At 49.5% G+C, this 57,063-nt stretch carries 56 protein-coding genes (2 of these 56 only partly in view); 21 read left to right on the forward strand and 35 right to left on the reverse strand.

The features are described from left to right. Positions 1–737 carry the 3' portion of a succinylglutamate-semialdehyde dehydrogenase gene (astD, locus tag EZV61_RS00725; protein ID WP_114339583.1) on the forward strand. Its footprint begins 736 nt before the window's first position, so 737 of the gene's 1,473 nt are visible here — the last part of the coding sequence; its start codon lies beyond the left edge, outside the window; it ends in the stop codon at positions 735–737. Between the two features lie 84 nt (positions 738–821). Further along, a complete protein-coding gene (locus tag EZV61_RS00730; protein ID WP_131414003.1) occupies positions 822–1,619 on the forward strand; it encodes a DUF1338 domain-containing protein in 798 nt (265 codons plus the stop codon). A gap of 67 nt (positions 1,620–1,686) precedes the next feature. On the opposite strand, the gene crp is transcribed toward EZV61_RS00730, so the two are convergent. Beyond that, on the reverse strand, positions 1,687–2,322 hold the full coding sequence (gene crp, locus EZV61_RS00735) for a cAMP-activated global transcriptional regulator CRP (protein WP_131414004.1): 636 nt from the start codon (positions 2,320–2,322) through the stop codon (positions 1,687–1,689). Positions 2,323–2,628: 306 nt separating this feature from the next. Here crp and EZV61_RS00740 point away from each other — a divergent pair, with 306 nt between their 5' ends. Continuing rightward, the gene (locus tag EZV61_RS00740; RefSeq protein ID WP_158538110.1) at positions 2,629–2,988 is read left to right on the forward strand and encodes a PilZ domain-containing protein; all 360 of its coding nucleotides are present in this window, start codon (positions 2,629–2,631) and stop codon (positions 2,986–2,988) included. 79 nt (positions 2,989–3,067) lie between these two features. Here EZV61_RS00740 and EZV61_RS00745 read toward each other — a convergent pair whose 3' ends face one another. The 4 genes from EZV61_RS00745 to EZV61_RS00760 all read right to left on the reverse strand — a co-directional run bounded on the left by EZV61_RS00745 (position 3,068) and on the right by EZV61_RS00760 (position 6,181). After that, a complete protein-coding gene (locus tag EZV61_RS00745; RefSeq protein WP_131414005.1) occupies positions 3,068–3,808 on the reverse strand; it encodes a hypothetical protein in 741 nt (246 codons plus the stop codon). Between the two features lie 173 nt (positions 3,809–3,981). Beyond that, a complete protein-coding gene (locus EZV61_RS00750) occupies positions 3,982–4,860 on the reverse strand; it encodes a phosphoribulokinase (RefSeq protein ID WP_114339847.1) in 879 nt (292 codons plus the stop codon). A 71-nt stretch (positions 4,861–4,931) separates the two neighbouring features. Then, positions 4,932–5,201 (reverse strand): YheU family protein, encoded by a 270-nt coding sequence (locus EZV61_RS00755; RefSeq protein ID WP_131414006.1) that lies wholly within the window; start codon positions 5,199–5,201, stop codon positions 4,932–4,934. After that, positions 5,198–6,181, reverse strand: a complete 984-nt coding sequence (locus tag EZV61_RS00760; RefSeq protein WP_130566163.1) for a hydrolase — start codon at positions 6,179–6,181, stop codon at positions 5,198–5,200. Before EZV61_RS00760 ends, EZV61_RS00755 begins: the two co-directional genes overlap by 4 nt. Before the next feature lie 101 nt (positions 6,182–6,282). Between EZV61_RS00760 and EZV61_RS00765 the strand changes: the two genes are divergently transcribed. Continuing rightward, on the forward strand, positions 6,283–6,816 hold the full coding sequence (locus EZV61_RS00765) for a hypothetical protein (RefSeq protein WP_131414007.1): 534 nt from the start codon (positions 6,283–6,285) through the stop codon (positions 6,814–6,816). Then, positions 6,795–8,423, forward strand: a complete 1,629-nt coding sequence (locus tag EZV61_RS00770) for a GMC family oxidoreductase (protein ID WP_114339851.1) — start codon at positions 6,795–6,797, stop codon at positions 8,421–8,423. Before EZV61_RS00765 ends, EZV61_RS00770 begins: the two co-directional genes overlap by 22 nt. Here the strand turns inward: EZV61_RS00770 and EZV61_RS00775 are convergent. Both EZV61_RS00775 and EZV61_RS00780 read right to left on the reverse strand, forming a co-directional pair. Beyond that, positions 8,396–8,875 (reverse strand): TIGR02444 family protein, encoded by a 480-nt coding sequence (locus tag EZV61_RS00775; protein ID WP_114339852.1) that lies wholly within the window; start codon positions 8,873–8,875, stop codon positions 8,396–8,398. The genes EZV61_RS00770 and EZV61_RS00775 overlap by 28 nt on opposite strands. After that, positions 8,856–10,799 (reverse strand): ATP-binding cassette domain-containing protein, encoded by a 1,944-nt coding sequence (locus tag EZV61_RS00780; RefSeq protein ID WP_131414008.1) that lies wholly within the window; start codon positions 10,797–10,799, stop codon positions 8,856–8,858. Before EZV61_RS00780 ends, EZV61_RS00775 begins: the two co-directional genes overlap by 20 nt. A 119-nt stretch (positions 10,800–10,918) precedes the next feature. On the opposite strand from EZV61_RS00780, the gene EZV61_RS00785 reads away from it, so the two are divergent. After that, entirely contained in the window at positions 10,919–11,122 is a 204-nt protein-coding gene (locus tag EZV61_RS00785) for a YheV family putative zinc ribbon protein (protein ID WP_114339854.1), read from the forward strand. A gap of 67 nt (positions 11,123–11,189) precedes the next feature. Here EZV61_RS00785 and EZV61_RS00790 read toward each other — a convergent pair whose 3' ends face one another. Together EZV61_RS00790 and EZV61_RS00795 are read right to left on the reverse strand one after the other, a co-directional pair. Beyond that, positions 11,190–11,408, reverse strand: coding sequence for a SlyX family protein (locus EZV61_RS00790; protein ID WP_114339855.1), 219 nt, complete (start codon positions 11,406–11,408; stop codon positions 11,190–11,192). 24 nt (positions 11,409–11,432) lie between these two features. After that, positions 11,433–12,416, reverse strand: coding sequence for a WD40 repeat domain-containing protein (locus EZV61_RS00795; RefSeq protein WP_131414009.1), 984 nt, complete (start codon positions 12,414–12,416; stop codon positions 11,433–11,435). Between the two features lie 186 nt (positions 12,417–12,602). Between EZV61_RS00795 and fkpA the strand changes: the two genes are divergently transcribed. Next, on the forward strand, positions 12,603–13,385 hold the full coding sequence (gene fkpA, locus EZV61_RS00800) for an FKBP-type peptidyl-prolyl cis-trans isomerase (RefSeq protein ID WP_114339857.1): 783 nt from the start codon (positions 12,603–12,605) through the stop codon (positions 13,383–13,385). A 138-nt stretch (positions 13,386–13,523) separates the two neighbouring features. Here fkpA and rsd read toward each other — a convergent pair whose 3' ends face one another. Further along, positions 13,524–14,009 carry a sigma D regulator gene (rsd, locus tag EZV61_RS00805; RefSeq protein ID WP_114339858.1) on the reverse strand — a complete coding sequence of 162 codons (486 nt, stop codon included), beginning with the start codon at positions 14,007–14,009 and terminating at the stop codon, positions 13,524–13,526. A gap of 155 nt (positions 14,010–14,164) precedes the next feature. On the opposite strand from rsd, the gene nudC reads away from it, so the two are divergent. Beyond that, entirely contained in the window at positions 14,165–14,974 is an 810-nt protein-coding gene (nudC, locus tag EZV61_RS00810) for an NAD(+) diphosphatase (RefSeq protein ID WP_165569491.1), read from the forward strand. A 249-nt stretch (positions 14,975–15,223) separates the two neighbouring features. After that, positions 15,224–16,291: a uroporphyrinogen decarboxylase gene (gene hemE / locus EZV61_RS00815; RefSeq protein ID WP_131414011.1), complete on the forward strand. Its 1,068-nt coding sequence runs from the start codon at positions 15,224–15,226 to the stop codon at positions 16,289–16,291. 71 nt (positions 16,292–16,362) lie between these two features. Here the strand turns inward: hemE and EZV61_RS00820 are convergent, their stop codons facing one another. The 4 genes from EZV61_RS00820 to tpiA all read right to left on the reverse strand — a co-directional run bounded on the left by EZV61_RS00820 (position 16,363) and on the right by tpiA (position 19,320). After that, positions 16,363–16,848, reverse strand: a complete 486-nt coding sequence (locus EZV61_RS00820) for a nuclear transport factor 2 family protein (protein WP_131414012.1) — start codon at positions 16,846–16,848, stop codon at positions 16,363–16,365. A gap of 16 nt (positions 16,849–16,864) precedes the next feature. Next, entirely contained in the window at positions 16,865–17,452 is a 588-nt protein-coding gene (locus EZV61_RS00825) for a uracil-DNA glycosylase family protein (protein WP_131414013.1), read from the reverse strand. A gap of 127 nt (positions 17,453–17,579) precedes the next feature. Then, positions 17,580–18,545: a 6-phosphofructokinase gene (pfkA, locus tag EZV61_RS00830; protein WP_131414014.1), complete on the reverse strand. Its 966-nt coding sequence runs from the start codon at positions 18,543–18,545 to the stop codon at positions 17,580–17,582. A gap of 22 nt (positions 18,546–18,567) precedes the next feature. Further along, positions 18,568–19,320: a triose-phosphate isomerase gene (tpiA, locus tag EZV61_RS00835; RefSeq protein WP_131414015.1), complete on the reverse strand. Its 753-nt coding sequence runs from the start codon at positions 19,318–19,320 to the stop codon at positions 18,568–18,570. A gap of 322 nt (positions 19,321–19,642) precedes the next feature. Here tpiA and EZV61_RS00840 point away from each other — a divergent pair, with 322 nt between their 5' ends. Then, complete coding sequence (locus tag EZV61_RS00840) at positions 19,643–21,805, forward strand: cation:dicarboxylate symporter family transporter (protein ID WP_114339865.1); 2,163 nt, start codon at positions 19,643–19,645, stop codon at positions 21,803–21,805. A 113-nt stretch (positions 21,806–21,918) separates the two neighbouring features. Beyond that, complete coding sequence (locus EZV61_RS00845; RefSeq protein WP_131414016.1) at positions 21,919–24,618, forward strand: EAL domain-containing protein; 2,700 nt, start codon at positions 21,919–21,921, stop codon at positions 24,616–24,618. Positions 24,619–24,703: 85 nt separating this feature from the next. Here EZV61_RS00845 and purD read toward each other — a convergent pair whose 3' ends face one another. The 5 genes from purD to prmA form a co-directional block, all read right to left on the reverse strand. Next, positions 24,704–25,993, reverse strand: coding sequence for a phosphoribosylamine--glycine ligase (gene purD / locus EZV61_RS00850; RefSeq protein WP_114339867.1), 1,290 nt, complete (start codon positions 25,991–25,993; stop codon positions 24,704–24,706). Positions 25,994–26,133: 140 nt separating this feature from the next. Beyond that, entirely contained in the window at positions 26,134–27,726 is a 1,593-nt protein-coding gene (gene purH, locus EZV61_RS00855; protein ID WP_131414017.1) for a bifunctional phosphoribosylaminoimidazolecarboxamide formyltransferase/IMP cyclohydrolase, read from the reverse strand. A gap of 111 nt (positions 27,727–27,837) precedes the next feature. Beyond that, positions 27,838–28,134, reverse strand: a complete 297-nt coding sequence (fis, locus tag EZV61_RS00860) for a DNA-binding transcriptional regulator Fis (RefSeq protein ID WP_114339869.1) — start codon at positions 28,132–28,134, stop codon at positions 27,838–27,840. A 28-nt stretch (positions 28,135–28,162) separates the two neighbouring features. Further along, on the reverse strand, positions 28,163–29,128 hold the full coding sequence (gene dusB / locus EZV61_RS00865) for a tRNA dihydrouridine synthase DusB (RefSeq protein WP_170308595.1): 966 nt from the start codon (positions 29,126–29,128) through the stop codon (positions 28,163–28,165). Positions 29,129–29,313: 185 nt separating this feature from the next. Then, positions 29,314–30,195, reverse strand: coding sequence for a 50S ribosomal protein L11 methyltransferase (gene prmA / locus EZV61_RS00870; protein WP_131414018.1), 882 nt, complete (start codon positions 30,193–30,195; stop codon positions 29,314–29,316). A gap of 193 nt (positions 30,196–30,388) precedes the next feature. Here prmA and EZV61_RS00875 point away from each other — a divergent pair, with 193 nt between their 5' ends. Further along, positions 30,389–30,877: a putative 4-hydroxy-4-methyl-2-oxoglutarate aldolase gene (locus tag EZV61_RS00875; protein ID WP_130566176.1), complete on the forward strand. Its 489-nt coding sequence runs from the start codon at positions 30,389–30,391 to the stop codon at positions 30,875–30,877. A 23-nt stretch (positions 30,878–30,900) separates the two neighbouring features. On the opposite strand, the gene EZV61_RS00880 is transcribed toward EZV61_RS00875, so the two are convergent. The 10 genes from EZV61_RS00880 to cutA form a co-directional block, all read right to left on the reverse strand. Continuing rightward, positions 30,901–31,596 (reverse strand): DNA-3-methyladenine glycosylase I, encoded by a 696-nt coding sequence (locus EZV61_RS00880; protein ID WP_114339873.1) that lies wholly within the window; start codon positions 31,594–31,596, stop codon positions 30,901–30,903. 109 nt (positions 31,597–31,705) lie between these two features. Then, positions 31,706–32,758, reverse strand: a complete 1,053-nt coding sequence (locus EZV61_RS00885; RefSeq protein WP_130566177.1) for a DUF2955 domain-containing protein — start codon at positions 32,756–32,758, stop codon at positions 31,706–31,708. A 29-nt stretch (positions 32,759–32,787) separates the two neighbouring features. After that, on the reverse strand, positions 32,788–33,963 hold the full coding sequence (locus tag EZV61_RS00890) for an HlyD family secretion protein (protein ID WP_130566178.1): 1,176 nt from the start codon (positions 33,961–33,963) through the stop codon (positions 32,788–32,790). 148 nt (positions 33,964–34,111) lie between these two features. After that, positions 34,112–35,623: a S10 family peptidase gene (locus EZV61_RS00895; RefSeq protein WP_131414019.1), complete on the reverse strand. Its 1,512-nt coding sequence runs from the start codon at positions 35,621–35,623 to the stop codon at positions 34,112–34,114. 128 nt (positions 35,624–35,751) lie between these two features. Beyond that, complete coding sequence (gene accC, locus EZV61_RS00900; RefSeq protein WP_114339877.1) at positions 35,752–37,095, reverse strand: acetyl-CoA carboxylase biotin carboxylase subunit; 1,344 nt, start codon at positions 37,093–37,095, stop codon at positions 35,752–35,754. Positions 37,096–37,110: 15 nt separating this feature from the next. Beyond that, positions 37,111–37,563, reverse strand: coding sequence for an acetyl-CoA carboxylase biotin carboxyl carrier protein (gene accB, locus EZV61_RS00905; protein WP_131414020.1), 453 nt, complete (start codon positions 37,561–37,563; stop codon positions 37,111–37,113). 28 nt (positions 37,564–37,591) lie between these two features. Then, the gene (gene aroQ, locus EZV61_RS00910) at positions 37,592–38,044 is read right to left on the reverse strand and encodes a type II 3-dehydroquinate dehydratase (RefSeq protein ID WP_114339879.1); all 453 of its coding nucleotides are present in this window, start codon (positions 38,042–38,044) and stop codon (positions 37,592–37,594) included. A 296-nt stretch (positions 38,045–38,340) separates the two neighbouring features. Further along, positions 38,341–38,916, reverse strand: coding sequence for a hypothetical protein (locus EZV61_RS00915; protein ID WP_131414021.1), 576 nt, complete (start codon positions 38,914–38,916; stop codon positions 38,341–38,343). Positions 38,917–38,931: 15 nt separating this feature from the next. Then, positions 38,932–40,698: a protein-disulfide reductase DsbD gene (locus EZV61_RS00920; protein WP_131414022.1), complete on the reverse strand. Its 1,767-nt coding sequence runs from the start codon at positions 40,696–40,698 to the stop codon at positions 38,932–38,934. Then, positions 40,698–41,066: a divalent-cation tolerance protein CutA gene (gene cutA, locus EZV61_RS00925; RefSeq protein WP_240695127.1), complete on the reverse strand. Its 369-nt coding sequence runs from the start codon at positions 41,064–41,066 to the stop codon at positions 40,698–40,700. The genes EZV61_RS00920 and cutA overlap by 1 nt, the downstream gene beginning before the upstream one ends. A gap of 118 nt (positions 41,067–41,184) precedes the next feature. Between cutA and EZV61_RS00930 the strand changes: the two genes are divergently transcribed. From EZV61_RS00930 to EZV61_RS00945, 4 genes are all read left to right on the forward strand, one after another. Next, entirely contained in the window at positions 41,185–41,703 is a 519-nt protein-coding gene (locus EZV61_RS00930) for an FxsA family protein (protein ID WP_131414023.1), read from the forward strand. A 147-nt stretch (positions 41,704–41,850) separates the two neighbouring features. Further along, positions 41,851–42,141 (forward strand): co-chaperone GroES, encoded by a 291-nt coding sequence (locus tag EZV61_RS00935; protein WP_114339883.1) that lies wholly within the window; start codon positions 41,851–41,853, stop codon positions 42,139–42,141. 54 nt (positions 42,142–42,195) lie between these two features. Beyond that, on the forward strand, positions 42,196–43,854 hold the full coding sequence (gene groL / locus EZV61_RS00940) for a chaperonin GroEL (RefSeq protein WP_131414024.1): 1,659 nt from the start codon (positions 42,196–42,198) through the stop codon (positions 43,852–43,854). A 211-nt stretch (positions 43,855–44,065) separates the two neighbouring features. Further along, positions 44,066–44,779: a MipA/OmpV family protein gene (locus tag EZV61_RS00945; RefSeq protein ID WP_131414025.1), complete on the forward strand. Its 714-nt coding sequence runs from the start codon at positions 44,066–44,068 to the stop codon at positions 44,777–44,779. Between the two features lie 65 nt (positions 44,780–44,844). On the opposite strand, the gene EZV61_RS00950 is transcribed toward EZV61_RS00945, so the two are convergent. The 3 genes from EZV61_RS00950 to epmB all read right to left on the reverse strand — a co-directional run bounded on the left by EZV61_RS00950 (position 44,845) and on the right by epmB (position 46,676). Further along, the gene (locus EZV61_RS00950) at positions 44,845–45,096 is read right to left on the reverse strand and encodes a hypothetical protein (RefSeq protein WP_131414026.1); all 252 of its coding nucleotides are present in this window, start codon (positions 45,094–45,096) and stop codon (positions 44,845–44,847) included. Positions 45,097–45,211: 115 nt separating this feature from the next. Then, positions 45,212–45,535 (reverse strand): prephenate dehydrogenase, encoded by a 324-nt coding sequence (locus EZV61_RS00955; protein ID WP_130566184.1) that lies wholly within the window; start codon positions 45,533–45,535, stop codon positions 45,212–45,214. A 76-nt stretch (positions 45,536–45,611) separates the two neighbouring features. Next, entirely contained in the window at positions 45,612–46,676 is a 1,065-nt protein-coding gene (epmB, locus tag EZV61_RS00960; RefSeq protein WP_131414027.1) for an EF-P beta-lysylation protein EpmB, read from the reverse strand. 32 nt (positions 46,677–46,708) lie between these two features. Between epmB and efp the strand changes: the two genes are divergently transcribed. Next, entirely contained in the window at positions 46,709–47,275 is a 567-nt protein-coding gene (efp, locus tag EZV61_RS00965) for an elongation factor P (RefSeq protein WP_114339894.1), read from the forward strand. Positions 47,276–47,383: 108 nt separating this feature from the next. On the opposite strand, the gene EZV61_RS00970 is transcribed toward efp, so the two are convergent. Then, positions 47,384–48,412: a porin gene (locus EZV61_RS00970; RefSeq protein ID WP_131414028.1), complete on the reverse strand. Its 1,029-nt coding sequence runs from the start codon at positions 48,410–48,412 to the stop codon at positions 47,384–47,386. A gap of 258 nt (positions 48,413–48,670) precedes the next feature. Between EZV61_RS00970 and EZV61_RS00975 the strand changes: the two genes are divergently transcribed. The 3 genes from EZV61_RS00975 (at position 48,671) to EZV61_RS00985 (ending at position 52,234) form a co-directional block, all read left to right on the forward strand. Continuing rightward, positions 48,671–49,231: a hypothetical protein gene (locus EZV61_RS00975; RefSeq protein ID WP_130566187.1), complete on the forward strand. Its 561-nt coding sequence runs from the start codon at positions 48,671–48,673 to the stop codon at positions 49,229–49,231. A 299-nt stretch (positions 49,232–49,530) separates the two neighbouring features. Then, a complete protein-coding gene (malE, locus tag EZV61_RS00980) occupies positions 49,531–50,715 on the forward strand; it encodes a maltose/maltodextrin ABC transporter substrate-binding protein MalE (protein ID WP_114339898.1) in 1,185 nt (394 codons plus the stop codon). Between the two features lie 88 nt (positions 50,716–50,803). Further along, positions 50,804–52,234 carry a glycoside hydrolase family 13 protein gene (locus EZV61_RS00985; protein WP_165569492.1) on the forward strand — a complete coding sequence of 477 codons (1,431 nt, stop codon included), beginning with the start codon at positions 50,804–50,806 and terminating at the stop codon, positions 52,232–52,234. Between the two features lie 93 nt (positions 52,235–52,327). Here EZV61_RS00985 and EZV61_RS00990 read toward each other — a convergent pair whose 3' ends face one another. Then, positions 52,328–53,140, reverse strand: coding sequence for a carbohydrate-binding protein (locus EZV61_RS00990; RefSeq protein WP_131414029.1), 813 nt, complete (start codon positions 53,138–53,140; stop codon positions 52,328–52,330). A 376-nt stretch (positions 53,141–53,516) separates the two neighbouring features. Then, positions 53,517–54,455: a DMT family transporter gene (locus EZV61_RS00995; RefSeq protein ID WP_131414030.1), complete on the reverse strand. Its 939-nt coding sequence runs from the start codon at positions 54,453–54,455 to the stop codon at positions 53,517–53,519. 746 nt (positions 54,456–55,201) lie between these two features. Here EZV61_RS00995 and EZV61_RS01000 point away from each other — a divergent pair. Continuing rightward, on the forward strand, positions 55,202–57,063 hold the 5' portion of the coding sequence (locus tag EZV61_RS01000) for a S46 family peptidase (RefSeq protein ID WP_131414031.1). The gene runs 313 nt beyond the window's last position; the window shows 1,862 of its 2,175 coding nt (coding positions 1–1,862); it begins with the start codon at positions 55,202–55,204; its stop codon lies beyond the right edge, outside the window.

The following is a 57,063-nucleotide window of genomic DNA, read 5'->3' on the forward strand; positions in this document are numbered from 1 at the left end:
AGATGGGGGGGAACAACCCGTTGTTGGTGAAAGATGTCAGCGACCCGCAAGCCGCGGTGCATGACATTGTCCATTCAGCCTATATCTCAAGCGGCCAGCGCTGTACCTGTGCTCGTCGTCTATTCCTGCCAAAAGGCGGTGAAGGGGATCAGATATTGGCGCGTCTTATCAAGGCGGTCGAGTTGATCCGTGTCGGCGGGCCGGAGGATGAGCCGCAACCTTTCATGGGGCCAGTTATTTCGCCTGCGGCGGCTGATGCTTTGATGCAAGCACAGGAAGAACTGATTGCCATGGGAGGTAAGTCACTCGTGATGATGCAACGTGGCGATAGTGCGAACGGCTTTATTACCCCGGGACTCATTGAAGTGAGTCAGATCGAGCGATTACCGGATGATGAATATTTTGGTCCGTTACTACAGGTGATCCGTTACGATGATTTTGAGCAAGCCTTAGAAGTCGCGAATGATACCCGTTATGGCTTATCTGCAGGGCTGCTGAGTGACCGCCGAGATCTCTATGATCTGTTTTACAATCGCATCCGTGCAGGGATCGTGAATTGGAACCGACCAATTACTGGCGCTAGCAGTGCGGCACCCTTTGGCGGTGTAGGTGACAGTGGCAATCATCGTCCCAGTGCTTACTACGCGGCAGACTATTGTGCTTATCCTGTGGCCTCTGTGGAGGTCGAGCAGATCTCTATGCCAGATAAATTAAGCCCCGGACTAACCATCGACTGAGCCTGCTTGGTGAAAGTTAAATGAGTAGGGGTCAATCTGGCCCCGCTATCCTTTGTAATCCTAAAACAAGAGTTGAGGTGCCCAATGCATCAACAAGCAACCACCCTGTTTGACGGTTTGTGGCAGCACTACCTGCAAGTGACACCATCGGCAGAAAAAATACATAACCTGTTAGGGCAGCAGGGTGAGATCATCAACGATCATATTGCACTGCGGACCTTTAATCTGCCAGGTATTGGTTTAGATGTTCTTGCCGCTCATTTTCTTACACTTGGATACGAAGCCAAGGAAGAGTATCAATTTGTTGGAAAGAAGCTGTTCGCCCGGCACTTCGAGCATCTCGATCCTGCTTTGCCGAAGGTGTTTATCAGTGAACTGCTAGTAGAACAGTGTTCCCCGGAATTGCAGCAGATCGTAGAGGCGTTGGCTGCGCAGATGGACAAGTCTGTGGTGACTAACGATGACTTTCTCTATTCTGGCCGTCATTGGCAATGTTCACTGCAGGAGTACAAAACCTTACTGGCTGAGAGTGAGTATGCGGCTTGGATGGCTGCTTGGGGCTATCGTGCTAACCACTTTACTGTGTCAGTAAATCATTTGCCCGCTTACCCTACACTCACTTCTGTTAATGAAGCACTAAAACAAGCAGGCTTTGCACTTAATAGCAGTGGCGGTGAGATAAAAGGCTCTCCTGGGGTGCTATTGGAGCAGTCCTCAACCTTGGCTGATCAGGCTAGCGTGCTATTCAGTGACGGTAAGCGACTGGTTCCTAGCTGCTTCTATGAGTTTGCCTTGCGCTATCCTATGGCTAATGGTGAGCTTTATACCGGATTTGTTGCAGCTTCAGCGGATAAAATTTTTGAAAGTACCGATGTGCGTTAGGTGTTGCTCTTAGGACAACAAAAAGGCAGCCCTGAGGCTGCCTTTTCTGTATTCACACAAGTGAATTTTAGCGTGTGCCAAAAACCACTATAGTTTTCCCGTGTGCATGGATGAGGTTTTGCTCTTCCAACATCTTTAAGATGCGGCCCACGGTTTCACGAGAACAACCAACGATTTGGCCTATCTCCTGACGGGTTATCTTGATCTGCATGCCGTCAGGATGGGTCATCGCATCCGGCTGTTTTGCCAAGTTAAGCAATGTTTGTGCAATACGGCCTGCAACATCCAGAAACGCAAGATCACCTACTTTCTGGCTGGTGGTCTGCAAGCGGGCAGCCATCTGACCTGAAAGTCGCATCAAGATTTCAGGGTTAACCTGAATCAGTTGACGGAACTTCTTATAGGAGATCTCTGCTACTTCACATGGTGCTTTAGCTCTCACCCACGCCGTACGTTCTGGTTCGTCTTCGAATAAACCGAGTTCGCCAATAAAATCGCCTTGATTAAGGTAGGAAAGGATCATCTCCTTGCCTTCTTCATCTTTAATCAGTACCGCGACTGAACCCTTAACGATGTAGTACAAGGTATCAGCTTTTTCGCCAGCATGGATCAGCGTACTTTTTGCCGGATACTTGTGGATATGGCAGTGGGAAAGGAACCACTCCAATACCGGGTCGGCCTGTGGTTTGCCTATTAGGGCCATGGGTACTCCTTCCTGTCTTTTGTTTTTAACTTATATATGGTTGACCGACTGGATGTCGAAATCACCACGTTTATCTATTAGCCTTGTAACACCTTGTTAACACGCGGCGTCAACAGGCTACACTACCACAGTTTGTGGCAAAGCCAAGTAGTTATCACTGACCTGAGTCGTGTTTGCTCCGGTTTCGCACAGTTATTTGTCTGTTAAGCCTGCTCTCGAGCGCAAAAACAGTGAAGGAAAGCGAACAGTTGCTTGCTAGTCGCCTGTTTGATGATACATTTATGCTATATATCAAGAGGTTTTTGCATGAGTGACGAGCAGGAACGGCGTCGAGAGACCCGCTATAAACTCCGGAATACTATCACTGCGCAGATTAAGCCTGCGGGATTGGGTGGTATGTTTGCCAAACCGGTCAATATCATGGTGATAAATGTCAGTCCTAAAGGGGTCGGGATCCATTCAAAGGAAGCGCCTCCAGGCGGCAGTGACGCAAAAGTAAAAGTAACGGTATTAGGATTAGGAAATAATCGCACCTTTAGCGGTAAGATTAAGCATCTCAATATTATTCAAAGTGGTTATATGTTTGGCATTGAGTTGGATCTGCCGAAGCATGAAAGCCTAATTTCTTACTTCAAGAGCTGTGAAGCGGAATTTGATATTCGTTGATATCAGCGCACCGTCCATTAATTAAAAAGGCGCCTCATATCGGCGCCTTTTAACTATGCAATCGTTTTGCTTACATGACTTAACGACGTCTAAACTTCAAACCTGCCAGACCTAACAAGCAAAGTGCGTATATTAGGGTGGTGGAAGGAGTCGGTACATCTACAGACAGTAACACGACCATATCATCAGCATCTTTATCTGGGCCTGCACCTGTATCATTTAGAAATACAAAGGTGTGCTCCCAGCCGTTGTAAAAGAACACGTCAGAAACTAAGAAGTTAGGTCCGCTACCAGTTTCATCTGCAGAATTTGCACCGTTTGATACGGACTTGCCAGTATTCGTAACGTAAAACGCGAAGTCGAGATAGCCATCAGGCTCACTATCTGGGGGATCAATCTCTGACTGTTCACCAGACTTAGCTGTTTTGTTACTGAAGACTTGGTCACCACCAAGCAGGAAGTCATAAAGCTGATTATCGAAGCTCGCATCAGTGCCAAGGAAAGTGGCAACATATTTGTTCACAGAGGTGCCGCTATACATCACATTAGCACCACTCCAAACTTTTAACGCGCCCAAACCTAGACCAAACCCTGCTGTTTTTAAGGTTGTTTGATCAAGACTGCCATCCAAAACGCTGAGCAGATTACCGCCACCGACATTTGTTCTGGGGTTAAAAATGCCTGTACCTTTGCTGGTTACCCAATCACCAACAGAGACTGCTACATCGGCACCCGCGGTATCCAAAGCCAGTACTGCTGCTTTCGCTGGAATCGAAAATACGGTGAGTGATAACAGTATAAGGCCAATGAAGTACTTCATATTTGCTCCTTAGTTAATCCATTTACAGGGGTAGCGTCCTTACTACGTTAAAACTACCTCTACGATTAAGTAATGAGCATAACTTGTGCCAACCTATAAAGATCATACTTATCAGCTGGTTGGGAAGGAAGGAGGAAAGCACCGAGCTGTTTTTGTCAAAAAAGGTGACGCTTTTAGAATTCAAGCAATTTACGTCGTTTTTCTAATAACTCTTCAATCATCGGTGCCAATATCAGCTCCATGGCAAAACTCATTTTGCCGCCGGGTACCACTAAGGTATTGAGTCGAGACATAAATGCACCGTCAATCATCTGCAAGCAGTAGGGAAAGTCGACTTTACTGGCATCATCAAAGCGGATCACGACAAAGCTTTCATCTAGGCTGGGGATATCAGATGCTGAGAATGGGTTGGAGGTATCAACGGTTGGTACACGCTGGAAGTTAACGTGGGTACGGGAGAACTGCGGCGTAATAAAGTTAACGTAATCTTCCATAGAACGCAGGATTGATTGGGTGACAGCTTCCCGAGAGTGACCTCGTTCTCCTGTGTCCCTGATGATCTTCTGGATCCATTCTAGGTTTACAATCGGCACCATGCCGATCAGTAGGTCAACGTGTTCCGCAACATTGTTCTCTTCGGTGACAATACCGCCATGTAGGCCCTCATAAAACAGTACATCAGTGTTGTCCGGCAACTCCTGCCAGGGTGTAAAAGTCCCCGGCATTTGATTAAACGGCACCGCTTCATCGAAAGTGTGTAGATAACGACGATAACGTCCGCCGCCACTTTCACCATATATCTTGAAGAAATTTTCCAGTAAACCAAAGTCATTAGCCTTGGGGCCAAAGTAGCTGATGTGTTTGCCCTGCTCTTGTGCTTTGCGGATGGCGACATCCATCTCGGGGCGAGAATAACGGTGAAAAGCATCCCCTTGTACCAAGGCTGCCGTCACTTTTTTGTGGCGGAAGATATGTTCAAACGCGGTGCTGGTGGTTGTGGTACCCGCACCGGAAGAACCAGTGATAGCAATGATGGGATGTTTAGCCGACATGCAGTTAACCTTTCATATATAGAACACTAGTTATCGCAACCTAACCTCACGGGGTCAACCCCGCTGATGAATTAGCTTGAGCTGTCTTCGTTAAATGCTTGCGTTGTAGAGGCCTCTTGCTGCAGTTGTTGCCATGATTGTTTTGACATCAGATTAATTGTTTCATGCAGTTCTGACCATACCAATAAGAGATCGCCATGCTGTAACTGTTGCATAAGCTGTTCGACTTTATGTTGCAAAGGCACCTCATCAATTCCGTAGTCCGTCCCCTCTCGCAGTGCATAGCTTTCGAGGATGCTTTCCAGAGTGTTTGTAGCGAGCTGCTGATAAGGAATGATCATTGTGTTTCCAATTGACTATGAAAAAATTGCGGTACCCGCCGTTCTAACCAGTAACTTGGGCGCCAAGGTAAGCCACCGTCAAGAAAGCCGACATGACCACCATTAGCATACAGTTCATATTGCAAGGAAGGGGGTAATTGTTGCTGCTTCGGGATCACCGCGCTGGTCATAAACGGGTCATCGGCGGCATGGATCAATAGGGTTGGGCGCTTGATCTGGGTAATAAATCTGAGACCACTCATGCGTTGGTAGTAGTCATCAACCCCGCTAAAACCATGCAACGGGGCGGTGATATGCTGGTCAAACTGCCAGAAAGTTCTGAGTTCAGCAATCTGTTGTTGGTTAAGCTCCATCTGCGCCCTAAGTTTGCTGTTCGTCAATTTTCGTTGCACATTTTTCCGCATTCTCGTTAGCAGATGTCGTTGATAAATGCGGGATAGCCCTTGGCCGATACGATCCGCGCAGGCTGCTAAATCCAAAGGGGGTGATATAGCGCAGGCGGCGCAGAGGGGCGAGCTCTTTCCCTTTTCACCCTGATAGCGGATCAACACATTCGCACCGAGAGAGTAGCCAACGGCAAGTAGCGGTGAATCGGGGTGTGCTAGTTGCAGCTTATCTATGAGTGCCGAGATATCGCCGATCTCACCGCTATGGTAGGCGCGAGGCAGGCGATTCGGTTCGCCACTGCAACCGCGGAAGTGCATCAGCACGCCTTGCCACCCCTGATGCTTAATCGCTTGCAACATACCTTGTGCATAGGGGCTGTTCACCGAGCCCTCCAAACCATGGAGTAGAACCACAATGGGCTGTTTACTTGCAGTTGTGCGGCTTAGCCAGTCAAGATCGATAAAATCGCCATCTTCCAGCTCCCAGCGTTCACGCCACGTGTTAACCAGCTTCTTGCGGCGGAGCAGGGTTGGCAAAATAGTTTGCAAGTGGGGATTTTTGAGCCACCACGGGGGGTTAAAGGGTGCGATCAAACGTAGCTCTCCTTGATGACGCTCATTGCATTATACGGCTTTTGAGTTAATCATGAGTAAATGATCTAAACGTTTGTTTGAATTCCTGCTGTGTGGTGGTGATGGATCAGATATCTAGGCGTCGATTTTTACTGACAATGCTGGGTACCGGAACGGTAGTTGCTTTCGGTTCGGTACTCTATTTCGACCGTGACTTGGTCACTCGGCGCCATGCTGAACTGTTAGACCCCTATCAAGAAACCGCTTTGCGGGCATTTTTACCTGTCATTCTTAACGGTGTTATTAGTCGGCAAACGGATCAGCGTGCTGAGCAGATGGATCACCTGATCAGGCAGATAGAACTTGCTTTGAAGTACCTACCGGAATTCAGCCGCGATCAATTTTTAGAGCTGCTCTCACTCTTGTCTCGGCGTTTAAGTCGCTGGGCACTTGCTGGTCAATGGCAACAGCTTGACCAACTTACCATGGCACAACGTATGACGCTGTTGCAGGAGTGGCGTCATAGTTTTCTCGATCTGCTACAGCAAGCTTATCAAGGGCTGCGGGAAATTGTTTTGGCTGCTTGGTACGGCGAGCCATCGCACTGGAGCTATCTCAATTACCAGAAACCATCATGGGTGGTACCGGGCCGATGAAAGATCCGATGGCAGCAGTGTTAAATGCCGGAGCAAAGCATATCGATGGTGCTTTGCTGGGTAACGATTTGCAGTTAGAAGCTGACGTTGCTGTCGTGGGTAGTGGTGCCGGTGGTGGTCTTGCTGCAGAGATATTCGCGTTAGCCGGATTGCGGGTCATTATCATTGAAGAGGGAGGCCTGCACACTAGCAGCAGTTTCAACATGGAGGAGCGCAGCGCATATCCTCACCTCTATCAAGAGGCGGCAGGGCGCAGAACGATGGATGGTGCCATCTCTGTTCTGCAAGGGCGCTGTGTTGGCGGCGGAACCACAGTCAATTGGACCACTTCACTGCGTACTCCTGATAATACGTTGCAACACTGGCAGCAAGCATTTGGTCTCAAGGAGCATACCTCCGAAGCGTTAGCGCCGTGGTTTGAGCGTGTTGAACAGCGCCTGCATATACATCCTTGGGCGGTACCGCCGAATCAAAACAACGCATTATTGGCTCAGGGGTGTGAGCATTTAGGCTGGTCTCATAAAGTGATACCCAGGAATGTGATGGGCTGTGCCAACCTCGGCTACTGCGGTATGGGCTGTCCGATCAACGCTAAGCAATCGATGTTGGTGACCACATTACCGTCAGCAATGGACAACGGTGCCACCTTGATGAGCCATATGCGCGTGGAGCGGTTGGCGCGCGAGCGTGACCGCATATCAACCATTCATTGTCGACCGCTAGATCGGTTTGGTAAGGCGCGGGCAGAAGTTTCAGTACAAGTCAGAGCAACGCAAGTGGTGATGGCCGCGGGGGCTATCGGCACGCCAGCGATCATCATGCGCTCCTCGTTGCCTGATCCTTATGGCATGGTGGGTAAGCGGACATTTTTGCATCCGGTACTGATCAGTGGTGCGCGCTTTAACGAGGCGGTGAATGGGCACAGTGGAGCGCCACAAAGTGTCTATTCAGATCAGTTTCTTTGGCCGACAGCTGAGGAGATGGGATTCAAGCTGGAAGTCCCGCCATTACACCCAATTTTGATCGCTTCTAAGTTGGTTGGTTTTGGTCAATGGCATGCTGATGTCATGGCAGACTTCAATCACCTGCAAGTGACTTTGGCGTTGCTGCGGGATGGTTTTGAGGAGCAAAGCCAGGGCGGTCATGTGGTATTGAGCAGTGATGGTGCGCCGCGTCTCGATTATCCGCTCAATGACTACCTGTGGAAAAGCGCCCGGAATGCCCTGCTGAGAATGGCTGAACTGCAGTTTGCTGCAGGGGCGACAGCGGTTCTACCCATGCATGAATCTGCTGAGATGTTTCCCAGTTGGAAAAAGGCACAGCAGGCGATTAAGCAACTAACGATGGCACCGCGTCAGACTACCTTGACCTCTGCTCATGTGATGGGGGGGTGCGCGATGGGGAATGATGCAGTGAGCTCGGTGATCGATTCAGATGGTCGCTATCACCGCTTAGATAATCTGTGGATCATGGATGGTTCGATGTTCCCGACGAGTTTAGGCGCAAATCCGCAGTTATCTATCTATGCCATGGTGGCAAGAAATGCCACTCGGCTGGCACAGCAGATGACAGGGCAGGATCACAGCAGTTGGCCAAACTTGGCTTGAATCTCTTCGTCTAATGGGATGTTGAGGTGTAGCAGGTAGTTCCAGAAACTTTGTTCGGCTCGTGCATTGTTTCTTTGGGCAGGAGCAAGTCTCTTTAGCTGTTCCACTAATATCTGCTGTTCGATGCGCTCCATGGTCAGTTCGCTGTCCAGTAATTTCTGTTTCAACTGCTCACGTTTATCATCATCCATCCAGGTTGCCGCTTCTGTGGCACGGCGTAACTGGCGGATCATCGCTATATTTTGCTCATGCCACTCAGCCGCAGCCGTTAACATGGTGTCGATCTCTACAGGTGTTAATTCAATGCCCTGTTCCGCTGCCCAACAGATAAGCAGGAGTAAGTTAACGTTGAGGCCTTTTTCATCCTGTAGCCATAAGCAAGCGTCTTTTACGTCTGGCTGTTGATAATGGCTGTAAGAGGCCTGCCAAAAACTATCTGCTTCCAGTTCCATCTAATTGTTCCCTAAATTGTTCTGTTTCTTCTTCTAGTTGCTCTTGCAACTCGAGCCATTCCGCTTCGCTTTGTTCCAGTGTCTGCTTATGTTCGGCCTGTTGCAAAAGCAATTGATTTAGTTCGGCTTTGTTTTCGGCCTCATAAAGTGATGGCTCGGCGAGACGCTGCTCTATTGTTGCCAATGAATCAGTGCTCTTTTCCATCAATTTTTCTAAGTTTTCTATGCGCTTGCGTGTTGCTTTGGTTTGTTGCCGGAACTCGGCTTCCAATCGCTTCTGTGCTTTTCGATCTATTTTTACCGGGGCAGTTTCACTACTGCCGTCAGTACCGTCCAGATCTGAGGCAACCTTGGTGCTGCTCAGTAGCCATTGCTGGTACTCATCCAGATCACCGCTAAAGTCAGTGACTTGTTGGCTATCAACTAGCACAAACTCATCACAACATGATTTTAGTAAATGGCGATCGTGGGAGACAATGACGACAGCGCCTTCGAAGGCTTGCAATGCCATGGTGAGCGCATGGCGCATCTCGAGATCGAGGTGGTTGGTCGGCTCATCCAGTAGCAATAGATTGGGTGCCTGCCATACCAAAATGGCCAAGGCCAAACGCGCTTTTTCACCACCGGAAAAAGGAGCAACCGGTGCGAGCGCTTGATCACCAATAAAGCCGAAGCGGCCGAGAAAATCTCGTAACACCTGTTCCCGCTCTTTCGGTGCCAGTCGTTGCAGATGCAGTAGCGGAGAAGCGTGGCTGTCGAGCGCTTCCAATTGGTGCTGGGCAAAGTAACCGAGGCGGACGCCTTGATTGACTACGATCCCACCGCTCAATGGTGCTAGCTTGCCCGCCATCAGTTTGATGAGGGTCGATTTACCGGCACCATTATGTCCGAGCAAACCCAATCGACTGCCTGGCAGTAACATTAAGTTGACGTTGGTCAGCAGCGGCGTTTTGTTATAGCCAATATCAGTTCGATCCAGTGACATTAGTGGGTTGGGCATATGGGGCGGCGGTGGAAACTGAAAACTAAACGGCGAGGCTTGATGGGCCGGCAGTAGGTCTTCCATTTTTTCCAGCACTTTAATCCGGCTTTGCGCTTGTTTCGCCTTGCTGGCTTTGGCCTTGAAGCGGTTGATAAAGCCCTGCAGTTCAGCTCTTTTTTGCTGTTGCCGGTCAAAAGCGATCTGTTTCTGCAACTGTTGTTCGGCACGCTGGCGTTCAAACGAGGAGTAATTGCCCGTGTATTGGGTGAGCTCGCCATGGGCAATACTGAGGATCCCGCCAATGGTCGCATCGAGAAAGTCTCGATCGTGTGAGATCAGGATGACACTGCCGGGATAGCGTTGTAGCCAACGCTCAAACCAGATCACGGCATCGAGATCCAAGTGGTTAGTTGGCTCATCGAGTAGCAATGCATCAGAAGGCATTAATAGGGCTTGCGCTAGATTCAAGCGCATGCGCCAACCACCAGAAAAATCTGATACTGGTTTTTGCAGTTGGGCCTCTTCAAATCCCAAGCCAGACATCAGGCGAGCAGCTTCTGCTGGCAGTTGGTAACCATTAATGGTTTCAAACGCGCTGTGCAGCTCGGCTAAGGCGTGGCCATCTTCAGCGTGCGCCTCTGCCGCCGCTAGGGCATCACATAGGTGTCGATACTCCACATGGCCATCAAGCACATATTCGATCGCTGGTTTCTGCAATGCTGGTGTTTCCTGCTTCACACTGACAATACGCCATTGAGCTGGCACCTGAATATCGCCGGCATCAACGCTGATTTCACCCCTAAGTAGCTGCAACAAAGAGGATTTACCGCAGCCGTTAGCACCGACTAGGCCAACTTTGTGACCGGGAAACAGAGTGAAACTGGCATTTTCGAGCAGTAGTTTAGCGCCTTGGCGCAGCTCTACCTGATTAAGTTGGATCATGACAACAACAGTGCAGGAATAGTGGGGCAGAAGTTTACCTCATGTCGCTTGGCCGCGACAGAGCTGGCAGATCCTTGCTGGATCGGTACACTGTTGCGCATAAGCCAAGAGGAGTTGATATGGCGCGACAACGTAAACGATTCATTGCCGGAGCCACCTGCCCGGAGTGTCAGCAGCAAGACACCATCATGGTTTATTTTGAAGATGATGTAGAGCAGATCGCTTGTGTTGCTTGTGATTATCATGCATTGCGGCCGGAGCAAGGCGAGAGTGGCGGCCCGGTGGCTGATGATCAACTGATTGGCATATTTAAGCCGGATTGATCCACGGTTCAACAACAAAAAAACCGACAAACGCCGGTTTTTTAATTAATGGGCAGAGTCTGCGACATTAATAGTGTGGCGGCGGGGTTTCTTCCGCTTCACTGGCGATCTGATGACTTTGCATGCTTTTGAACTTGTCAGCCATCAGCTTCAGTTGCCGCTCTACTGTACGCAGGGTCTCATCCTGCTTGGCTAAAACTTCACTGAGTTGCTGGATGGTATCTTCCTGAAAAGCGAGTTTGCTTTCCAGTTCATCAATTCGTATTTCGACGTCTGTCTGACTCATCTTGTTACAGCCTGCTGGTGTTAATTATTGCGGGATATCAATCGGCCAAAATTCGGCGAACCCGCTGGAGCTTTCGGTGATCAGGGTGTTTGCATCCTGGAAGGCGACAGCATACACCACCGCGCTTTGCGGACGGGTATCTTTTCTTGGCGTGACGTACCATTTTTGTAGCCGTTTACCACTGCTTACGTCCCAAAGCGCAAGTACACGAGAGGGGGAGCCGGTGGCAAGGTATTTTCCATCGTCAGAAAACCTGACGGCGCTAAAGATATTCTGCCGTTGAGCAAATTTAAGCTGGCTTATCTCTTTACCTGTTTTCAGATCCCAGATCCTGGAGCCGCGTTTACTGTCGGCGGTAAAGGCATATCTGCCTTGATGGTCTAAGGCAACCATACTGACTCTGGAATCATGCACAAAGCGATACACCGCTTGACCTGTCTGCGTGTCCCAGAGGTAAGCGACGTAATCATTACTGCCAGACAGGGCATAGCGCCCATTTGGGGAAAGATCGACACTGTTAATTTTGGTTTGGTGGCCAAGGAACTCTATGCGCCGCCCTGTGTCTATATCGACGTGAACAACAACACCACTGCTTTTGCCTATGAGTACATAGCGTCCACCTTTGGAGATGGCAACGTCTCTGATGCTGGAGTCGCGGATCTGCCAAAAGCCGACCGATTCGCCTGTACTGATATTCCAGATCGCGAAACGATTAACATCTGCGGTGACGGCAAAGCTGTTGTCATCAGCGATATCTGCTGCTAACACCAAGTTGTCTTCGCCTTCATGGCGCCAGACATACTTAAGGGCATTGCGCTGGATATCCCAAAGTGAAATGGCATGCTGATTCGATGAGACTATCGCATAGCGACCATCTTCAGAGAGTGCGGCAGTATAGGCGCCTCCAACGGCGTGTTCGAACTGTTCGACGGGTGATTCACTTCTCTGGCAGCCGCTGATCAGGCTGGTCAGAGCGATAAATGTGATGATCAAGTTAAACCTAGACATTGGCGCTCGCTATCACTTGTGCTTGATGATGTAAACGGTAGTATAGGGCGCTCATGCGTTCGACTGGAAAGTCGAGTAGCGCCGTTTTGTATATGAAAGTAAAACAAAATGTCCACGCTTTAGCCAGCTAAGCTTTCGTTGGTGGCGCATGGTCGAATCATGATAGGAACGGAGAACACAGAAAAAATGAAAACACTGTTTAAAGTGTCACTGATAGCCTTGGGCGTAAGCGCACTGGTTGCATGCCAACAAGATGCCGCTACTGAGGCTGCACCAGCCAAGTTGGAAACAGAAGCTCAGAAGCAAGCCTATGCGCTGGGTTCATCTGTGGGCAGCTTTATTGCCCGTAACTTGAGCGAGCATGAAGCTTTAGGTATTCAATTGGACCGTGACATGGTTCAAAAGGGCTTTGTTGAAGGTTTAGGTAACAGCGGTCAATTGAGCGATCAAGAGATCCAGACGTTATTGCAAGGTTTGGACGGCCAGTTGAACCAAGCTCGTGAAACTCAAGCTGAAGTGCTGAAAGTTGAAAATAAGGAAAAGGGCGCGGCCTACCTTGTTGAGTTTGCTAAGACTGAAGGCGTTACCGCCACTGAATCGGGTCTACTGTATGAAGTGATGGTTCAAGGCGAAGGTGCTCAACCTAAAGCTGAAGACACTGTGACAGTTCACTATACTGGCACGCTGATCGACGGCACTAAGTTTGATAGCTCCCTGGATCGTGGACAGCCAGCAGTATTTCCTTTGAACCGGGTTATCCCTGGTTGGACCGAAGGTGTTCAGCTGATGAACGTGGGTTCAAAGTATAAGTTCGTGATCCCTTCTGAACTGGCTTACGGCGAGATGGGTGCCGGCACTATTCCACCAAATTCGACATTGATTTTCGAAGTTGAACTATTGGATGTTGAAGTTGCCGCTGCCGCCGCAGAAGCTGGCGCAGCTGATGAACATGAAGGTCACGCGCATTAATTCAATGTGATCTGTTCAACTAAAAAAGGCGCCCTTATGTCGGCGCCTTTTTTAATGAAAGCGGGTTTTTTATTCGGTCAGACAGACATAAAAGATTGCCGCCGGAGGCATACCAGCAGCAATATTGTCTAAATGAGGCTAAGCAGTTTCTGCTTTATTTGATGCGCTTTCAAAAAGTGTCGCTATCAGCTGATCTTCGAGCTCAAATCTCACTTCCAGCGCATTGCCAAGGGCTGCCATATTCTGGTCGAAGCCATCCAGGTCGTCACTTTCCGTGGACTCAGCATAAAGGTCATTAAACTCCAGTGCTGCTTGAGTTGTTTCTGTCAGCCGAGCCTGCTGTTCTTCTGCTAATAATTTGTGCTTACCACCATTGATTTCACATTGGGAAACAATGCGGTCGTACACTTCGAAATGCCCAGCTGAAATGTAATCCACCAACAGCTGACAGAACTGTTTAATGTTATCTACTTCTGGCAGGGTCTGCTTGTCTGCTGTGTATGGTGGTAACCCTGCTAATTTACAGTAGCTTACCAACACGTCTTGACGTTCATTTAGCCAGTTGTCTATGGCATCGTGGCTGCCGCCCCATGCTTTTTGCGCTTGCTCCAATCGCGTTAGCATTACCCTTCTCCTTGCTTCTTCGTTGGAGTTGCCATCGTTACGTTACCGATGGAAGATAGAGGTATCGAGTATTCGATACAGCCGTTATATATACTTTCCCCGAATTTCATCGGGTTGTCTATATCACATCATCTTTGCCTAAGGAGCAAGCGACTTTGTCTCACTATCAAACAGACCCCTCAAATCCTAAGCAGAGTGTGTGGTTTATTGTTTTTGGCCAAAAGATCCTATTGACCTCCAATGGTGATTTACCTAGCGCCTTACCTAGCGCGATTAGCGACGATAAGCTTGAGTCAATGGTGCTAGGCGAGTTACAAGGGAGATCGTGTCACATGGTGGTGCTAGAGCAGGACACTGCTTTTGCACAGGCAGAGATGGTCGATTTACGTTCTTTAGCAGAACGGCTACCTGCTGAACAGTTTGCGATGGCAGGTAAGGCATGTCAGTGGGAAACCTTCCTTAACAACCATCGATTTTGTGGCCGTTGTGGTGCGCGGATGCGACAGGTGCAGTGGGAACTGGCGATGCATTGTGACCATTGTAAGCATCGCTGTTATCCGCGGCTTTCCCCTTGCATTATTGTTGCGGTGCGCCGAGATAGGCAGATACTTTTGGCTCAGAATAAACGTCATAAGAGTGGCGTGTATAGCGTTGTTGCCGGCTTTATTGAACCTGGGGAGACGGTGGAACAAGCGGTGCATAGAGAGTTAGCAGAAGAGGTCGGTATTGCGGTGACTGGATTGACTTATCGTGCTAGCCAGCCCTGGCCATTTCCCCATGCACTAATGATGGCATTCACTGCTGACTATCTTGCCGGAGACCTAGTACTCGAGCAGAAAGAGATCTCTGATGCAGGCTGGTATGCGATTACGGAACGCGAAGTGTGGCCACCGCTACCTGATGATTACACCGTGGCGCGGCAGTTGATTGAGCAGCTGATCGAAGATATTGAACAGAATGATTAAACAGCGGGCATAAAAAAGCCTCACCGGAGTGTGAGGCTGTTAAGCGGCTAAGGTACAGAGTCTCGTTTAGACGAGCTTCTTTGTTATTTTCGCTAGCACACGCTCTTTATATCAAGCACATAGCGTAAGCTGCAATCGGCATAAATTGATACTGTGATACCGCGCATAAATTGGTCGGATCTGTTGTTAAAATGCGTGCGTCAACGCGCAGTGTTATGATGCAGGCAAGCTGCTTAGAACGGAATAGATATGACTGAATTGAAAAATGATCGTTATTTACGGGCGCTGCTGAAACAGCCTGTTGATGTCACCCCTGTATGGATGATGCGCCAAGCAGGCCGTTACCTTCCTGAGTACCGTGAAGTGCGGGCACAAGCAGGTGACTTCATGAGTCTGTGTAAGAATGCGGAGCTGGCTTGTGAAGTGACGTTGCAGCCGCTACGCCGTTTTCCGTTGGATGCAGCTATCTTGTTTTCGGATATCCTCACTGTGCCCGACGCCATGGGCCTAGGGCTTTATTTCGAGCAGGGAGAAGGACCTAAATTTATGCATCCGGTGCGCTCTTATGACGCCGTAGCCAAGTTAGCGGTGCCTGATCCAGAGGATTCACTCCGCTACGTGATGGATGCAGTCCGCACTATTCGCCGTGAACTGAAAGGCGAAGTACCGTTGATCGGCTTTTCCGGTAGCCCATGGACATTGGCAACTTATATGGTCGAAGGTGGGTCATCCAAAACCTTCTCAGTGATTAAGAAGATGGCTTTTGCAGAGCCGAAGGCGCTTCATCTTTTACTGGATAAACTTGCTGATTCGGTGATTTTGTACCTGAATGCGCAGATCGCTGCAGGTGCACAGTCGGTGATGATTTTTGATTCATGGGGCGGGGCGTTGGGGCATCGCGCTTATGAAGAGTTTTCATTGCGTTACATGGCGAAAATCGTTGATGGGTTGACTCGTGAGGCAGATGGTCGTCGCGTGCCTGTCACCTTGTTTACCAAAGGTGGCGGCCAGTGGTTGGAGAAGATTGCGGCTACCGGCTGTGATGCCTTGGGACTGGATTGGACCACCAATATGGCAGATGCCAGACGTCGAGTTGGCGATAAAGTAGCGCTGCAAGGCAATATGGATCCTTCCATGCTCTATGCCGAGCCTGCGCAGATTAGACAAGAAGTCGCCGCTATTCTCGATGAGTTTGGCGAAGGTTCTGGCCACGTGTTTAACCTTGGTCATGGCATCCATCTGGATGTACCACCGGAAAATGCTGGCGCCTTTGTATCTGCGGTGCATGAATTGAGCAAGCCATATCACCAAAAGTAACGGATCGTGGCCGCTTTAGAGTCAGAGGCGCCCTGATGGGCGCCTTTACAAACGATAACAGGTGGTTGTGTCTATTCTTTGGTGATATGCGCTTTTATCTTCTCGGTTAGCTCTTTAGCCAGCGTATTGGGTATGGGAAATGTCAGGTGGTATTGCAATATTTTCCAGCCCGTTGGCGTCTTAATCAAGGCGCCTGAGCCTCTGCATTGCCCGTATTTTTCATTCCAGAGCAGTTCGTCGAACCAGGCGAACTGACCATCTTCGCTGATATCGATATGCCGGATTGACGGTGTATAAGTCCACCCCTTACCTTGGCTGAAATACGGCTGTGCGTATTCCTGGAACTGATTGACTGTCCAACGCTCGCCAGCATCGGTACCGATAAATACCCCATTGCGATGAAATAGTGAAAAATAGACTTCGCCGTTGGCTGTCGCGGCAGACTGGTGAAACGTATTCAGCAGTTGATCGATAGGCGTTGTTGCTGGCTGTGTAGCTTCTGCATTGGTCAAGCTAACAAATGGTATAACCAAGACTAAGATGAGTAACGTTTTCATGGATTTTATCACCGGACTATCTCTCTATAAGAGCCTGAATCTTCGATTTTAAAGGTGGCAGAAGTAACTCTTCGAACCACGTGTTTTTTTTCAGCCAAAGTTGGTTTCTTGGCGAGGGATGCGGCAGAGGAAACTGGCCTTCACTACGGTAGTTCTGCCAGTGTTTAACATTCTCTGTGAGTGTTCTAAATGGCGTTTTAAGGTAATAGCGCTGTGCATATTGTCCAATCAGTAACGTTAATTGGATGTTTGGCATTTGTGCCAGCAGTGCCTGATGCCACTTTGGCGCACACTCTGGTCGAGGGGGAAGATCGCCCTGTTTGCCCTTGCCCGGGTAGCAAAACCCCATTGGCATAATCGCAATTTGCCGCTCGTCGTAAAACAGCTCGGGCGGCAATCCTAGCCAGTCTCTCAATCGTTTACCTGAGGCGTCATCCCAAGGAATACCTGATGCATGCACTTTGGTGCCGGGAGCTTGCCCTATTATCAGAACCTTTGCGCTGCTAGACGCCCTGACAACAGGGTGCGGCCCAAGAGGTAAAGATGCTTCGCATAGGCGACAACCGTTGATTTCGTCTAATAGCTGACAGAGGCGGTCAGTCATAGAGGGTCTTTGATAGGGGAGCGAAGTAGGCAGTTTAATTTATTGCTTAGGGAATAAAAAAGCCGACATTACATGGGACGTAATATCGGCTTTGTGTTTTGTCGATATTCAATCGACAAAGTGCTGTTTAGAACAGACGTTGCGATAGATCGTATAGCTCTTTGTCGAATGGACGAACCATCTCTTCCAAAGCTTCGATAATATCGTGATGTACCAGCTTGTTAGCCAGGATCCCAACGCAGCGACCGCCTTGGCCTTCGACCAGAAGCTGTACTGCATAGTCACCCATGCGGCTGGCCAGAACACGGTCACGACAGGTAGGTGAACCACCGCGCTGGATATGACCCAGAACCGTCGCTCGAGTTTCCAGACCTGTTTCTCCTTCAATGTTCTTGGCGAGTGCATTTACATCGGTTACATGCTCGGTAATAACTACAATAGCGTGTTTTTTACCTTTGGCGATGCCATCTTGGATCTGCTGTAAAAGCTTGGCTTCGTCCCAAGCGTCAGCTTCTGGGATCACGAGGAATTCAGCGCCGCCGGCAATTGAGGCCCACAGTGCCAAATCACCACAATGGCGACCCATCACTTCAACGATTGAGATACGATTGTGAGAGCTGCAGGTATCGCGCAAACGGTCAATCGCTTCCATTACCACGTTTAGCGCGGTATCGAAGCCGATGGTGAAGTTGGTACCGGCAATATCGTTGTCGATAGTGCCAGGAACACCGATACAGGGGTAACCCATCTCAGTCAGCTTCTTAGCGCCCATGTAGGAGCCGTCACCGCCGACCACGATTAAGGCCTCGATGCCGCGCTCTCTCATCTGTTCGATCGCTTGCTCACGAACTTCTACTTTTTTGAAGTCAGGAAAGCGTGCAGAACCTAGAAATGTTCCGCCTTTGTTGATCGTGTCAGATACAGAGTAGCGGTCCAATTTGTGGATATCACCGGAGTGAAGGCCAGCAAAACCATTGTTGACACCATAAACTTCCAGACCAGCCTGCAGGCCGCTGCGGACAACAGCACGTACCGCAGCATTCATGCCGGGGGCGTCGCCACCACTGGTCAATACACCAATACGTTTAATCATGCTTGAATACCTTTAAACAGGTTTACTTAGCTGCGTTGAAAATGCCAGCGAAATCAGCAGCTACCAGAGAGGCTCCACCAACCAGACCGCCGTCGATGTCTTCCATCGCCATCAGTTCTGCAGCGTTACCAGGCTTCATGCTTCCACCGTAAAGGATCTGCATGCCTGCGGCGACTTCTGCGTCTTTCGCGGCTAGCAACTTACGGATCAGAGCGTGTGCTTCTTGTGCCTGTTCTGATGATGCTGTTACACCGGTGCCGATAGCCCAAACTGGCTCGTAGGCAATCACTGCGTTTTTATAAGCTTCGATGCCGTAGGCATCGATTACTGCATTCACCTGAGTGGTGATAACCGCTTCCAGCTTGCCAGCTTCGCGCTCTTCCAGAGTTTCACCGATGCAAAGCACAGGAACTAAACCAGCATCTTGAGTCGCTTTGAATTTCTTGGCGATCAGTTCGTCAGATTCGTTTTGATAGGTGCGACGCTCGCTATGGCCAACTAAAACGTAGCTGACACCGAACTCTTTCAGCATATCTGCTGAGCATTCACCTGTGTACGCACCGCCGGCGTGAACGCTCACGTCCTGGGCACCGATACAGATGTTGCTGTCACCCGCAAGCTCCTGGATTTGAGCAATAAAAACTGCAGGGGGGCAAACGCCGATGGTGACTGAATCAACACCAACGGCAGCGGCTTTAAGGCCTTCGATCAGCTCTGCGTTACTGGCTTTGGTGCCGTTCATTTTCCAATTACCTAGTACCAGGGGGCGTCTCATCAGTTTTTCTCCTGTCCGACTTTTGTGCGGAAATTGTAGTAAAATTACTAGCGAATAAGTATGGCTTGGTGCAACGAAAGTAGGGTTGACGCAAGTCAACCCTACCTCCAGAACTGTTTCTGGTGATGCCATTATCGGCATCTGATTCATAATTGAACCAATTATAGATGGCGAAATGATGATCGCCATTCAGTTATCAGCAGCCTTCTCTCCGCTGCCTTTAATCTGTGCCATATCATGCCTGTTTGTGTTGAGGCTTGCAAAGCGCGAAAAGCACAATACCCTGTGCAATGGTAATGAATTAACCCGTGAATCTATCTGAATGAGTTTTTCTCACTTTCGTTTCTCTCTTTCAACCGTGATCTTATGGGCACTGTTCTTTGGTTTCCTCACGGGCATCTTCTTTGGTGAGATGGTCGGTTGGATGAGCTGGATCGGTAATGCTGTGATCATGTTGATGCAGATGACGATCTTGCCATATATCGTCGTCTCACTGATCGGCGGTATCGGTCGTTTAACCAAAGAACATGCCAAGCAGATGTTCTCGCGGGCTTCTTTAGTGATGCTAGCCATATGGTTGGTCGGTATGATCGTTATATTGCTGACCCAGTTTGCTTTTCCTGCGTTGGAATCGGCATCGTTTTTCAGTCGCTCTTTGGTGACTCCGCAAGCTGAAGTGGATTTCCTCTCCATCTATATCCCTTCAAACCCGTTTCAGTCGATGGCCAACGGTGCTATCCCCGCAGTGGTTCTATTCTCGATTTCGCTGGGGGTGACACTGATTAGTTTGAAGCACAAAACATCGTTGCTCGAATCCTTAGGTACCTTAGCTGAAGCGTTGTCGAAGCTTAATGGGGCATTAGTTAAAACGTTGCCGGTGAGTGTTTTTGCGCTAACAGCCAGCGCAGCGGGCACACTAACTCTGGAACAGTTCGGCTCGTTGCAGGTCTATCTGGTGAGTTACCTGGTGTTGTCACTGGTACTGACATTCTGGGTGTTTCCGCGCATGTTAGCGGCGATCAGCCCCTTTAAAACTGGGGAGGTGTTGGCTGTTAGCCGAGATGCCCTAGTGACAGCGTTTACTACGGGTAATGTATTCGTCTTGCTGCCTGTATTGGTTGAGGGAGCAAAGCGCCTGTTTCGTAAGAATCGTATGCGCAAAGAAGACACGGATTACATGCTCGAAGTGTTGATGCCCATCGCTTACAGTTTTCCAAACGTAGGCAAGCTGACCGTACTGATGTTTGTATTGTTTGCTGGTTGGTTTAATGGCAAGAGCATTGAAATAACCGATATGCCGCTGTTTAGCGTCAGTGGTGTTTTTAGTTTGTTTGGTAGTGTCAACGTCGCCATCCCTTTCATGCTGGATAGCTTTCGCTTGCCAGCAGATATGTTTGAGCTGTTTATTATTTCCAATGTTCTGACGGGTAAGTTCAACTCACTGGTTGCTGCGATGCAGTTGTTAATATTTGTGCTGTTGTCAGTGGCCGTGATCCAGGATCAGGTGAAAATCAGCTTGGGAAGAATAGTGCGGTTCGCCCTATTCGGTATTGGCGTGAGTTTTATTATTCTGTATGGCAGCCGGTTTGTTAACGGCATTTTTCTTGGTGATGACAATAAGATCGGTGAGCAACTGTCTACCATGCGGGTGCCGGATAAGGTGCCGGAGCATGTGTATGCGCAGATCCCCAAGTCATATACCGGCGGCGAATATGCCTTGACGAATATAGAGGTGATTAAGAAGCGCGGTGTGCTGCGGGTGGGTTACAGTCCGACTAATGTGCCGTTTTCATTTTTTAATCGTGATGGTCAGTTAGTTGGTTTTGATATCTCTTTGGCTCACCAGTTGGCGCGAGATCTGGGAGTCAAAGTTGAGTTTATTCCTTTTGTCCGAGATAACTTGCGAATACCACTAAACAAAGGCTATTTCGATGTCGCGATGTCGGGTATCAAGCTTGATGTCTATGATATTCAGCACATGAGTTTTACCAAGCCGGTTTTAGAACTGAACTTGTCGCTCATGGCGATGGACTACCGCCTGCGGGAGTTCGATTCAATGGCCAAGCTCCGTGAGCATGAAGGGTTTACCTTGGCGACGGTGGAGCATATTCGTGAGTTGGATCTGCTCCAAAAACGCTTGCCGCAGATCGATACCGTGGCGTTAACCTCTTATGATGAGTTCTTTCAGGAACCAGAAGCCTATGATGCGCTTTTGATCAGTGCAGAATCTGGCTACGCCTGGAGTATTTTGCATCCTCGTTATGGCGTGGTTTTACCCACTCAACAGGGTAATCAGTTTGCCACTGGTTATGTGGTCGCTAAACGCAACACGGATTTGTTGAATATGCTTAATAGTTGGATAACTGTGAAACGGGCTAATGGCGATATCCAATCGCAATATGACTTTTGGATTTTGGGTGGCGGAGCAGTAGATAAAAAGCCCCGTTGGTCAGTGATCAGGGATCTACTGCATTGGGTTGAGTGACAAAATAATGGCGCGAAAGAAAAAATAATGACGCTTTGTTAACCGATTGTAAAAATATAGGGTACACTGTCGCCTGAATTTAGACACAGTCACTCATTGGTGTTTCTTTACTCATGTCTTTGACGCGGCGACTCTTCACATTATTGGCCATGATCTGTTTGCCAGCCCTGCTTTTCCTCTGGATAGCTTCTCGCGGGCTGCTACTCGATACCTTGCAGCGTATTGAGCATATGGTCGCGGAAAATCATCTCAGACAAACATACAATCAATTTGAGTTTTACCTGCAGCGCTTAGAAACATGGGGCTTTGAATGGTCGCAAGAGCCGGATCTGGTGAAGTATGTTGTCACCCCTTCTAAGGCGTTTGAAACCGGTTACTTCCCTGATGACCTGTTGGTGTTTAACCGCTCGCATCTGGTGATGTTTTTTGATGCTGATGTCTCTGTTTTATTTGAGCGTTTCATCGACACAGATAGTGACCTTGTTAATGCCACTGTGCCTGCCAATATAAAGCAGAAAATCCAACATAGGATCCAACAACAGGCATCGGAACTGGAACGCAAGACGATCACTGGAATGGTACAGTTCGATCATGCGCCGATGATGTTAACGATCCGAGCGATTCGACCGTTAGATGACGCCAATATTAATGGTACAACGACGGGCTATTTAGTGTTTGCAGAGCGGGTGGATGCCCAGCTACTGTTTCGGATTTCGCAGGCCATGGGCTACAGCGTTAACTTGCAGCCACATCAAGGGCCGCAAAAGCTTCAGAGCCTTAATGATACCCAGCTAGATCGGACACAGAGTTCGCTGTGGGTCACTCGAACCCTTTATGGTCTCGATCATGATACGCAATTTGAGCTATCTATTTCGATGGATCGCTCCCTGTTTCTGTTTGGTGCGGAAGGGATCGAACGCTACTTAGTGATCACTATTTGTAGCTTGTTGGCACTTTTGGCTGCACTTTACCTGTTTATCCGTCAATACGTGGCGGCGCCAGTGGCGTCTTTGACGCGGCAAGTGAACGCGATAGACGCGGATGCCGAAGAGTGTCAGCCAATTATCGTTGGTAAAAGTCGTGAAATTAAAATATTAGGCGAAAAGTTTAATCGCTTGATGGATTCCCTCTTTAAGGAAAAAGTGCGTGCCAGAACCACGCTGGCATCTATTGGTGAAGCTGTGATCAGTACTGATAGCCGCGGCAGCATTACTTATTTGAGCCCGGTTGCCGAGAAGCTGCTGCAGCTGACGCAGGAGCAAGGGGTTGGCTTGCCAATCGACAAGGTCTTACAAAGCGTCGATGGCATGTCACTAGCACCACAGATTGCGATGTTTGCTGATATGCCTAGCGCAACCACTCAGCGTAGTATGCGTCGCCTACAGATTGCTGGTCGGTCGGTTAGTATTGAGCAAACGGTTTCCCCTCTTCTGGGGGCAGCCGATGAGATCACCGGCGCCGTGCTGGTGCTTCGAGATATCAGTAGTGCTGAGCTATTAAAAGAGAAGCTACAACATCAGTCGAGTCATGATCCTGTCACTGGTTTATATACCCGTGGACGCTTTGAACAGATGATCAGTCTGTTAAGTCCAGAGTTAACATCAGGCGAGCATGCCGTTTGTTACATTGACTTGGATAATTTCAAGTTAGTGAATGATAACTGCGGCCATGGTGTCGGTGATCGTTTACTGCGTGAGATCTCTGATGCTATTCGTCGCTGCATTCGTGAGACGGATCTGTTGGCCAGAATGGGTGGCGATGAGTTTGCTTTGGTATTGCGAGATATCGATATTGATGCAGTGCGCAAAGTGATGGTTAAGATCAGTGAGGAGATTGAGTCGGTGAGTGTGTACTGGGGGGCCAGTGCTTACTCCGTTGGCGCCAGTATCGGAGTGAGCTTTTTGCGCCCAGAACAGACTCAATTAAAAGCGGTGCTGCAGGAAGCTGACGCTGCTTGTCGTGGGGCTAAGTTACCTGGAAGTAATAATATCTGTTTCTATGATGCTGATAATCAAGAGGTGACCGATCATCAGCAAGCCCCTCGTTGGGCTATCAAGATCAATGATGCGATTGACGCCGATAAGCTCGAACTTTTCTATCAGGAGATCATGCCGCTGGCGCCGACGACAGAGGGTATGAAGCGGATTGAAGTATTGGTACGCATGCGAGAAGCTAATGGAGAGCTGTTATTACCGGATAGCTTTCTCCCCGCGGCTGAGCGTTACCATCTATGTGAAAAGCTCGACCACTGGGTGTTGGAGCATGTTTATCAATGGCTTGCCCGTCATCCAGAGTGTTGGAGTCATAGCCGGGTCAGTATCAACTTGTCTACAGAAACGCTAGGCAGTGATAAGTTTGAGCCCTATTTAGCCAGTTTATGCCATCGTTACCGTATCCCTAATAGCAGTATCTGCTTTGAAATTACGGAACGTGCAGCGATACGTAACCAGCAGAAAATGATCGAGTTACTTAAGCGCTTGCGTAACCAGGGGTTTCGTTTTGCCTTGGATGATTTTGGTAGCGGCTTCTCATCATATGGCTATCTGAAATCTCTGCCGGTGGACTTTGTGAAGATAGATGGCGGTTTTGTACGCACCATGCATGAAGATCCGAAAGATCTGGCATTAGTACAATCGATACATCAGGTTTGTAACGTCTTAGGAATGCAGACGGTGGCTGAATATGTTGAAAATGACGCTGTCTATCAAAGTGCCTGTGATCTGGGGATCGACTTTGTTCAGGGATTTAATATTGGCCATCCAAAACCGTTAAGTGAGTTTGCCCTTAACTTTATTGACCAACAGGTAGTTTAACGGCTTTAGAATAGACAGGAATAACTGACTGATATGAGAAAGGCCAGCAATAGCTGGCCTTTTTTATACGTCAAACAGCGCGTGTTTAGCTCTGTTGTTCCCGTTCAATTGCGCGGTAGGCAATATCTGTGCGGTAAAACATACCATCCCAGCTGATCTGCTTAGCAAGCGCGTAAGCACGCTGTTGCGCCTCGGTTACGGTATTGCCGAGGGCCGTGGCACATAGGACGCGACCACCAGCAGTAACAACAGCGCCATCTTTTTCAGCCGTACCTGCATGGAAGATCTTCTCACCGGCGACTTCGTTGCTGTTTAAACCGTGGATCTCAATACCTTTGGCATAGTCACCAGGATAACCACCTGCGGCTAATACAACGCCGACAGCGGCACGGTTGTCGTATTTGGCTTCATGCTGATCCAACTCTCCAGCAATCGCTGCTAGGCAGAGTGTCACCAGATCAGATTGCATACGTAGCATGATGGGTTGAGTTTCTGGATCGCCGAAACGGCAATTGTATTCAATTACTTTCGGTGTGCCGTCGGCAGCGATCATTAAACCGGCGTAGAGGAAGCCGACATAGGTATTCCCTTCAGCTGCCATGCCGTTCACTGTCGGCATGATCACTTCGTTCATCACGCGGTCGTGGATCTCAGGGGTGACTACTGGGGCTGGTGAATAAGCGCCCATTCCACCGGTGTTGGGGCCGGTGTCGCCATTGCCGACGCGCTTGTGATCCTGACTTGTCGCCATCGGTAGCACATTCTTACCGTCTACCATGACGATGAACGACGCTTCTTCACCATCAAGGAACTCTTCAATGACCACGCGGTGGCCGGCATCGCCAAAGGCATTACCGGCAAGCATGTCGCGTACCGCATCTTCAGCTTCTGCCAGTGTCATTGCAACAATCACACCTTTGCCAGCGGCTAAGCCATCAGCCTTAACGACGATAGGCGCGCCTTTTTCCCGCAGATAGGTCAGTGCTGGCTCGATCTCGGTGAAGTTTGCGTATTCGGCTGTTGGGATGCTGTGACGGGCAAGGAAGTCCTTGGTGAAGGCTTTAGAGCCTTCCAGCTGGGCTGCGCCTTGGCTTGGACCGAAAGCTTTGAGGTTTGCCGCTTGAAATGCGTCGACTACACCTTCAACCAAAGGCACTTCTGGGCCAACGATAGTGAGTGCGACATCATTCTCTTGAGCGAATTTGATTAATGCTGGCTGATCACTGACGCCAATGGCGACATTCTCTAGCTTTGGTTCTAAAGCTGTGCCTGCGTTGCCTGGCGCGACGAAGACTTTACTGACGTCGGAAGATTGCGCCGCTTTCCATGCTAAGGCGTGTTCACGGCCACCGCTGCCAATTACCAATACGTTCATTCTTATCTCCCTCAATATGGGGCTAATCGGTCGGATTATATGTGCAAAAACCGCGGCAATGCTGCTGCGGTTTTGTAGGGTTAGCTTGTGCTAACCCGCGTCTCTTTAATTTAGCGTCCAACATTAGGACGCCAACTATTTTAGTGACGGAAATGACGCATGTTGGTGAACACCATGGTCATGCCATGTTCGTCCGCCGCTGCAATCACCTCATCATCGCGGATAGAGCCGCCAGGCTGGATAACACAGCTAATGCCCGCTTTCGCTGCGGCATCAATGCCATCACGGAATGGGAAGAAAGCATCTGAAGCCATCACTGAACCGGCGACTTCGAGACCTTCATCTTCCGCTTTAATGCCAGCGATTTTGGCACTATATACACGGCTCATTTGACCCGCGCCAACACCGATCGTCATGCTGTCTTTGGCGTAAACAATGGCATTTGATTTAACAAATTTAGCCACTTTCCAGCAGAACAGCAGATTCTGCAGCTCTTTGTCGGTTGGCTTACGCTTGGTTACCACGGTTAAATCGTCCAGCGTCACCATGCCTTGATCGCGATCTTGTACCAGTAAGCCGCCGTTGACTCGTTTAAAGTCATATTCGGTGGTCGTTTTATCCCACTGGCCACACTCGAGCAAGCGAACATTCTTCTTCGCAGCGACGATTTGTGCCGCCGCAGGGCTGACGGTTGGCGCAATAATCACTTCCACAAACTGACGGCTGACAATCGCTTCAGCGGTGTCGGCATCGAGTTCACGGTTGAAAGCGATGATACCGCCAAATGCTGATGTTGGATCCGTTTTGAAAGCGCGTTCGTAAGCTTCCAGTTGCGTCTCGGCTAACGCCACGCCACACGGATTCGCATGCTTGACGATGACACAGGCTGGTTGCTCGAACTCTTTCACGCATTCCAGCGCGGCGTCGGTATCGGCAATATTGTTGTAGCTGAGGGCTTTACCTTGGATCTGCTTCGCTGATGCAACAGAGGCTTCCTGGAGATCCTTTTCAACATAAAAAGCAGCGGCTTGGTGGCTGTTCTCGCCGTAGCGCATATCCTGCTTTTTGATGAACTGACTGTTGAAAGTACGTGGAAACTGGCTATTTTCGCTGTTCTCGTCGGTGTCACCATAGCTAGGAACTTTGGTGCCGAAATAGTTAGCGATCATGCCATCGTAGGCTGCAGTATGTTCGAAAGCGGCGATAGCAAGATCGAAACGGGTCGCCAGGGCCAATGAACCCTCATTGCTATCCATTTCGCCAAGTACGCGGTTGTAATCTGATGCGTTGACTACGATAGCGACATCTTTATGGTTCTTTGCTGCAGAGCGCACCATAGTTGGACCACCGATATCGATGTTCTCGACTGCGTCGGCGAGGCTGCAGTCAGGATTAGCGACTGTGGCTGCAAATGGATACAGGTTAACGACAACCATATCGATTGGGTTGATGCCATGGCTATTCATCACTGCATCATCTTGATCACGACGACCCAAGATGCCACCGTGGACCTTTGGATGTAGGGTTTTTACCCGGCCATCCATCATCTCAGGGAACCCGGTGTAATCAGAGACTTCAATGACATCGATGCCTTGTTCGGCAAGCAGGCGGGCAGTACCACCAGTAGACAGGATTTCTACACCCTTTTCGGCCAGCGCACGGGCGAATTCTACGATACCGGTCTTGTCTGAAACGCTGATAAGCGCACGGCGGATCGGTCTAGCAGCTTCCATCGAGTAACATTCCTCAACTCATTTGATAGGGGGAGGCGAAAAGGCTTCCCGTGTTGGAGCATGGGCTCCAGATAGACAACAGGGCCCGATTGGACCCTGTAGCAAACTATTTTAGTTCATACCGTACTTTTTGAGCTTCTTACGCAGCGTACCGCGGTTGACGCCCAACAGGTTTGAGGCACGAGTCTGATTACCACGGGTGTAGGTCATCACTTCTTCAAGCAACGGCGCTTCTACTTCCGACAGGAACAGCTCGTACAGGTCATTGATGTCCTGACCGTTTAACTGTGTCAGATAGTTGCGCATCGCTTTTTTAACGGATTCGCGGAGAGGTTGCGCATTGGAAGAAGTGTTTGGCATTTGATTAACAGTACCCATTACTTCATTTTTCAGATTAGTCTCAAACATACGCCTTAGCTCGCTTAATAAATTGTGATTAATTTTCTAATGCAAAGAATGCATCTAACGCCTGCAGCTGATCCTTAGCTGATATCAAAGCGTTAAATTTGCTTCGAAATTCTCTGGTTTGATCAAGCTCCGCCAGATACCAACCCACATGCTTGCGGGCGATCCGTGGACCCATCACATCTCCATAAAATATGTGTAACGCATCAATATGCGCTAACACGATTTCGCGTATTTCCTGTGCCGGCGGATCAGGCAGTAGCTCATTACAGTGAAGATAGTGAGCAATCTGCTTAAACAGCCACGGTCGTCCTTGAGCGGCTCGACCAATCATCAGCGCATCCGCGCCGGTGTCGGTTAAAACCTGCTGTGCTTTTTGCGGGCTATCGATATCGCCATTGGCAATAACAGGAATAGACACTGACTGCTTAATCGCAGCAATGGTGTCGTACTCCGCATTCCCCTTATACATACATGCTCGCGTACGACCATGTATAGCAATTGCCTGGATCCCATTACGTTCAGCCAGGCGGGCAATCTCGACGCCGTTTTTGTACTCAGGTGCCCATCCGGTGCGGGTCTTTAGCGTGACTGGTACATCGACCGCGTTTACCACGGCTTTGATGATTTTTTCTACCAGTTCCGGATACTGCAGTAATGCTGAGCCGGCTAATTTTTTGTTCACCTTTTTGGCTGGACACCCCATATTGATATCAATAATTTGGGCGCCATTGGCGACATTAAATTGCGCAGCTTCGGCCATCAGATCTGGATCTGCGCCGGCAATTTGCACCGAGCGGATACCGGACTCACCTGAATGGTCCATGCGTTTCTGCGATTTTTCTGTACCCCAGACTTTGGGATTACTTGAAAGCATCTCCGATACTGCTAAACCTGCCCCCATACGGCGGCAAAGTTGACGGTAAGGACGATCGGTTATCCCAGCCATCGGCGCGACAATCAGCGGATTGTCGAGACGGTAAGGGCCAATCTGAATGCTCAAAGTTTCACCACCCATCTGTTGAGAGCGGCGTAGTTTACTTTTTTTTTTCGCCGTAAGAAAGGTCAGTTTTTAACCTTTCGAACAGCTATTGACCAGACGCAAAAGCAAGCGATTTATTTATATTTTTGCTTTCTAGTTAACTTGTTGATACATAAGTAAAAGAGCATGTTTGTAAGCAATTATTTCGCGATCCCACTAATTCTCGCCCACTCCTCTTTTTGACAAATAGGATCGAGATTTATGTGTGATTGATAGGCCGATGCGACCTCTTCCGCCTGTGATTCTAGTACGCCAGAGAGCGCAAGGTGACCGCCCGGTAGGGGTAATTGGCAGATTAAAGGTGCGAGTTCCCGGAGTGGGCCGGCAAGAATATTGGCGACCACTACGTCAGCTTTTAAGTCCGCAGGTTGCTCATCGGGCAGATAGAGGCTGAGCTTGTCGCTGACGCCATTGCGTTCGGCGTTGTCACGACTGGCAAGGATCGCCTGTGGGTCAATATCGATGCCGATGGCGCTTTTTGCACCTAGTTTAAGCGCCGCCACAGCAAGAATACCTGAGCCACAACCGAAATCGACCACCGTCTTATCGGTTAAATCCAAACTATCTAACCACTGCAGGCAAAGCGCAGTGGTTGGATGGGTGCCAGTACCAAATGCCAGGCCAGGATCCAGGATCACATTAACTGCATCGGCCGCAGGCGCGTCGCGCCAGCTTGGGCATATCCACAGACGTTCACCAAACTGCATCGGATGAAAGTTATCCATCCACTCCCGCTCCCAGTCCTTGTCTTCCAGCGGTTCTAGCTTATAGCGTTGGCCTTTGGTTAATCCGCCATGCATCTGTAGATAGCTGACCACAATGTCCATGTCCGCTTCCGCATCCCATAAACCCATCACGTCAGTTTCTCCCCATAAGCGGGTTTCTCCTGGCATAGGTTCAAACACCGGATTGTCTTTCGAATCCAAAAATGTCACAGACAAGGCACCGCAAGCAGACATTAAGTCACCGACTTTTTCTGCGGTATCGGCGGTGGCATTTAGGCGAAGCTGGAGCCAAGGCATGGCATCTCCTGGAATTATCTTGAATGGGCGGATTGTAGCTGGCAGGGGCGTTATATAACAGTACCAACGCTATTGCTGGTGGCTCTGATTAGAGTGAAAAATATTCGATGACTTGCTAATTGTTAGAATATCTACCAGATTGAGTAATAACTCTAATCTAAATTTCGCGATGAGTGATGGCATAGGAGAGAGGATGTTAGACCTGCTACCTGATCTGTTTGATGAACACCCGCAAGCGTTGCGCTTACTCAATTTGCCTTGGCGTAGTTTTGGCCTGCATCCGATTATTTTCGGGCCGCTACAGACAGTTTGTTGTTTTGAAGACAATAGCCGTGTTGCCGAGCAGTTGGCTCTGCCAGGAAACGGGCGCGTGTTGCTGGTGGATGGCGGCGGCTCCAATGCCCGCTCGCTGTTAGGCGATAACCTGGTGCAGAAAGCGATAGATAATGGCTGGGGCGGGGTGATCATCAATGGCGCCATGCGCGATGTCGGTACGATTAATCAGATGCCTTTTGGTGTAAAGGCATTGGCCACTTGCCCGATTAAAACCGCGAAACGTGGCCAAGGAGATGTCGAAATCGTAATCGAGATCGCCGGGGTAGAGGTTCACCCGGGTGAATATATTTATGCTGACCTAAACGGCGTGGCTGTCTGTGAGTGTGAGTTACCACTCCCTACTTAATCGACTTAGCGGTGGCCGTGAGGTTACTCAGCCTGTACTCGGTTATCGCCAACACTGTAGGCAATGACCTGGCTTATTTCGGTCAGAGAGCGTCCAGATTGCTCAGCCCAATGATTAAATGCCGTCTGCGTGGCTTTTAAGTCTCGTTGACTAGAGGGGGCCTTATCAACCACGCCTGCGCCAATCAGATGGGCGACCACATCTTTACTCAATACAAAGGTGTCTTTGCCCATGCGCCGCAATAGGTAGGCGCTACTGTTGCCGCCAAGTCGGGCACCATGCTTTTTCAGCCAGAGCCATAAACCGGTGATATCTGTTCCGGGCCAATCAGCAATGAATTGAGCAAAACTGCCATGTTGTTTGCTGACATCGAGGATCATCTGGGCATTTTTCGGCACAGTCGCTATTTTTTGGCCATTTCGCACAATGCGGGCGTCTTGCAGCAAGCGGTCGATATGAGCATCACCTAGCATCACCATTTTTTCTGGTTCAAAGCCAAAGAAAGCCTCTTCAAATGCTGGCCATTTGTTCTCGATCACCCGCCAAACAAAACCACTTTGAAAGATCACTTTGGTCATCGTCGACAGATAGCGATGATCAGGGATCTGGCACAGCTCATTAGCGTTTAATGGCGTGCTAAGGAGAAACTCCAAGGCGCGTTCACCGCCTTTACGCTCGGCGGCACGTTGATAGATACGATCGAAAACTTCAATAGCCATAGTCAGTGATGGTTGCTTGCGAAAGGAGATGAATAGACTCTGACATATCGCCGCGTCGATGTTAAGTCACCGGTGGGTGCTTTATGTAACGCCCCCATCGGTGGGTGTTTTAATTGCTGGCGCTTGTTCCGCCAGCGATGACCGTGGCGCGACTGCGACGGCTGTAGATTGCCACCACGATAAAAGCAAAGATCACATAGGCGGCAGCCAAACCAATACCAATAATGCGGGCGTAGAATTTGGCATCGGCGTCACCACCAAAATTGCCGGTGGTTGAACCAATCAGCAGCAGCACGGTGGAAAAGGCCGAAGCGTACAGCGGTGCCACCGGTCGATCAGAAAAGATCCGCTGACTAAATAGTAGGGCGGTGAGTAGGATCAGTAACAGCAATGCACTCAGTTCAGGCACCGCGACAAGCAGGCGGAACAGAACCAATGCAACTAAGCCTCCAGCGATATTGGCTAAAAGCAGGGCTGTGGCGCCCTTACTGCTTTTTTGTAGATCCGGGGTCAGTGCCAATAAACAGATAAACACCAGAGTGATTAGGTCTTCGGTGAGGCCAAAATAGAAAAAGCTGACCACGGCAGGGGTGACCACTACTGTGCTTATCCACGCCGAGTGGATCGCATCACTGTCACTGACGGTCGTTGCCTGTTGCTTATCTGGTACGCCAGTGGTGACATCCAGATCTGGGATTAGCCAATGGCTAAACCATAGGAAGAGCACTGCAAACAAACCGGCGGTGGCTAGGCCCCCAGCAACGGTTAAAGAAAGCGCCTGATGGGTTAACGAAACAACCGGTATCATGGTGAAGGCAAGTAACAACATAACGCTGACGATCGCTGGCGTACCTTTGGCTGCTCCTTTAAAAATGCGAAATAGAAACAGGATCACTAACAGCATGCAGACAATGGGATAGCGCAGGGTCGCGGCGGAAAACAGCAACCCGAGCAACGCACTGCCAGCGATGAGTATTATTAGCTTGCCGCCGCCTTTAAACCCGGGATTGGGTTGGGTGTTGCCTAACAGTGATACCGTGAGTACTGGGATCAGGTAGCCGACCGGCAGGCCTGAGATGCAGGCAAATACCATCGCTAAAGTAGTGCCGATGGCAAACCTGAGCATCCGTCGCTGTTGTGGATCCGTGATGGTCGGGGTCATTGAGATCAGCCTTTAAGCGTCAGCGTCTGTTAGTAGGCATAACTGAGCAGACTGATGAAGCGTATCCACAGCTTACCTATGCTATTCATAATCCAACCGTCGCCAGTATAAACAATCACATCCACTTGTCCGCCGACTCGGCGTAAGCCAGTGCTGTCGTCGTCAGTGAACTGAATGATAACCGGCATGCGCTGCGCTTCCCGTAACCAGCCACTGGCGGTATTAATGGTTTGTAGTTGCCCAAGCTGGTTGTTCTTATCCCAGTTAATACCGAAGCCGACGCTGGCGACCTTGCCTTTAAAAACGCGGCCTGGTGCAGCATCAAGTACCATCTCAACATCATCACCGGCCTTAATGTTTTCGAGGTTGTTCTCACGCATATAGGCTTCGATCCAAACATCTTCAGCCGAGATAAAAGTCATCAGTGGCGCACCTGTCTGGGCGTAATGTCCCACGCTGATCTGCACGTTGGTCGCTACTCCTAAATGAGGAGCCGTGACTACGGTATTTTGCAGATCAAGACGAGCTTTTCGCAGAGCGGCAATGGCGTTACGGATGCGCGGGTTGTTTTCTCCTTCACTACCTAACTTCTGTTTCGAAGCACGCAGATCGGCCTGCGCCTTTGCCAGCGAAGCTTTTGCTTTGGCCACTGAAGCAACGGCTTGGTCACCAAATGATTGCGCCATGATCCCTTTCTTGGTCAGGGTAAGCGTTCGTTTGGCTTGTGCTTCTTTATTGGTCAGGTGGGCTTGGGCGTCTAACACATTGGCTTGCGCAGCACTGACCGCTTCCAGATCCGCGCCAATCGCTTGGCCTGCCATCTCTAAGTCGGCTTCTGCCTGAACGACTGCGAGTTGGTATTTCTCCGGATCAATACGAAACAACAGGCTGTCTTGTTTAACGATTTCGTTATTGTCGACACCTATCTCTATCACTGTGCCGGCGACTTCTGCAACCACGGGGACCACGTAAGCGCGTAGTCGTGCTTGATCGGTGTTGGGGGTAACGCGATCGGCGATCAGATACCAGACAAACAGTAATACACAGGCAATTAAGACGCCTTGTGTAATTTTTTTCACTTTTAATGCTTTCGCTTGCTCATCGATCGCTGCCGTTTGCTCTGCATCAGAGGTGAGAGACTCATCGACGGCGGCTTGAGGCTCTTCATTAGAGGACGTCTCTGTCTGTGTTTTGTTCTCTGTCATCGACTTGCATGCCTTATTGCTGATCGAATTGGCTGAAAAGTGCCAGTATGATGTTGTTTTTTATAGGGCAAGGGTAGAACGATATCTAGTTAAGGTACAAGCAGCTTTGCACCGATAGTGCCAAGCTGCTGCTGGATTTGTGCGCTAACTAGGGAGTTTCGATAAACCTACGGACATCATCGGTAAGCTGTTTTAGGCTGGGTTCGTGGACATACATCATATGTCCGGCCGGATAATAGGTCATGGTGACACGCTTTGGATCGATGCCGTAATGGGCAAAGGATTGTTCGGTAGCGAAAAAGGGCGTTGCCATATCGTAGTAGCCATTGGCGACAAAGATCCTGAGATCACGATTTTGGCGCATCCCTTTAGCAATCAAAGGAGCGACATTGATGACGTTTTCTTCTCGGGGCGAGCCGCCCATGGACCAATCCCAATGCCTGTAAACTTCGCTGCTCAGGATCTGATAGATCTCATTACGCTCAACTCCGATCTGGCGTCCCAGGTAGTCATTTATCGCTGCGGTATAAGCCGCGGCGATACCATAACCCGACGGATCGGCTTCGAACGTTTCCCCTGCGCTGTCGGCATCAGTACCTAAATAACGGGAGTCCAGACGGCCTACGACTTTTCCTTGTTCACGAAGCAGCTCTTTCATAAAACGCATCTCATGAATACGCAGATCGGTTGCGGCGAGATACTGCTTGGAGAGTCCAGTGTATTGATGCAGCTTTTCGATGATCACTGCACGTTCTTCTGTGGTCAGCCGACTGCCTTTGAGCAGGGCAACAGAGTATTCATTGAGAACAAACGCCTTCACTTCTTCAATGAATGGCGCCAACTGTTCGGGTTTGTTAGGCAGTGCATCGTGATACCAAGCGGTGGCTGCATAAGTCGGCAGGAAGCTCATAAACGGTTGCTCATTACCGGGAAAAAAGTCACCGGTTTGGTAATCGACAATGGCTGATATCAACAAGATGCCGTTTAGATTCACGGCGTTCCAGCCCTCTTGTAGCTCGCGTACCAGCGCCCCGATACGCGTCGTGCCATAGCTTTCGCCTGCCAGGTAACGGGGTGAGTTCCAGCGTTTGTGTTCACTGATAAAGTGACGGACGAAGCGAGACAGCACTTCAGCGTCTTTTTTCACGCCCCAGAAATCGGTGCCTTGATACTCCCCTATTGCTCGGGAGTAACCCGTGCCAACGGGGTCAACGAACACCAGGTCGGCAATGTCCAGCATCGCTAACGGGTTGTCGATCAGGGGATAAGGCGGTGCGCCTGCATTTTCACCATTGGAGGGGACAACGACACGTTTTGGTCCAAAGCCCCCCAGGTGCAGCCAAACTGACGCGCTGCCAGGGCCGCCATTGAAAAAGAATATCAGCGGTCGTTGCTCACTCTTTTTCTTGCCGGTAGCGATATAGGCCGTGCTAAAGATACTGGCCATTGGCTTGCTGTCATCATCGACCAGATGAGTATCAGCGGCGATAACGCGGTACTCGATCTTTTTATCATTGAATTTTCCTGACAGCTTTTTCTCCACCCGCACCGGTTCGGGGAGCGCTTTCGTGGTGTTTTGTTCGGTGGCTTCTTCGGCGATCGCAAAGCGACACAAGAGTATAGATAGCAAGCTGATGAATAATAGATTGGCGGGCTTCATGTCGGTCTCTGAATGGTTAATTAGCGCGACTTAAATCTATACGCCGGTGTTGACCAAGCGCAAGGGGGATCTGATTTTGCTAATAAAAAAGGCTGCCGAGGCAGCCTTTAAGAGCATAGCAGTGGTGATTACTGCAAACCGAGTTTCTTTTCCAAATAGTGGATATTCGCACCACCAAACTGGAAGTTCTCGTCGGCCATGATCTCTTTGTGCAGGTTGATGTTGGTCTTGATCCCTTCGACTACGATCTCATTCAGCGCGTGCTTCATGCGAGCGATGGCGACATCGCGGCTTTCGCCGTAACAGATCAGCTTACCTACCATAGAGTCATAGTTCGGCGGCACTGAATAATCAGTATAGATATGGGAATCCCAACGCACCCCTAAACCACCCGGAGCATGAAAGCGCTTGATCTTACCTGGCGACGGAATAAACGACTTAGGATCTTCTGCGTTAATCCGGCATTCAATGGCATGACCACGGATCTTAATCTCTTCCTGAGTGAAAGAGAGCGGTTGGCCTGCAGCCACGCGCAGTTGCTCTTTAATCAGATCCACACCGGTGACCATCTCTGTCACAGGGTGCTCTACCTGAATACGGGTGTTCATTTCGATGAAATAGAACTCGCCGTTCTCAAATAGGAATTCGAAGGTGCCAGCACCACGGTAGTTAATCTCTACACAGGCTCGGCAGCAGCGCTCACCGATAAAGCGGCGCATCTCTTCAGTTACGCCTGGCGCAGGTGCTTCTTCAACCACTTTTTGGTGGCGACGTTGCATAGAACAATCGCGCTCACCAAAGTGGATCGCACTGCCCTGACCGTCAGCCATGACCTGAACTTCGATATGGCGAGGGTTCTCGAGGAACTTCTCCATGTAGACAATATCGTTGTTAAAGGCAGCTTTAGCTTCGGCGCGAGTCATGGCGATCGATTGGATCAGCTCTTTCTCTTCCCGAACCACGCGCATACCACGACCACCACCACCACCGGAGGCTTTGATGATCACAGGGTAGCCGATACGTTTGGCGATAGAGATATTCTTCGCCTCATCGTCGCCCAGAGGCCCATCAGAACCGGGAACACAGGGGACACCCGCTTTCTTCATCGCCTCAATGGCTGAGACTTTGTCACCCATCAGGCGGATGGTTTCGGCCGTTGGCCCAATAAAGATGAAACCACTATTCTCTACCTGTTCGGCAAATTCAGCGTTCTCAGCCAAAAAGCCGTAACCAGGGTGGATAGCCACTGCGTCGCTAACTTCTGCCGCACTGATGATGGACGGTACGTTGAGGTAGCTTTCTTGGGCTGGCGCATTACCGATACAGATCGACTCGTCGGCCAGCAGTACATGTTTTAGTTCGCGGTCAGCAGTGGAGTGCACTGCGACTGTCTTGATCCCCAGCTCTTTACAAGCTCTGAGGATACGAAGCGCGATTTCGCCGCGATTGGCGATGACGACTTTATCCAGCATGACAATTCTCTGTGGTTATTCGATAACAAACATGGGTTCGTCGAACTCAACAGCGTCGCCGTTGTTGACCAGGATCGCTTTAATAACACCGGACGTGTCTGCTTCGATCTGGTTCATCATCTTCATCGCTTCGACGATGCAGAGGACGTCTCCAGCATTTACATGCTGGCCGACTTCGGAAAATGGCTTAGCTTCAGGCGATGATGCGCGGTAGAAGGTACCGACCATAGGTGAGCGAACCAAATGACCCGCCGGTTCGTCAGCTACAGGAGCCGCTGCTGCCGCAGGTGCTGCGGCTGGTGCTGCAGCTGGTGCGGCCGCTGGCGCGGCTTGATACTGGACCGGTGCCTGCATCACTGTGCCACCACAGCTGATGCGCACGGATTCTTCACCTTCGGTGATCTCCAGTTCATTGATACCTGATTCTTCGACTAACTCGATCAGTTTTTTAATTTTGCGAATATCCATCGATTTCTCTCTGCGTTAGTACGTTGTTCTAGTCGTTGGGGCACAGTCGGCGACATGCCGCCTGCAGTGCAAACTCATAACCTTGAATGCCCAAACCGCAAATGACGCCTTCTGCTACATCAGACAAGTAGGAGTGGTGGCGGAACGATTCGCGGGCATGGACATTGGACAGGTGTATTTCTATAAATGGAATAGCCACCCCCAGCAGTGCATCGCGTATTGCCACACTGGTGTGAGTGAAAGCGGCAGGGTTAATCAAGATGAAGTCCATCTTTCCCCGCGCCTTATGGATCGCTTCAATTAGCTCATGCTCAGCGTTGCTTTGAAGATGGGAAAGCTGCACACCATAAGAAGCGGCTTGGGCATCAAGTGCCTGAACCACATCGGTCAGTGTTTGATGGCCATAGATCTCAGGCTCGCGTAAACCAAGTAGATTTAGGTTTGGGCCATTCAGCAATAAAATGTTGAGTTTTGCTTCCATCTTGCAGGCTTTTTCTTCTAATTCGTGTTTATGGGCTATTGCACGTCAAATCTGAGCAAAATTTAGCTTTTTGAGCTGTCGGAACGGTGAAAAGTTCCCGCTTTTTTCGAATTATATTGTTTTCGCAGAAAATCGCAGCATTTTTCTGGTCGAATCAGTGCAAAGTTTTGATGTTGATTAGAGGTTTTACTCTAACTTGGCTTATCTGAACAGTTAAATACTGCTCCAAGCATAGATGAAGTGGCGGAGTCTGCCGCTTTTGTTTGACACTGTGCAGCGAGATTTGTTCAGGCGAGTTAGATCTCTGTTTTCCCCATCTTTATCTCGGCTTTTTCAAATAACGGCATATAGGCTTCTTGTTGATAAAGCTTGAGCGCAATAGACATCACCATGATCTCACCCTCTGCCGGTGGGTTTTTGACTTTTGCTCCAACACTGATGGCAAATGAATTTAGCTCAGGGTCATTGGCGGCAAACTGCTGAAACGATTTAAATGCAGACTCACCTTCATCGGTGAGTTTCATTTCGTAGTCGATCCAGTGCAGCGGTGCGCGCAGCCAGCGCTCTTCGGTGCGCGGAGTTTCCGAGATCAGTTCAAAGTTGAAGGTTTTCATTAGTTGCCCGTTGGGGCTGGCGAGCGTGACTTCGAGTATGGTCTGTTCTGGCTTTAACCCAACCGCCTCCTCAACCGTCACCTTTGCCCGAATATCTTCGGGCTTAAGTTCGACAAACTCTTCTGGGCCAAACTGGCTCATTTTGACCATGGTGGATAAGGGAACGCTGGCGCACCCCAATACCCCCATCAACGTGAGTAGGGCGACGGCGATCACTCGCCGTGTTGCCATCCAGGAAAATGAGCATGCAGCTGTCATGGTTGCAACGATCCCTTATTCGGCCAAGACTCTGTCCAGGTGTTCGGCAAAACGATCCGGCCCTTGGAATCCGGTAACTCGCAGTGTTGCCAACTCGGCGGCACTGGGGTCATAGAATACCAAGGTTGGCAGTCCGAGTACGCCAAGGGACTCCAGTAATGCAATGGCTTCGCCACTGTTGTCGGTCACATCGGCCTTAAGCAAAACAAACTGATCTAGACGCTGAACCACGTGTTCCGCTGGAAACGTTTTCTGTTCAAACTCTTTGCATGCCACACACCAATCAGCATAAAGATCCAGCATCACCGGCTTACCTGCTGCTGCCGCAGCGTCAACCTGTTGTTGTAATTCGCTGACATTCGCCACGTTAATAAACTGGCCGGTGATGGTTGCTGGTTGCTGCTTCAGGCCATTGATGGCGGTCCAACCCCCAACAGTCAAAGCCAATACCACGACAGTGATGCGGGCGGTAAAGTGGCCACGTTCCGCGCCGTATTTAGTAAAGGCAAGAAACAGCAGGGTGACAGTAATCAACAGTGCCCATAGCAAGCTCTCTACTATGGTGGGGAGCAGGCGGCCAACCAACAGCAGTGCGGCAGCTAATAGGACAAAACCAAACAACATCTTAATGCTGTCCATCCAGGCGCCTGCCTTCGGTAGGAGTTTGCCGCCGCTAGTGCCGATGATCAGTAAGGGTAACCCCATACCGACACTTAACAGGTAGAGAGCCAGACCGCCGAGAACCAGATCACCCGACTGCGCAACATAGAGTAGCGCGCCGGAAAGGGGCGCCGTAGTGCATGGTGAGGCGACGAGACCAGAGAGCACACCCATGATACCCACACCGATATAGCTGCCACTCTTTTGGCTGTTGCTGACATTGCTGATGCGGCTGACCCAATGGCTGGGCAGTTGGAAATTAAACGCGCCAAACATTGAAAGAGACAAAACGACAAACAGACCACCTAAACTTAGTAGTACCGCTGGGTGTTGTAGTGCAGCCTGAAATTTCAAACCGGCGGTTGCTACCACTAATCCCAGTGCCGCATAAGTGATCGCCATTCCCTGGACATACACCAATGACAAGCTGAAGGCGCGGCGAGTGGTTAATTTGTCACCTTGGCCGACCAGAATGCCGGAAAGAATGGGGTACATAGGAAAAACGCAAGGGGTGAAAGCCAACCCTACGCCTAAGATAAAAAACAGCAGTAGTGCCCAACCTACACTGGCTTCGCTAAGTAGCGCGTTAAACCCACCTTGATCCATAGGCACGCCGGATGCTCTCTCTATTGTCGCGTTGCCGTCTGCCGCAGGTGTGTCTGTGGCTAGGGCTGCGGCAGCTTCGTCCGGTTGCGGTTGCAGGTAAACGGTTTTCCGAGTTGGCGGATAACACAAGCCGGCAGCAGCACAGCCCTGATAGGTGACCGTGAGCTCAGCGTTGTCGGAGATACTGGAGACAGGGACAGTGATGACGGCCTGATGATAATAGACTTGAGTCTCACCGAAGTACTCATCCATGTAGAGGATACCGGCGGGGCGTTCAGCGGTGCCCATCTCTGCGCCGTTAACTTTAAATTTGAACTTGTCACGGTACAGATAGTACTCATCGGCTACCTGCCAATTTAGCTCAACACTGCTTCCGTTTTGCTGATAGCTGAATTGGAAAGCCTCATCAACGGGGAGAAATTGATCATCTGCGGGCAGTAGACCCGATAACCCAGAGGCCGATACCAATGTCGGCAGTAGGAACAGCATCGAGAAAAAGCGCATTTTTAACCACATTATTTTGTGTCTCTCTGTAAACATTGGCCTAACCAGGCCAGGTAATCGGCGCTACCATCTTCGATGGTTACCACCAAAAATTCGGGTACGTCGTAGGGATGCAGCGCCGTCAGCCGTGCCTCGAGATCCGACAGAGTGCCGTGGTCACTTTTAATAAGCAACTGTACCTCATTGGTTTGCTCGATCTTATCCTGCCAACGATAAATAGACTGCATTTGCGGAATAAGATTGACACAGGCAGCCAGACGTTCTGCTACCAGACAGCTCGCGATCCGTTGTGCATGTTCAACGTCCGGGCACGCAGATAAGACCAGTTTGGCGGTGATTTGCTTTCGCTGTTCGGTGACGTTTTTTTCTGCTGATGCCACGGAAGGGAACCTTGTTGCATTTAACCTGTCCCATTTTTAACCGGTTGCTGCATTGATAAAAGGGCATAACGCCCAAATATAGAGATTTAAGCCAACCCCACAGCATGAGAGGTGCATTTTGGCGTTTGTTCTTTTTTTGATGTTTATTTTTATTCCTATCCTTGAAGTTAGCGTCATTATCCAAGTGGGCAGCGTGTTGGGTGTGATGCCCACGGTTGCACTGATGATCCTTTCAGCAATGATTGGCGCCTCACTCGTGCGCAGCCAGGGGGTTGCTACGCTGATGTCGGTGCGGCAAAAAATGGCTCAGGGCCAGATGCCCAGCACCGAGATTGTTGAAGGGCTGCTGTTATTGGTTGCCGGTGTGCTGCTGGTTACGCCTGGCTTTGTCACCGACATCGTCGGCATCCTCATCCTGACGGCACCGCTGCGTAAGTTGGTTGCGTTGGCATTGATCAAGCGCTTCCAGTTTCAGGTGGTCAATGCAGCGGCGCCTGGCGGGGCTTACTATGCCCATAGTCGACCAGGATTTGACTCATCGGCGGCCAGCGCCAATGAACCTTTGAATTCGACATCTACAGAGTCGAGTGACCGCCGTGGTCATGTGATTGACGGCGAGTTCGAAAGAAAAGATTAGATCTGTTTCAGCGGGTTAGGTTGGTTTTTTGATTTTTTTTCACCTGTCCCGCTTGGTTTTTTTCTACCCATCCCCATCTTAAATCCACCAGCGTCCTCAAGTGGCGCTTCTTATATCAACTAAAGGTTAATCTCGGGAGATCAATAGATGACTATCCGTCCATTACAAGACCGTGTTGTGGTTAAACGTTTGGAAGAAGAATCTACGTCAGCAGGCGGTATTGTCCTGACTGGCAGTGCTGCTGAAAAGTCCAGCAAAGGTGAAGTTGTAGCAGTAGGCGCTGGCCGCACCCTTGATAACGGTGATACTCGTGCCGTTGCCGTGAACGTTGGTGACACAGTTCTGTTCGGTGGTTACGTCGAAAAAGCCCACAAAGTTGATGGTCAGGAGTTACTGATCATGAAAGAAGACAACGTACTGGCAGTGATTGAAGCGTAAGTAATACGCGTATTCAGGTAATCAGAACGCTAAAGAATTTGAGGAAAGAGAAAAATGGCTGCAAAAGAAGTCAAATTTGGTGAAGACGCACGCGTAAAAATGCTGGCTGGTGTAAACGTACTGGCTAACGCAGTAAAAGTTACTCTGGGCCCTAAAGGTCGTAACGTCGTTCTGGATAAGAGCTTCGGTGCACCTACCGTAACTAAAGACGGTGTTTCTGTGGCAAAAGAGATCGAGCTGGAAGACAAGTTCGAAAACATGGGCGCACAGATGGTGAAAGAAGTTTCTTCTAAGACCTCTGATGATGCCGGTGATGGCACCACCACTGCGACAGTACTGGCACAAGCGATCGTCAACGAAGGTGTTAAAGCCGTTGCTGCTGGCATGAACCCAATGGATCTCAAGCGCGGCATCGACAAAGCGGTTATCGCTGCGGTTGCTGAGCTGAAAGAACTCTCTGTACCTTGTGCTGACAGCAAAGCGATTGCTCAGGTAGGTACTATCTCTGCTAACTCTGACGCTCATGTTGGCGAAATCATCGCTACTGCGATGGACAAAGTCGGCAAAGAAGGCGTTATCACAGTTGAAGATGGCCAGGGTCTGGAAAATGAACTGGACGTGGTTGAAGGTATGCAGTTTGACCGTGGCTACCTGTCTCCTTACTTCATCAACAACCAGGAAACTGGCAATGTTGAATTGGAAAGCCCGTTCATCCTGTTAGTTGACAAGAAAATCTCCAACATCCGTGAACTGCTTCCTGTTCTGGAAGGTCTGGCAAAAGCAGGTAAGCCACTGCTGATTATTGCTGAAGACGTTGAAGGCGAAGCGCTGGCAACCTTGGTTGTAAACAACATGCGCGGCATTGTGAAAGTGGCTGCTGTTAAAGCACCTGGCTTCGGTGACCGTCGTAAAGCGATGCTGCAAGATATCGCTGTGTTGACTGGTGGTACGGTTATTTCTGAAGAAGTTGGCTTGGATCTGGAAAAAGCGACATTGGAAGATCTGGGTACAGCTAAGCGTGTGGTTATCAACAAGGATAACTCAACCATTATTGATGGTGCAGGCGACGCTGAGATGATTGAAGGCCGTGTCGGTCAAATTCGTCAGCAAATCGAAGAAGCCTCTTCAGACTACGATCGTGAGAAACTGCAAGAGCGTGTAGCCAAGTTGGCTGGCGGTGTTGCTGTGATCAAAGTGGGCGCAGCGACTGAAGTTGAAATGAAAGAGAAGAAAGCGCGCGTAGAAGATGCATTGCACGCAACTCGCGCAGCCGTAGAAGAGGGCGTGGTTGCCGGTGGTGGTACTGCGCTGGTACGTGTTGCTGCGAAGATCGCCGAGCTGGAAGGCGACAACGAAGATCAGAACCACGGCATCAAGCTGGCTCTGCGTGCGATGGAAGCTCCTCTGCGTCAAATCGTAACTAACGCGGGTGAAGAAGCCTCTGTGGTAGCTAATAACGTACGTGGTGGCGAAGCTAACTACGGCTACAACGCTCAAACCGGCGTTTACGGTGACATGATCGACATGGGTATTCTTGACCCAACTAAGGTAACTCGTTCAGCACTGCAGTTTGCAGCGTCTGTGGGTGGCTTAATGATCACCACCGAAGCGATGGTGACTGACGTACCTCAAGAAGCAGCTGCTGGTGGCACCCCAGATATGGGCGGCATGGGTGGTATGGGTGGCATGGGTGGCATGGGCGGTATGATGTAGCCTTCCGCTTCCTAAGCGACCAAAAAACCCGCCATCTGGCGGGTTTTTTTATATCTGTTGGTAATGAATAATTGCATTTACCGGTCTACTGATGACATGGCTGGTAGTGAAAAGTTCAGAGCCAGATCGATAAATTTGATCCATGCACGGAGATATCTCGTTCTCTGGCTATACTAAAAATCAAAACGATAAGAAACAGTAAGGGAAGCCAATGCGGAATGTTGTAAAGGCGCTTAGCCTTGCGCTGCTGGTTAGCGGTGCCGCACAAGCGACTGAAGTCACTGATGGTGTGGCTACTGCTGGCGATCGTTTTCCGAATTTTCCCCTACTCTCCCAGCAACTTGCGCAGCAACCAGAAAAAGACCTACAGGTTGAATACCGAGGCGCACAATTTGTTGTCTCTGAAGCATCGTCACAACCGCTGTTTTCCAGTACCAAGCATTCGGTGGCAACGTTGGTGGAGCATAGTCAGGATCTGTGGGAGCCAGCGTTCGACTCCGAGGAAGAAAAAGATCGGGTCAACTTGGGCGCTGAGTATCGTTACCAGGACTTTTGGGGAACGGTGGCCGTGTCACTCGTATCAGAGCTCAGTGAGCAGGCGCGGGGAGAATACGGTAAGTTAAGTTACAGCTACCCTTTGCAGGTGACCGGCGATCTGAAGCTGTTTCCCGAAGTGAGTTACACCTATATGAACGGTGAGTACGCCGAGCATTATCTTGGTCAGCCATTGCTCGCTGAAGATGGTAGTGCGGTCACGGAGGGTGCATCCAAGGTGAGTGTCGGCGTTGCTGCAAAGCAGGGCCTCAGTGAAAGCTGGCAACTGAATTACAATGCCGCTGTTGGTAAGCTCGAAGCGAATGAAGCGAAAGCTGAAGCGCCAGTTTACGAATACACGTTAGGCGTTGGTGTGGCGTACAGCTTTTAGACAAGATCAGCGGTACCCTTTTTTACTCGATTAATTGTCCCTTTCTCTTTTCCTTTCACGCTCGCTTATACCAGTGCGGCGACCGCTCTATATAACTCAATTGCTCGGCTACGAGTGAGGTTGGACGCTTCAGCGGCCTGTCCTAAAGAGTTTGATACCTGCACGGATTCGGTTGCATCCTCCTCTGTCGTTTCTGACGAAGGCGGCGCTGCCACTACCTCACTGATACTGGCTAAGGCAGTTTGTTGCGCGTTATTACGCTGTGGTGGAAGCTGCTGCGTCACTGAGGCGGCGACGTTCGCATTTACGGGTTCCATTAACTTAAACCTATATCACCAAGCTGTAACGATGATCTGTTGAAAGCCTGCTCTAAGTTTAGTCGATTTTAACCCGCTTGCATGGGGCGAAGCCGCTGGAGAAAGAGTGGACCGCTTACTTGGCTTTTAGGTTGCGCTTAAATTCTGCCAGCGTGCGCAGGAGCAGTTCCAGTTTGCTTACCCATGTTTTTAGCTGTGCTTCGAATTTGTCGGGCGAAGCCGTTTTCAGTGGTTCGATCTCAGCAGCGAGCTCTTCAACATAGGGAACAAATCTGATCGCTTCACATTCAAAGCCTTGATCTTTACGGAAAACGGCGTCGAACTTCCCGACATCAAGCTGCAGCATTTCGTTGAGGATGGCATCAGCATCAATTGCTTGTCGGTAAGCCTGTTTTAAATTGGCACTGAGGTGTTCAAAAAGCTGGTCATGGCTCGACATCTAAAGCGGTTCTCTCATATCAAAGGTATCTATAGTCGGTTGCTATTCTAGCGCTTTCTTCTGCACATGGGCAGTGTCAGCTTTGCTGGAAAAAATCGAGATCTGTTTGCTCAATAAATGGGTTAAAACCTAAATCTATGGGGGTTTTGCTTTGCTGTCCGGCTATTTCACGGACAAACTTGGGTACTAAGAAACCGGGTAGACGCTGCATCATTGCTTTGTTTAGCGCCTGTACCCGTGCTAGCGGCAAGTCAAAGTGTTCTGCTTGGGCGACCTTATCCATTAGGTGTAGATAATAGGGTTGTATATCGGCTTCAAACAGGCGTTCGCTTAACGCACACAATGCATCGGCTGAGTCATTCACCTGTTGCAATAGTACGCTTTGGTTGAGCAGCCAGATCCCGGCTTGTTTTAGTTTCTGAGCTGCCCGTTGTAGTGCGTTATCAATTTCATTGGCGTGATTGATATGCAGCACCATTAATGCTTTTAATCTTGAGCTGGCTAAGCGACAGACTAGCGCATCGGTAATACGGCTTGGTATCACCACGGGTAAGCGCGTATGTATGCGCACACGGCGTAGATGGGGGATCTGCTCTAGCTGAGTCAGTAGCCAGTCAAGCTGCTGATCGTTGGCCATTAGCGGGTCGCCACCAGAGAGCAAAACCTCGTTAATCTCAGGGTGAGCCGCTATGTAGTCAAATGACTGTTGCCACTCCTGCTTGCTAGGGCTGTTATCGCCGTAAGGAAAGTGACGGCGAAAACAGTAACGACAGTTTACCGCACAGCCACCACGGAGGATCAGGAGGACACGGCTTTGATACTTGTGCATTAAGCCTGGTGCTTGGGTGTCATGTTCGCCAAGCGGGTCGCTAACATAACCGTTGGATGTAATGAGTTCATCGCTCAGCGGCAGAACTTGGCGTAGCAGTGGGTCATTCGGATCGCCTTTTACCATGCGATCGATAAATGGTTGAGGAACACGCATCGGAAATTGCTTTCTCGCCGCAAAGCCGTCGGCGAATGCAGTTTGATCTATCTCAAGCATGGTAAGCAAAACCGCCGGATCGGTGATCGCTTTTGCCAGCTCTTGTTGCCATGGTCGTTCACCCTCGAGGGGTTTTCGGGTTATCATCTGCGGCATTTGAAATAATCAGCTTTGGTAACGAGGTAGAAATGGCGACGTATAGTACCAACGAATTTCGTGGAGGGCTAAAATTCATGCTGGATGGCGAGCCCTGTTCAATTATTGATAACGAGTTCGTGAAGCCTGGCAAGGGTCAAGCCTTTAACCGTGTAAAGATCCGCAAACTTATCTCCGGTAAGGTGTTGGAAAAAACTTTCAAGTCGGGCGAAACGGTCGAAGCCGCTGACGTCATGGATATTGAACTGGCTTACCTCTACAACGATGGTGAGTTCTGGCACTTTATGAACAATGACACATTCGAGCAGCTTGCGGCGGATGCTAAAGCGATCGGTGATCAAGAGAAGTGGTTGGTTGAGCAAGACGTTTGCACCATTACTACCTGGAATGAGAATCCAATCTCAGTGACTCCACCTAACTTCGTTGAACTGGAAGTGACTGAAACCGATCCCGGTTTGAAAGGTGATACGGCCGGTACCGGCGGGAAGCCAGCAACATTGAGCACCGGTGCTGTGGTACGTGTGCCGCTGTTTATTCAGATTGGTGAAGTAGTGAAAGTAGATACTCGTACCGGTGAATACGTTTCCCGTGTGAAGTAAGTTATTACTATCGACGCTAAGAAAAGCCGCTTGGAACAGCGGCTTTTTTGTTATTAGGTGAACGTCCCTGTTCTGGCAACGGCTCCCTAAAACTTATTTCAAAACCTCTTAGAAGCTGTGACTGATGCCGACAGAGAAGTAGTCAGAGTCCGATTTACTACTGCTATTGGCGGCGGTACGGTCGGTGTACCAGGCATAAAGAGCGGTCTTTTTGCTGAAGTCATAGCTGGCCCCAACGCTATAACCCTCTTTAAAATCGACCGCCGGACGGGAACCATCAACGTGTTCCAGTTTGTGCATATCACTTTGTTGATATTGGCTACGTAGTGACACGTTATGGGTCAGTTGATAGGCCGCACTTGCCAACCAGCCTGATTGCGCGCTGCCTGTACCATCAGAGCGTTCAGATTCTTGCCACATACCGCCGATGGTTAGGTTGGCTAACCTGGCTTGCGCCGTGGTGCGAATCGTATCGAAATTATTTACATCATCGTCATAAGCGACAGCGGCATAGAATGGCGTGCTGTTTAACTTACTGTCGCCATACATCAAGGCGGTAGAGAAACCATCACTGTCGCTTTCACCGTTGACTGAGTCACTTTCGTTATCTGCGCCGGTGGCCACCCAGGTCATGCCTAACGTAAAGCCGGCAAGGGACGGGCTTATGTAAGTCAGGGTTTCGGACATACGGTTTTCGCCGACAAACATATATTTCAGATCCCCTTCAAAATCGTTGAACTGATCGACTTTGCCCTGACTCATTTTTAGCATGGTGTCATGGCGGCCAATCTTACCCGTACCAAAAGTTTTACTGTGAAGACCGACAAATTGGTTTCGGTTTTTGATGGTGTCATCGCCATCTTCGATCACCGCTTCGTATTCGAGTTGGTAGATAACGGATAGGTCGTCATTAACGCCGACATCGCCTTTTAGTCCGAAACGCGAAGCGTTACTCGACATATCCGTAAATGAGCCATCACCTTCGTCGGAAACTTGCCATGACAAGTTGAGCTTGCCGTATACCTGTACGCCGTTGAGTATCTCATCAACGCCGACATTGGCATGTGCTGTCAGGGGGATGGATGCGCTGGTGAGGAATGCAATAGTGATAGGACTGCGTTTAACAATGGACTGCATTTAAAACTCCTGTACTTCATTAATTCTCAGTGAGTAGTGCTGAAGTTTGGCCACTGTTTATGACAAATATATGTCCATAACATGCTGAATAATAAGAAAGTTGTTGGGTTTTTGTTGCGTTTGTTTTAACTTGTGTCGGCAAGTGCCTCAATGGTTATCGGCTTACGTTTAATGTTTTACAAAAGTATGATTTGATAGCAATTCGCTAGAATCTTGATCAGCTACACTAAAGACGATGACGCCATAAGGACAAACACTATGTGTAGGAAAAAGCACCTGGGATGGTGCGCGCTGTTGTTCGGGGGGATGTTGATGGCAGAGGTTGCCGCGGCGGAGGTGCCCCCGATGAAATCTGAACAGATAACACAGTGGTTAGCTGCCGCTCCGGCGGTTTATCAGTGGAGCAGGGAGCACCCAGAAACGGCATCAGCTCATCAAATTACTGATATCACCCAGTTATCAGAAGTGTTTAGCCAACGAGTGAGGGCGTCAGGCAAAGATTCCGAAGCGTTAAGTCAATTATTGTCCAAGCACGGTTTCAATAACTATGATGAGTGGTCGCAGATGTTTGAGCGACTGATGTTGGCGGTTAGTGCCCTAAATATGCGAGCCAAGAATATTGGTCCGTCGTTACGCGACGCGATGACACAGTTGGCTAACGATCAAGATATAGATGAAGAAACCCGCGATCGCTTGCTGCAAGAGTATGCTGCAGTGATGAAAACCATCGAGGTGCTGGAAACGGTACCGGATGAAGATATTAATGCGGTGGCGCCGTTCGAGCCGCAGATCCGTGCATGGCTGGATTCAGCTAGATAGCTCTAGGTTTGGATTTAGGGCTGAACGCGCTATTCATCGTTGATTGTGCTTTCTTGGCAAATCATTGATGCCTGTTTTTTTCCGTTCTTTAATTGGGCGAAGTAGTTATGCCCTGCTCCTTGCTCGACATTAGCGGCCAAGGATCGCCCTCGTGGCGACCTATTCTTATTTTAGCATTGCTGCAAATAACTTTAATGCGAATGTGATCCAGATCTTTCGCTGCCATGTTACCGGTTGCAATGTGGCGATGGCTGACGGATTCTTGGCCAATTGGAATTGATGGAGTGGGACAAATAATAATGATAAAAAAAATAGGGAAGCCCTTTACGCTGGCCGCATTGCTATGTGGTGTTCTCGGTCAACCTGCTAACGCTGGCATGGTAGAGGGCGAGATCACTATCTGGATCGGCAAAGGTGCTGAGCAGATGAAGCAGATCGCCGCTCAGTTCAGTGCTGATACCGGCGTGGTGGTAAATGTTGAGAGCCCTGTCGATTCCACGAAACAGTTTGAAATTCAGGCCGGTGCAGGTGATGGCCCTGATATCTATTTTTGGCCCCACGATCGCATGGGTGATTGGGCTCGTGGCGGCTTGATTAGCGAAATTAAGCCATCTCCGGAACTGCGTGCTTCAGCCATTGACTATGCCTGGGACGCCGTGACTGTCGATGGGCGCGTCTATGGTTATCCCATTGCGATTGAAGCGATCAGCCTTATTTACAACAAAGCACTTATCGATACGCCGCCCGCTTCGTTTGAGGAGATGTTCGCACTTGATAAGAAGCTCATGGCAGAGAAAGGTGTCAACGCTATTTTATGGGATTACAACAACACCTATTACACCTGGCCTTTGTTGGCCGCTAATGGCGGTTATGTGTTTGCCCGTAAGGACAGTGGGTATGATGTCAAAGATACCGGGGTGAACAAACCGGGCGCTAAGGTGGGGGCCAAGCTGTTAAAGCGGATGCTGGATGAGGGCTTGATGCCACGCAATAGTGACTACTCCATCATGGAGATGAAGTTTAAGAAGCAAGAGATCGCTATGATGCTCAATGGTCCTTGGTATTGGGACGATCTGCAGAAAGAGGGGATCGACTTTGGGGTGACACCTTTGCCAACGGTGGATGGACATCCGGCCAAGCCATTTGTTGGGGTATGGGCTGCGATGATTAATTTGGCTTCGCCTAATGCGTTGTTAGTAAAAGAATTGCTGAACAATTATCTGATGACGGAAGAGAACCAGCGTTTGCTTTATACCAGCGGCGAGCTGGGCGCGATGGCAAATAAAAACTTGCAGAAAGAGCTAGAAAAAGATCCCATGGTGCAGGCTGTTTATGCCAGTGCTGCAATGGGTGAGCCGATGCCGAATGCAGCAGCGATGGGACGCTTTTGGTCATCGATGGGCACCATTATTTCTAATATCACTACCGGACGTCAGCAAGTGGATAAAGCGCTGGATACTGCGGCGAAACGCATTATTCGCTAATCTGAAGATGGTAATGCTAACGTAAATAGTAAGAGAGGCCGGCCACTGTGCCGGCTTTTTTGACTCAGGCACAAGGAATTCAACACACATGAGCGAACAAGCGATAGGCCCTGACTGGGTAAAAGAAGCGGTGTTTTATCAGATCTTTCCAGACCGCTTTGCCCGTGGCAAAGAGATCTCTCATAGCCCAGGGTTAGTGTTTAAACCTTGGGGGGCAGATCCGGCAGAGCAGGGCTTTCAAGGGGGCGACCTTTACGGTGTCATCGATAAGCTGGACTACTTGAAATCACTGGGTGTTACCGCTATCTATTTGTGTCCTATTTTTGCCAGTGCCTGTAATCACAGGTACCACACATTTGATTACATGCAGGTAGATCCGCTGTTAGGGGGTAACGACGCCCTACGCAAATTGCTGGACGAAGCCCATGACCGTGATATGAAAGTGGTACTGGACGGTGTGTTTAATCACGCCAGCCGCGGGTTTTGGGCGTTCCATCATATCTTGGAGAATGGTGGTGATTCGCCTTATATCGACTGGTTTAAAGTACAGGATTGGCCACTTCGCCCGTACAGTAGTGATGAAGATAATCCACCAAACTACGATGCTTGGTGGAATTTGCCTGCATTGCCGAAGTTTAATCACCAAAATCCAGGTTGGCGTGCACACATCTTCGATGTCGCAGAATACTGGCTGAAGTTTGGTATCGATGGCTGGCGTCTCGATGTGCCAAGAGAGATCGAAGACGATGATTTTTGGCGTGAGTTCCGTACTCGTTGTAAGGCGGTGAACCCTGACGCCTATATTTGTGGTGAGATCTGGATGAAAGCTCAGCGTTGGCTGCAGGGCGATATGTTTGACGCCACCATGAACTACATTCAAGCCTGCGCCACACTCAGCTATATCGGCGCCGACAGTTGGAATGGTTACCGTCGTAACAATCTGGAAGTGTCCCCGATGGGCGCCGACAGCTTTGTTGAAGTGATGGAAGATATGTATGCCAGCTATGCTTGGGGCATCAACAAGATGCAGCTTAACCTGCTTGGTAGCCATGATATGGCTCGGCCTTTGTGGATCATGGGTGAAGACAAAAAGGCGATGAAACTGGCTTTGCTAACCATGTTTGCTACGCCGGGGGCACCTTGTATTTACTATGGTGACGAGATCGGTATGTCAGCCGGTGACGATCCTTATTGTCGTGAAGGTTACCCGTGGGATGAGCCGGAAAAACAAGATAGAGCGTTATTCCAGTTTATTGCGCAACTTGCGGAAGTGAGAAAAGGCTCGGCGACGCTGTGTCATGGTGAAATTCAGTTCCTTTCGCCACAACAGAATTGTGTGTTGTTTACCCGGAAATATCAGGGTGACACCCTGTTGGTGGCACTCAATCCAAATCAGCAAGCGGTGTCGTTAACGTTGCCGAAGGATGGGGAACTGCTTTTCCAACTGGGCGACAAGATCTCGATTGCGACAACTACGCTCTGTTTGAGTGCGCAATCTGCCGCCATTGTTAAGCTGTAAAGCGGTTTCTAGTTAACTGGATTAACATGTTTAGTTATTGAAAAGCACCGGTCGTTTGCCGGTGCTTTTTATTTGGAGAACGAGGATTGCTATTTACTGCACGGGAACTTGGTAGTTATTACCGAAGTTGTTATCCCAATAGGTTTCACCGTTCACAGTATAGGAAATGGCGTAATCAACTTGCGTGGCTGAACTGTCTTGGGCTTCATCGCCTCGGGTTGTGAATGCCCAGTATTCTGTGCCGTAATCGTTAGGATAATGGATACTGGCATAGCCTAAGTAGCGCTGTGCTTGAAATACTGCGTCACCAACATAAGTAGTCGCCCAGTTATCATAGGAGTAGTGGATCTTCACCTCTTTGGCATAGCCTAGGTTTTGCAGGAAGAGGCTGACTCTAAAGCTGCCAGGTACCTTGGTTTCTTGACCGTTGTAGTTGTACACCGAAGGCTTGGATGCGACGGAAAAGTCTGCATAAACTGGCGTCGTGATTTGCTCACCCTCACCGACAAACAAGCGATAGTTCTGGCCATCGTTGTTATCCCAGTAGGTGGTGCCATCGACTTCATATTTGATGACATATTCCAGTTCCAATGGCTCTTTCTTTTCATATGGGCTGCTGGTAACACGCTCCCAGCCGGCTTGCCAGAGTTCTTGGCTATTATCGATTGAACCTGCAAAAACTGCTGGGCGGTCATACCATATGCCATCGCTATCACGGTAGTGGATAGAGACTTTCTTATCAAAGGCAAGATTGTCCACACGGATATCGAAACTGAATGACTGCCAGTTGTATCCGTAGCGGCTGTGAAGGATGGATGAGCCTTTGATAAGGTCAACCGGGGCGGCAAATAATGCCGAGGTTGAAGAGATGAACAGAAGGGCGATGCTAACGACTAATTTTTTCATATATCACTCCGTAACTATATGATTAAAAACTAAAAAACAAAACATGCAAACTTTTGTCTCTGCGTTTGCAGTTGTAACTCTGCGTGTGATTTGTGTCAAGCAAATGTTATTTTTGTGATCTGTTTCGCGTTAGCTAAGGCCAATCATGTCGTCACTATCTTTTAAGACAAATCCTACCTGTATTTTGTACCTGAACAGCTGCATGATCCGGCCAGTGATGAACTGCAGTAGGCAAGAGGAGAGTGATCTCTTTATGTTAGCGATATCTAAATGTTGGGTGCTGAAATGGTGTTCAGATTGTCTGCTACTGCCAACCAGCTGTAGTCGCTGAGCGAGCGACTGCAGCTGGTTGGATTCGTTGTTTGCTTAGCAGGGCTTAGTGTTTACTTTTCGTCACAGCCATAAAGGTGATAGGGACAACGACCATGGCTGTACCTAGCAGGTGCCAGATGGTGAAAGGTTCACCGAGTATCAGCACTGCTGCAATCGCGGTGCACACCGGCCCCAAAGAGCCTGTCACTGACGTCTTATCAGGCCCCACCAAGCGTATTGCATCGCTAAACATAAATGACGGTAATACGGTACAGAACAGAGCGATGATCAGCCCGTAACCGTAGACCGGTAGTGGCTGTTGCGTGATCACCAATAAGTTTGGCTGACTGAAGAGATAGTGCAGCAATATGCCGATACTTGCTGCCACCATGGCGACGATGGTGAATGCAGCACTACTGACTTTGTTGATCAGTGGTTTACTGAACACCATGTAGAAGGCAAATATGACCGCGCTGGTGGCGACTAATCCTGTGCCCAGCAGGATATGCTGGCCTTGCTGCTTCAGATCATGACCGACCATGACAGCGACGCCCGCCCAGGTGATGGGTAAGATCCAAAACATCTGTCGCGTTGGACGTTGTTTCATCCACCACCAGCTGAGCAAAACGGTGAAGGTTGGATAGGCAAATAGGACTAAGCGCTCCAACTGTGCGGGCACGTACTCTAAGCCCCACAGATCAAAGAAGCTGGCACCGTAGTAGCCCAGCAAACCAATACCGGCAATAGGTATTCCGTGCCGTTTTAGCAGCTGGCTGCTAAGCCAGCCCTGATGCCAGCCCCAAGCTCCCAACGCCAGATATACCGGCAGTGAAAACAACATACGTAAGCTCATCAGGGTGACGCTGTCGACCTGATATTGATAAGCCAGCTTGATGAAGATGCCTTTGGCTGAAAATAGTGCCGTCGCGAAAGCGGCAAGCAAGATGCCTTTCGTCCTATCCTGGGTGGTGTTGTCTGGTAATGCTATGGGTGAGGTGGTCATCGCGCAGTTCCTTGTTGCGGCTGGGAAATGGACTGCGGAACTGGCGTTATTGACTGCGGGTTCCGCAGTCAATGGTGTTTTCAATCAGAACACGCGTGACTGCATCGGCTCTGCTAGGAGGAGCCAATGGTTGACGCTGAGCATGACTGATACGTTTGGCATGGGTGACCTATTAAATTGCTGAGCCTTTAAATTATGGTACTCACTGTCTGATGTAAAGTGAAAAGTCAGTTGGGCGAACCAGTGAAAAGAGAGGGGTCGCTATAGGGGCAAAAAAAATGGGCGACTATTAAGTCGCCCGAAAGAAAGATTCCCGTTAACCTTACAAGCAACCTACCTGCTTATAAGATGACCTCTCGCCACTATGGAGGAGTCGATGCTCCGAACAACCACCCAGCGTAACGAAAGATGGTAGATCAGCTGTCATATGGGAGCGTGACAACAGACCAACCACGATGATCGTAGCAATAACGACCATCACATAAGTGATGCTGACTACCTTGCCTCACTCATTGAATAGCAGTTTATGATCGCTTTACCTTTTTGTAAATAAAAATCATTATCATTCGCATGTTTGAGATCAAGTAATTTGTAACTAAGGGTGTCTAAAGGCGGAGTTCAATTAATTCCCGCTTGCCAAAAGAGAGCATGAGATCGAAACTGCTCCAGATCCAAACGATCGAATATAAAACAACAAGCGGCAAAATAAGCTGCAAAAATAGATAAATACTCTCCAGGAAGAAATAATGACACTCTCAAAACGCACTTTTTTAGGCGCTGCTATTGTCAGTATGGCGGCGTTCTCTGCGATTGCTGATGAAGGTATGTGGCAACCTCACCAGCTGCCGCGACTCGCTGATACGTTGACCAAGCGAGGCTTGGAAATTGCTCCGGAAAAACTCAGTAGTTTGACCGAATTCCCGATGAATGCGGTGATCAGCCTTGGCGGCTGTACCGCGTCGTTCGTCTCTCCTAAGGGCTTAGTGGTCACTAATCACCACTGTGCGTATGGCAGTATTCAGTTTAACTCCACCCCGGATCAGAACTATCTGGAAGATGGCTTTTTGGCTAAGCAGCTGGATCAGGAGCTGCCTGCGGCACCTGGTTCTCGAGTGTATGTCACAGAGTCAGTGACAGAGGTGACCGACCAGGTACTGGCATCTGTTACCAGTAAAATGAATGGTGAACAACGTTATCAGGCGATTGAAGCGAAACGTAAAACGTTAGTTGCGGAGTGTGAGCAAGCCGCAGGCTATCGTTGTGATGTCGCCAGCTTCCACCATGGTTTAGAGTACTTTTTGACCAAGAAGTTGGAGATCCGTGATGTTCGTCTGGTACACGCCCCGGCCATGAGTGTGGGCAAGTACGGTGGTGACATTGACAACTGGATGTGGCCACGTCATACCGGAGATTACTCTTTCTATCGTGCCTATGTTGGGCCTGATGGGCAGCCAGCAGATTTCAGTAAAGACAACGTCCCTTATGAGCCGAAGAGCTTCTTGAAAGTGTCGGCGAAAGGCGTCGAAAAGGGCGATTTAGTGATGGTGGCTGGCTATCCGGGTCGTACCAATCGTTATCGTACCGCTGATGAAGTGCAAAATCAGTTTGAGTGGGCCTACCCTAACGGCCGTATTATGCGTGAAGCGTTGATCGACCTGATTAAGGTGACTGCAGAAGAGGGCTCTGATGCCCGTATCAAGTATGAGTCTACCCTTGCCAGTTTGGCTAACTACGCTAAAAACTTTCAGTCGATGGTGGAAAGCTACCATCACAGTGATTTTCTTAAGCGTAAGCAAAAGTTAGAAAAAGATCTCAACGCTTGGATCAAGGCTGATAAAAGCCGCCAGAAGCAGTATGGCAAGGCCGTCTCGTCGTTAGCCGAGCTGGTCGATCAATCGCAAAGTACCCAGGCTCGCGATCTGGTGTTCTACTACATGTACTACGCGCAGGCACCGCAGATGGCGAAGAAACTCTATCGTCTGGCGAATGAAAAACAGAAGCCTGATGCTGAGCGTGAGCCCGGCTATCAAGATCGCGATATGACACGCTTTAAAGCGTCTCTGGCACGAATGGATCGCCGCTTCGCCCCAGAAGTGGATAAAGCGCTACTGATGTTCCTGCTTCAGGAATACGCCAAACTACCAAAAGAGCAACGCCTGCCCACTATCGACAACTTTTTCGGTATTACTGACAAGCTGGATAGCAAGGCGTTGAGCGCTCATCTGGATAAGCTTTATGCCAGCACCAAGATCGGTGATGCGGCGATGCGGCAGCAATGGATGGAAACCGATTTAGACGCACTGAATAAAGTGGACGACCCGTTTATTAAGTTTGCCCGTAGCACTTACCAAGAGCGGATGATGCTGGAAAAAGCCGACAAAGCACTGACTGGCGAGTTCCAGCAATGGCGTCCGCAATACATGGCAGCACTGATCGCGTTTGCCAAGAGCAAAGGTCAGCCGATCTATGCCGATGCCAACAGCACCCTGCGTGTTAGTCATGGTCAGGTGAAAGGTAATTCACCGCAAGATGGCTTAGTTAATCTGCCATTCACCCGTCTGGAAGGCATTGCTGGTAAAGACACCGGCGTTGAACCATTCAATGCACC

It is taken from the genome of Corallincola luteus (assembly GCF_004336975.1).
Classification (GTDB): Bacteria; Pseudomonadota; Gammaproteobacteria; order Enterobacterales; family Neiellaceae; genus Corallincola; species Corallincola holothuriorum.

Bases quoted from the DNA above. Each gene is read 5' to 3' on its own strand.
- hemE (WP_131414011.1), top strand. From the start codon at position 15,224: ATGACTGAATTGAAAAATGATCGTTATTTACGGGCGCTGCTGAAACAG.
- tpiA (WP_131414015.1), bottom strand. From the start codon at position 19,320: ATGAGACGCCCCCTGGTACTAGGTAATTGGAAAATGAACGGCACCAAA.
- EZV61_RS00785 (WP_114339854.1), top strand. From the start codon at position 10,919: ATGGCGCGACAACGTAAACGATTCATTGCCGGAGCCACCTGCCCGGAG.
- purH (WP_131414017.1), bottom strand. From the start codon at position 27,726: ATGGAAGCTGCTAGACCGATCCGCCGTGCGCTTATCAGCGTTTCAGAC.
- EZV61_RS00875 (WP_130566176.1), top strand. From the start codon at position 30,389: ATGTTAGACCTGCTACCTGATCTGTTTGATGAACACCCGCAAGCGTTG.
- fis (WP_114339869.1), bottom strand. From the start codon at position 28,134: ATGTTTGAGACTAATCTGAAAAATGAAGTAATGGGTACTGTTAATCAA.
- EZV61_RS00780 (WP_131414008.1), bottom strand. From the start codon at position 10,799: ATGATCCAACTTAATCAGGTAGAGCTGCGCCAAGGCGCTAAACTACTG.
- accC (WP_114339877.1), bottom strand. From the start codon at position 37,095: ATGCTGGATAAAGTCGTCATCGCCAATCGCGGCGAAATCGCGCTTCGT.
- EZV61_RS00730 (WP_131414003.1), top strand. From the start codon at position 822: ATGCATCAACAAGCAACCACCCTGTTTGACGGTTTGTGGCAGCACTAC.
- EZV61_RS00820 (WP_131414012.1), bottom strand. From the start codon at position 16,848: ATGAAAACGTTACTCATCTTAGTCTTGGTTATACCATTTGTTAGCTTG.
- EZV61_RS00950 (WP_131414026.1), bottom strand. From the start codon at position 45,096: ATGGAACCCGTAAATGCGAACGTCGCCGCCTCAGTGACGCAGCAGCTT.
- EZV61_RS00765 (WP_131414007.1), top strand. From the start codon at position 6,283: ATGGATCAGATATCTAGGCGTCGATTTTTACTGACAATGCTGGGTACC.
- aroQ (WP_114339879.1), bottom strand. From the start codon at position 38,044: ATGGAAGCAAAACTCAACATTTTATTGCTGAATGGCCCAAACCTAAAT.
- EZV61_RS00955 (WP_130566184.1), bottom strand. From the start codon at position 45,535: ATGTCGAGCCATGACCAGCTTTTTGAACACCTCAGTGCCAATTTAAAA.
- malE (WP_114339898.1), top strand. From the start codon at position 49,531: ATGATAAAAAAAATAGGGAAGCCCTTTACGCTGGCCGCATTGCTATGT.
- fkpA (WP_114339857.1), top strand. From the start codon at position 12,603: ATGAAAACACTGTTTAAAGTGTCACTGATAGCCTTGGGCGTAAGCGCA.
- EZV61_RS00920 (WP_131414022.1), bottom strand. From the start codon at position 40,698: ATGTGGTTAAAAATGCGCTTTTTCTCGATGCTGTTCCTACTGCCGACA.
- EZV61_RS00775 (WP_114339852.1), bottom strand. From the start codon at position 8,875: ATGGAACTGGAAGCAGATAGTTTTTGGCAGGCCTCTTACAGCCATTAT.
- EZV61_RS00755 (WP_131414006.1), bottom strand. From the start codon at position 5,201: ATGATCATTCCTTATCAGCAGCTCGCTACAAACACTCTGGAAAGCATC.
- EZV61_RS00825 (WP_131414013.1), bottom strand. From the start codon at position 17,452: ATGACTGACCGCCTCTGTCAGCTATTAGACGAAATCAACGGTTGTCGC.
- EZV61_RS00990 (WP_131414029.1), bottom strand. From the start codon at position 53,140: ATGAAAAAATTAGTCGTTAGCATCGCCCTTCTGTTCATCTCTTCAACC.
- EZV61_RS00790 (WP_114339855.1), bottom strand. From the start codon at position 11,408: ATGAGTCAGACAGACGTCGAAATACGAATTGATGAACTGGAAAGCAAA.
- EZV61_RS00880 (WP_114339873.1), bottom strand. From the start codon at position 31,596: ATGGCTATTGAAGTTTTCGATCGTATCTATCAACGTGCCGCCGAGCGT.
- EZV61_RS00795 (WP_131414009.1), bottom strand. From the start codon at position 12,416: ATGTCTAGGTTTAACTTGATCATCACATTTATCGCTCTGACCAGCCTG.
- EZV61_RS00895 (WP_131414019.1), bottom strand. From the start codon at position 35,623: ATGAAGCCCGCCAATCTATTATTCATCAGCTTGCTATCTATACTCTTG.
- prmA (WP_131414018.1), bottom strand. From the start codon at position 30,195: ATGCCTTGGCTCCAGCTTCGCCTAAATGCCACCGCCGATACCGCAGAA.
- EZV61_RS00995 (WP_131414030.1), bottom strand. From the start codon at position 54,455: ATGACCACCTCACCCATAGCATTACCAGACAACACCACCCAGGATAGG.
- crp (WP_131414004.1), bottom strand. From the start codon at position 2,322: ATGGCCCTAATAGGCAAACCACAGGCCGACCCGGTATTGGAGTGGTTC.
- EZV61_RS00890 (WP_130566178.1), bottom strand. From the start codon at position 33,963: ATGACAGAGAACAAAACACAGACAGAGACGTCCTCTAATGAAGAGCCT.
- EZV61_RS00740 (WP_158538110.1), top strand. From the start codon at position 2,629: ATGAGTGACGAGCAGGAACGGCGTCGAGAGACCCGCTATAAACTCCGG.
- pfkA (WP_131414014.1), bottom strand. From the start codon at position 18,545: ATGATTAAACGTATTGGTGTATTGACCAGTGGTGGCGACGCCCCCGGC.
- EZV61_RS00970 (WP_131414028.1), bottom strand. From the start codon at position 48,412: ATGCAGTCCATTGTTAAACGCAGTCCTATCACTATTGCATTCCTCACC.
- EZV61_RS00840 (WP_114339865.1), top strand. From the start codon at position 19,643: ATGAGTTTTTCTCACTTTCGTTTCTCTCTTTCAACCGTGATCTTATGG.
- EZV61_RS00770 (WP_114339851.1), top strand. From the start codon at position 6,795: ATGGGTGGTACCGGGCCGATGAAAGATCCGATGGCAGCAGTGTTAAAT.
- efp (WP_114339894.1), top strand. From the start codon at position 46,709: ATGGCGACGTATAGTACCAACGAATTTCGTGGAGGGCTAAAATTCATG.
- epmB (WP_131414027.1), bottom strand. From the start codon at position 46,676: ATGCCGCAGATGATAACCCGAAAACCCCTCGAGGGTGAACGACCATGG.
- EZV61_RS00745 (WP_131414005.1), bottom strand. From the start codon at position 3,808: ATGAAGTACTTCATTGGCCTTATACTGTTATCACTCACCGTATTTTCG.
- EZV61_RS00945 (WP_131414025.1), top strand. From the start codon at position 44,066: ATGCGGAATGTTGTAAAGGCGCTTAGCCTTGCGCTGCTGGTTAGCGGT.
- EZV61_RS00915 (WP_131414021.1), bottom strand. From the start codon at position 38,916: ATGACAGCTGCATGCTCATTTTCCTGGATGGCAACACGGCGAGTGATC.
- accB (WP_131414020.1), bottom strand. From the start codon at position 37,563: ATGGATATTCGCAAAATTAAAAAACTGATCGAGTTAGTCGAAGAATCA.
- groL (WP_131414024.1), top strand. From the start codon at position 42,196: ATGGCTGCAAAAGAAGTCAAATTTGGTGAAGACGCACGCGTAAAAATG.
- rsd (WP_114339858.1), bottom strand. From the start codon at position 14,009: ATGCTAACGCGATTGGAGCAAGCGCAAAAAGCATGGGGCGGCAGCCAC.
- EZV61_RS00750 (WP_114339847.1), bottom strand. From the start codon at position 4,860: ATGTCGGCTAAACATCCCATCATTGCTATCACTGGTTCTTCCGGTGCG.
- EZV61_RS00985 (WP_165569492.1), top strand. From the start codon at position 50,804: ATGAGCGAACAAGCGATAGGCCCTGACTGGGTAAAAGAAGCGGTGTTT.
- EZV61_RS00885 (WP_130566177.1), bottom strand. From the start codon at position 32,758: ATGACCCCGACCATCACGGATCCACAACAGCGACGGATGCTCAGGTTT.
- EZV61_RS00935 (WP_114339883.1), top strand. From the start codon at position 41,851: ATGACTATCCGTCCATTACAAGACCGTGTTGTGGTTAAACGTTTGGAA.
- EZV61_RS00845 (WP_131414016.1), top strand. From the start codon at position 21,919: ATGTCTTTGACGCGGCGACTCTTCACATTATTGGCCATGATCTGTTTG.
- purD (WP_114339867.1), bottom strand. From the start codon at position 25,993: ATGAACGTATTGGTAATTGGCAGCGGTGGCCGTGAACACGCCTTAGCA.
- EZV61_RS00975 (WP_130566187.1), top strand. From the start codon at position 48,671: ATGTGTAGGAAAAAGCACCTGGGATGGTGCGCGCTGTTGTTCGGGGGG.